This window comes from Acetobacter sp. DsW_54, assembly GCF_002153575.1.
GTDB lineage: Bacteria > Pseudomonadota > Alphaproteobacteria > Acetobacterales > Acetobacteraceae > Acetobacter > Acetobacter fabarum.
This window is the reverse complement of record NZ_JOPD01000012.1, coordinates 1-56,830: the sequence shown is the minus strand read 5'-3', so window position 1 is coordinate 56,830 and position 56,830 is coordinate 1. Positions and strand designations below refer to the sequence as shown.

Here is a 56,830-nt window from a genome sequence, read left to right as displayed (position 1 = left end):
TGCTGCCAGCAGACCCGCGTGCTCTGGCAGCCCTGATCAAGGCCTTACCCGTTACTTTTTACGCGCCAGAGCCGCTGGTCCGCGCCATTTCCACCGCCGGAGGGATTACGCAGGCAGCGTGTGACGAATCCTTTATGCTCAGGGCGCTGCCCGGTGTGTTTGTTGCGGGCGAGATGCTGGACTGGGAGGCCCCGACCGGGGGCTACCTGCTCCATGCCTGCCTTGCCACCGGCCGTGCGGCGGCAAAGGGGGCAGAGGCATGGTTGCGCAAGGGTGGGGCAAGGCGGTATCCCCTCCAACCATGAACAGCATGATTACAATGGGGGAGGTGCCGGGGGGCGGTCCGGCACAGATGGACCTTGGCGAACTTCTGGCTACGCGTCTGCTGGTTCAGGGGAACTCCGGGTCGGGCAAGTCGCATCTTCTGCGGCGCTTGCTGGAGCAGTCTGCCCGTATGGTGCAGCAGGCCATTATTGACCCCGAAGGCGATTTTGTCAGTCTGGCTGAAAAATTCGGCCATCTGGTCATAGATGGTGCCGATCATTCAGAAATGGCCCTGCATGCCGCAGGGGAGCGCATGCGCATGCACCGCGCGTCCGTTGTGCTGAACCTGGAAGGGTTGGATGCGGACCAGCAGATGCGCTGGGCGGCGGCTTTTCTGGGCGGTATGTTCGAGGTGCCGCGCCAGCACTGGTACCCTGTGCTGGTGGTGGTGGACGAGGCCCAGCTGTTTGCACCCGCCGCAGCGGGCGAAGTATCGGATGAGGCCCGCCGGGCTTCCCTTGGCGCCATGACCAACCTGATGTGCCGTGGGCGCAAACGTGGCCTTGCCGGTATTATTGCAACGCAGCGTCTGGCCAAGCTGGCCAAGAACGTGGCGGCGGAAGCCTCCAACTTTCTGATGGGCCGCACGTTTCTGGATATCGACATGGCGCGTGCTGCCGACCTGCTGGGCATGGAGCGCAGGCAGGCCGAAGCGTTCCGGGACCTCGCACGTGGCACGTTTGTTGCCCTTGGTCCGGCCCTGAGCCGCAGGCCGCTTTCGGTCCGTATTGGTGCGGTGGAAACCGAAAGCCGCTCGGCCGGGCCGGTGCTTGCCCCCTTTGAGCCGCCAACCGCGCCGGTGCACGAGCTTATTCTGGCCCCCGTGCCGGTGCATGACCTGCCCGCCCGCCAGCGCAAGGCCCCCGCTCCTTCCGCCCCCGACCTACTGACGCAGCTTGCTGCCCACGGGGAGGCACAGGCCAGTGTGCAGGCCGAGCAGGAGCAGGAGGAAGATACGGCAGAAACCCAGGCCGAGCGCGAAGCCCGCATGACCGCCATCCTGCGTGACATGATGGAGGATGAGGATTCGTCCTTCAGGCCCGTGCCCGTTCTGTATCAGGACTTTCTGGTGCGTTGCCGTATTGCCGGGCTGGGGCGCAATGCGCTGGACCTGCGGCGCTTCAACCGCGCGCTGGCCACAGCACGCAGTGGGGTGAGCGAAGATACCTCCTCCTCCACGCAGTGGCAGGAGGCCGAAAGCCGCGCATCGTCCCTGCCGGAAGATTTGCAGGCGGTCTTTCTGTTCTTGGCCCGCGCGGCCATTGAGCGCACGCCATGCCCGTCCGACGCCCAGATTGCCAAGGTATATGGCACGGTTTCCACCGGACGCGCCCGCCGCCTGCTGGCATGGCTGGAGGACCAGAATCTGCTCGTATTGCGGGCCGATGGCATGGGGCGGCGGGTGCTGACCTTTATAGGAACAGGGTGGGAAACACTGCCCGGTATGGCCGATAGCTGACCAGTCCGCCCGTTTTGTGGGCAAAAGGCGCAAAAGAACACGCCCGCGGGCATGACGGGCGGAGCGGGGAGTGCTATAGCCCGAGGCATGACGGACGACCCGCCCTTTAGCCCGGCCCTGCTGCCTGCTGGCTTTGTAGATCTGCTCACCCCCGATGCCCGAACGGAAGCGCGGGGTGTGGCCACTCTTATGGATGTGTTTGCCTCCCACGGCTACGACAGCGTCCGCCCGCCTCTTATGGAGTTTGAGGAGACCTACCTTGCCGGTGCAGGGGTGGCTCTGGCGGAGCAGTGCTTCCGGGTCATGGACCCTGATACGCGGCGCATGATGGTCCTGCGCCCAGACATTACCCCCCAGATCGCCCGTATGGCTGCGACTCGCGTTGCCGGGTCGCCGCGCCCGCTCCGTGTCTCTTACGCCGGACCGTGTGTTGTGGTGGCCCCTGTGGCGGCGGAGGAAAGCAGCCGCCAGATCATGCAGACCGGCATAGAGCTGATCGGCCCGGATTCCCCCGAAGCAGATGCCGAGGTCATGTCTATCGGGGCAGAAGCGCTCATGCGTCTGGGTGTGAAGGATGTCTCCTTCGACCTGACCATGCCGCCCTTTATTCCCGCCCTGCTGGAAGAGGCCGGTGTGCCCGCCGCCCAGCGCCCGGCACTTATGCGCGCGCTTGACCGCAAGGATGCCGCAGCCGTGGCCCAGCATGGGGGTGCATTGGCCGCCACGCTTATTGCCCTGCTGGATGCCACCGGGGCTGCCGAACATACTGTGGCGCAACTGGCAGAACTGACCCTGCCCCCCAAGGCCCGCATTGTTCTGGACCGGCTGATTGATACGGTTGCAGCCGTGCGCGAAATCTGCCCGGACCTGCGCATGACTGTGGACCCGGTGGAGTTCCGGGGCTGGAAGTACCATACCGGCGTATGCGTAACCCTTTTTGCCGTCGGCCGCTCGGAAGAGCTGGGGCGTGGCGGGCGTTATCTTTGCAATGATAACGAACCGGCCTGTGGGTTAACCCTGCGCCCCGATGTGCTGTTCCGCATGATCCCCCCCACACCAGCCCGCGCACGCGTGTATCTGGCAGCAGATGCCAGCAGGCAGGAAGCAGCAGCTTTGCGTTCGCAGGGATACGCCACGGTGCGGGGCTTTGCAGCCGGAGCACAGGCCGAGGCCGAGGCGCGGCATTTGGGCTGTGGCATCATTCTTTCAGGCACTCAGCGGGTGGATCTGGCCTGAGGGCTTGCCCTCGGGTGCGATTTTTTTCTTTTTGACCAGCAGGCAGTTTTTTTCAGGAGCAGACCGTCTATGTCCAACGTAACCGTGATCGGCGCCCAGTGGGGCGATGAAGGCAAAGGCAAAATTGTTGACTGGCTCGCCAGCCGGGCCGACGTGGTGGTGCGTTTTCAGGGTGGTCACAACGCCGGCCATACGCTGGTGGTTGGCAATCAGGTTTACAAGCTGTCGCTCCTGCCTTCAGGCGTTGTGAGCGGTAAGCTGGGCATTATCGGCAATGGCGTTGTGGTGGACCCGCAGGCTCTGCTGGCTGAAATTGCCCGCATTGGCGAACAGGGGCTGAAGGTTACGCCCGAAACCCTGAAAATTGCTGAAAACGTGCCCCTGATCCTGCCCGTGCATGGTGCGCTTGACCGTGCGCGTGAGGCAGCCCGTGGCGACCGCAAGATCGGCACCACAGGGCGCGGCATTGGCCCTGCGTATGAAGATAAGGTGGCCCGCCGAGCCATCCGCCTGTGCGATCTGGCAGAGCCTGAAACGCTGGACTGGAAGCTGGACGAACTGCTCCTGCACCACAACACCCTGCTGGCAGGCCTTGGTGCGGAGACCTTCTCCAAGGAAGACCTGCTTGCCTTCCTGAGCGATGTTGCCCCCAAGGTGCTGCCCTACATGGCTGCAACATGGGACATTCTGGACGATGCCCGCCGCAATGGTCGCCGTATCCTGTTTGAAGGTGCGCAGGCCGTTATGCTGGACGTGGACCACGGGACGTACCCGTTTGTGACCAGTTCCAACACTGTTGCCTCCAATGCGGGCACGGGGGCTGGCATGGGGCCGTCTGCTGCGGGGTTTGTGCTGGGTATTGCCAAGGCATACTGCACCCGCGTGGGTGAGGGGCCGTTCCCGACCGAACTGCATGACGGCATTGGCCGCCGCCTTGGTGAGCGCGGGCATGAATTTGGCACGGTTACGGGGCGTCCGCGCCGCTGTGGCTGGTTTGATGCGGTTCTGGTCCGTCACGCTGTGCGGGTGGGTGGCATTAACGGGCTGGCCCTGACCAAGCTGGACGTGCTGGATGGTCTGGACGAGATCAACATCTGCGTCGGTTACGAGCTGGATGGCCAGAAGATAGAGCGCTTCCCGTCCGGTTCAGCTGCACAGCAGCGTGTGCGCCCGGTGTATGAGACGATTGAAGGCTGGAAAGAAACCACACAGGGTGCCCGCCGCTGGGCAGACCTGCCCGCGCAGGCCATCAAGTATGTCCGCCGTGTGGAAGAACTGGTGGGGGCACCTGTAACCCTGCTGTCCACCAGCCCGGACCGGGATGACACCATTCTGGTGCGTGACCCGTTTGAAGACTGATATATGACGGCTTTATGACAAGCCCTTTAAAGCCCCGGCCTTTGCGCCGGGGCTTTTTTGTTGGGGGGCTGCTGTTTTTAAGGGTGGGTCATAAAACATTCATAAAGCGGTTTTTCCTGTGTGAATGGCGGCTTTTATGGGGGTGCGGCGGGGGATAATGCGGCCTGCGCGGGGTTTGGAGCAGACGGGCGGTTGTTTTTTGTCATCTGCGCGTCATATCCTAGGTGCAGGTTTTTAAAAGGCATTCTGGTATGCATAAGGCAGATCTTCTGGTTGTTGAGGATGACCCGGCACTCGCCCGGCTTGTTAGCTACAACCTGGAAAAACAGGGTTACATGGTTCGTCACGCGGCGGACGGAGAGGCAGCCCTGGAGTATGTTCGGCAACGTCGGCCGGACCTGATCCTGCTGGACTGGATGCTGCCGGGTATTTCCGGGCTGGAAGTTTGCCGCCGCTTGCGCGAGCAGGCCAGAACGGCAGCCTTGCCCATTATCATGTTCAGTGCCCGTGGCGAGGAAGCAGACGCCATTCGTGGGCTGGATACAGGGGCGGATGATTATCTGGTCAAGCCCTTTAGCATGGATGCCCTGTTTGCCCGGGTCAAAGCCATTTTGCGCCGGGCTCCCCCGGCCGATAAAACCTTGCGGTTTGATACGCTGGTCATGGACCGGGTGAGCCACAAGGTTGAGCGTGATGGTCGCCTGCTGTCTCTGGGGCCAACGGAATACCGGCTTTTAGAGTTCCTGATGCTGCACCCGGCACAGGTTTTTTCGCGCGAGGAATTGCTTAAACACGCATGGGAGCGCAGTTCCTTTGTCGAGCTGCGCACAGTGGATGTGCATATCCGTCGCCTGCGGCAAACCCTGAACGAAGGGGGCGGGGTGGATTTGATCCGCACCGTGCGGGCCCGTGGCTATGCGCTGGATAAAGTGCAGGACCCGGACTAAGCAACACACCGCAAAAAGGGGCGGCTGATCATGCACGCTTGGCTGGCAGCACTCTGCGGTATGGCAGGGGGCGGCGCGTTGGCGGCTTTGCCGCTGTTTATCGCCCGCTCGGGCCATTTTGAACCTTTGCCGGATGACACGGAACGGCAGAAAACCCGGATTGGGCGTGACGCTGCCTCCGCAGTAACACTGGACGAGGTTATGGCCTCCCTGCCAGCGGCAACGCTGGTGCTGAACGACACACGCCTGCCCTGTGTGATTTCTCCCGAGGCTAAGCGGCAGTTCACAAACAGCCTTGGCAGCATTATCCGCCACCCGGCTTTTCAAAGTTCGGTGGACAGGCTTCTGGCGCAAAAAAAGGAAGACCAGCAACCGGCTGAAGCGCTGATTGTGCTGGATATTCCCCATTACCGCGTTGTGCGGGCATGGTTGCAGAAGAAAACCGTGCCCGATGCCTTTCTGCCCGAAGGGTACCGTAAGGGTGGGGGAGCGTTTTCGTTCCGGACAACGCTGGTCTTTGTTGCTTTGCATGATGAGACCGAGGCCGTTCTGGCCGAGCGGCAGCATACGGACTTCGTGGCCTTTGCCAGCCATGAGCTGCGCACGCCACTGGCCTCCCTGCTGGGGTTCATAGAAACCCTGCAAGGCCCTGCGGCGGATGATCCGGTTATTCAAAAAGAGTTTCTGGGTATTATGTCCGAGCAGGCCAAGCGCATGCAGCGTTTGCTTGACGGGCTGCTTTACCTGTCCAGAGTGCAGATGCAGGAGCACCACAGGCCCAAGGAAACAATAGGCATTGCCGAACTGCTCAAGCGTTTGTCGGATGAAGCCGCAGGGTTGATCGCGGGCAAGCCTGTTCGTTTTCAGGTGCAAGCGGATGATGCGCAGGAACTCTGCGTGCAGGGGGATGAGGCCCAGCTATTGCAGGTGCTGATGAACCTTGTGGAAAATGCGCTCAAATACGGGCTGTTTGATCGGGGTAAACGTAATGGGGAGCCGCTGGGTATTACGGTTTCCTGTGCGCGGGCTGCCAAAAATGCCGGCTGGCCTGCCGAGCCGGGGCTGGTGCTGAGCGTTACGGATACGGGGCCGGGTATTCCCGCGCGGCACCTTAACCGTTTGACCGAACGGTTCTACCGCGTGGCCAAAACGGCAGCCAGTGTGCAGGGTAGCGGGCTGGGTCTGGCCATTGTGCAGCAGATTCTGGCCCGCCATGATGGGCGTTTTGTTGTGGAAAGCACGGTGGGCGAAGGCACGGCCTGCCGGATATGGCTGCCGCTGCTCAGCTAGGTCCGCAGTGTCATAAAACCGTCATTCAATTGTCCTGAAAGCATAACACCATTCTGTTCTGATTTACTTTAACCCGGAACAGCACGGCACGTTTTTGTGGCCGTAAGCTTTTGCAATTGGCTCAGGGAAAAAACCAACATGCGTTTTTCAGTCAGGTCTGGAATGTGTCTGGCCGTCATGACCACCTTCCTTACGGCACTTCCAGCAGCATCTCGGGCCGAGAGCGTGACCGGTGCAGGTTCCAGCTTTGCCGCTCCGATCTATGAGGCATGGGGCGCGGTTGCAAAGTCCGCTACGGGCGTGACCGTTAACTACCAGAGCGTTGGCTCCAGCGCAGGCCAGAACCAGATCGTGGCTGGCACGGTTGATTTTGGCGCATCCGATGCGCCGATGGATGCCCAGAAGCTTGAAACCAACCACCTCTTCCAGTTCCCCACGGTTATGGGTGGCATTGTTCCGGTTGTGAACATCCCCGGCGGGATCAAGCCCGACACGATCACGCTGAGCGGTGATGTGCTGGCCGAAATCTATGCAGGCACCATTACCTCCTGGAACGATCCCAAGATCGTTGCGCTGAACCCCGGTGTTAAGCTGCCAGACGTGGCCATTGCACCTGTTCATCGTGCAGATGGTTCGGGCACAACCTTTGTGTTCACGTCCTACCTTGCCGGTTCTTCTTCCTCCTGGAAGGAAAACTACGGTGCAAGCACATCCATCAGCTGGCCCGGTGGTCTGGGTGCACGTGGGAATGACGGCGTTGCCGCAACCGTGCAGAACACCGAAGGTGGTATTGGTTATGTGGAATACGCTTATGCAAGCCGCAACCACTTGACCACTGTTCGCCTGCGCAACCATGCAGGTGCCAGCGTTGCAGCAGGTATGAACAGCTTCTCCCACGCCGCGCAGGCAGCAGACTGGAGCCACGCTTCCCACTTTGCTGTGAACCTGCTGGACACGGATGGTCAGGAAGCTTGGCCGATCATGTCTGCAACCTACGTGCTGGTTCCCGTGCCTGCCCGTAATGCTGACCGTGATCAGGCTGTGCAGAAGTTCTTTGGCTGGAGCTTCAATAACGGTGATAGCGTTGCCACCAAGCTGGATTACGTTCCGCTGCCCAAAACCGTTAAGGACAGCATTATGTCCGCATGGAAAAGCGGCAAATAATCAGCCGTTTATAATTTTCATTGCGTATTTGAGCTTATTGGAAAGCGGCCCCGAAACGGGCCGCTTTTTTTCATAATTCCGTAACGAAACCATCACCGAAGCATCACGCACAAAAAAGTTATGGCGGGTTATTCACTCCTCATCGTTCTTATCATGGAATGGCCACAATGCGCTGTAACTCGCTTTTTTCTTCTGTTGCTCTAACGTCTTTTATGTTGGCTGGAATCGCTCCTGTGGCCGAGGCGGCTTCCACTGAGGATTCCGAAATCCGTTTGCTGCGTGCGGAAATGTCCCAGATGCGTCGGGATATGCAGCAGCAGATCGTCACCCTCAAGCATCAGCTGGCTAAAAGCGATGCAACCACAACCAAAGGCCGCATGGGTCAGGCAGCTGGCCACGGCCGCCACACCACGCATGTTGCCGATGGGAACTACGACCCGAACGTGCAGTTCGGCGAGCAGGAACCCATGAAAAAGGTTTCGCCCCTGTCTGGCGTGGGCACACCCCCGTCTGACCGTGGTGACACCATGTCCTGGAAAGACTTCAAGGCTGCCACGGCTTCTGATGAAGAAGTACGCGTTGGCGGCATGATTGTCGGCTTCCCCAAAGGTCGCTTTACGGTTTCATCTGAAGATGGTGCGTATGGCTTCTCGGTTGGTCTGGCATTCCATGAAGACTTTGGTGGCTTCCTCGGCGGTGGTCCGCGTCGTGGGGAAACAAATGGTGATTTCAACAGTTTTACCGAAAACGCCCGCCGTATCCGTATCCCCTTCACCTTCCGTTACAAAGACTGGGTTGCTAACGTAACGCCAGACTTTGGTGCCGGTGGTGCAGACGGTGCGAGCACTGACCAGACCCTGTATGAAGCAAACCTGAACTACACGGGGCTGCACAACACGATCCTGACAGTCGGTTACTTCCAGCCGCGCGTGACGGAAGAAGATTCCGAAAGCTCGAACGACTTCGAAATGATGGAACGTCCCGCCATTACCGATGCCGTGCGTAAGATTGCGGCAGGGGATGCGCGCTTCAGCTTTGGTGGTCTGCATTACGAAAAACGCTGGTGGATTGCTGCTTACTTTACGGGCCAGAGCTTTGGTCAGCGTAGCGGCAATGCAAGTGCCAGCACCAATAATTATGGCTACAACGGGATTGTTAACAGCCAGACGGGTGGCACTTTCCGTGCAGCGGGCCGTCCCTACATGTCCAAAGATATTGATGTGCATGTTGGTATTTCTGCCATTAGCGCGTTCAAGGTGGCAGAAGTCTGCAAAGCGGGCTCTGCTTCGTGCAGCAAGTCTTATGGCCCCAGCCAGTCGCCTGAAGTTAACCTGACCAGCACCAACCTGATTGGCGCGACAATCAACAACGCATCATCTGTCTGGTCTGCCGGTCCGGAACTGGGCTTCCGCTGGAAGAAAATGGTGCTCAAGGGCGAATACTATAATATTGGCGTCAACCGCAGCAACCAGCCGATTACGGGTGTGACGGAAGCGATGTCGCAGAAAACCGTTCATCTTCAGGGGTATTATGGTTCTGCCAACTACACCCTGTTTGGCAAAGGTCGCGAATATAACATCAAGGAAGGTGCATTCGGCGCACCGGGTGTTGAACACGAATTTGACCCCTCACGCGGTTACTGGGGCGCGCTCGAAATTACGGGCCGTTACAGTGTCACCGACTTCAGCGATGTTTCGGCTGATATTCGTGGTGGCCGTCAAACCGTGTGGTCCGGTGGTATCAACTGGTATCCCAACCGCCACTTCCGCTTCATGCTCGACTTCAACCACTTCATTGTTTCCCGCACGGCTACGGGTGGTGGCATGAGCGCTTCTACCTGGAACAATGCAGGCCGCGATGGTAACTCCTTCGCTGCACGTGTGCAGGCTGCGTTCTAAAGTTTCTGCCTCTGGCTTGTGTCAGATATTCAGTGTGGAAAAGGGCCATTCTTTCGAATGGCCCTTTTTTTATGCGCAGGTATGAAAGTATTTTTTAACCCACCCGCAAGGGTGGGTCTTTCAGTAACACCGCGCGTATGGAGTAAGCGGTTTACCAACACACGGCTTCTGCCGGATGTATCCCCGGCAGAAGCCGGGCGTTTTAGCGAACGTAGCCGTAAGCAGGCTGGGGAGCGGGCAGGACGTTTTTGTAGGCAATCATGCAGGCCACATACGCATTGTTATACTGCGTTTGAATGCCACCCTGCTGGTTGTTGGAATAGAGGCTCCCGCCCAGACCGCCACCCATGGCCCCTGCAGCAGCCCCGATGCCCGCACCGGCTCCACCGCCAGCGGCAGCTCCAAGCCCGGCACCCAGAGCGGTTGCAGCCAGACCACCGTAAATGGCTTTATGGTTCTGGCGTTCGGCCTGCCCCTGTACAGCAGCGGCAGCCTGAGAGCGGCAGAAGTTCTGTTCCTGCAGGAACTGCCCGTATTCCTTGCCCGGGCCGGGGAGGACCTGCGTGGTTGGGCCCATTGGGGTTTCCGCACAGCCAGCTAGTAAAAGAACAGGCAAAAAAGCAATGGGGAGTGCTGTAAACTTCATCTCACTTTACTCCAAGTTGTATTGGATGATGTTAACGTGAGAGAAGTATGTCATTTTTTTGGTAGTATAGGAATAATAGAAAAAGGGGGAACAAGACCGCCAGAACTGGCAGGCTCTGTTCCCCCCTTTTCAGGCGCAGGCTTTAGAGCGCGGTATTAAGCCGCGTGACCAGTAGCTGGTTGATGCGGAAGCCTTCCACGTCAACCACTTCAAACCGGAAGCCCGCTGCATCTACCCTGTCGGTCTTGCGGGCCATACGGCGCAGGCGGTGCATGATAAAGCCGCTGATTGTATCAAACTGCTCATGGTCGGGCAGGTTTGCAATGTCGAGTTCACGCATGACTTCCCCAATGGGGGCAGCGCCGTCCACCAGCCAGGAGTTGGCATCGCGCTGGACAATGGCCTGTTCCTCAAACGGGCTGGCCAGTCCGTCCATAAGCACCCCCATGATGTCCTTGAAGGTGATCAGCCCTACAACCAGTCCGTATTCGTTGACCACCAGCGCAAAGCCTACGCCCGATGTGTCAAACTGGGCCAGTGTGTCCCACAGGTTCAGCGTTTCCGGCACGGAGGGTACGTCCCGTCGCATGCGGGCAATGGGATTGGAGTGTGGGCGACCGGAGGGGGCAGTCGAGGGGTCCACGACCGAGGCCAGAACGTCTTCAGCACGGATGGAGCCAATAACCTTATCCAGCCCGCCATTGCACAGCGGGTAGCGCGAATAAGGCTCCATGCGCACTTTTTCATGGTTGTGTTCAGGCGTGTCCTGAATATCGAGAAAAATGATCTCGTCCCGTGGGGTCATGGCGGATGTAACGGAACGGTCCTGTAGACCCAGCACGTTCTCGATCATCTGGTGTTCCTGCTGGAGCAGGGCACCGGAGGCCGTGCCCGCCGCCAGAATGGCGTGCAGGTCTTCTGGCGTTACGGGTTCGACTGCCGAGGCGGCCGGGATTTTGAGTGCTTTGAGCACCACATCGGAAATTTTGGAAAAAATCCAGACAACCGGGTAGAGAATCCGCAAGGCCAGCCGTGGGAACCAGCCTACGGCAAGAGCTACCTTGTCCGGGTTGTTCATGGCGACCCGTTTTGGCAGCAGGTCGGCAAACAGCACGAACATGCCGGTGACAAAAATAAAGCTGAGGGTGGAGGCCAGATTTTGCGCCCACCAGTCGGAGAGATTCCACTGGGTGAAAAAATCAGCCAGAGGGGGGGACAGCATTTCCGAGCTGACAATACCGCCCATAATCCCCACGCCGTTCAGGCAGATCTGGATAACGGTTATGACCTGCCCGCTATTGCGGCGGAGTGCCAGAAAAGCCTGGGCACGCGGATCTCCTGCTTCTGCGCGGCTGCGGAGCCTGACTTCCCGGGCGGCGGCAAAGGAGATTTCGGAAAGCGCGATCAGGATGCTGATCACGATAAGCAGAACAAGGGTCAGCAGACCCATTATGAACAGGAGCAAGAGAACGTCCGCTATACTGTTAGGATGCCACAGTATGAACAAAAAGTGAGTCGCTGACCAGCGTGATTCCAATTGTATTTTTTATGTCACGTATGATGTGCGCGGAACTTCAAAACTCTGTCAGTGCGGGACCGAAGGGCTTTGCGGGCGTTGGTTAAGGGCTAGTGTGCCGTGTTGTTCTCTTTGGCCGGATAAAAACAGATGTTTGATGCGCTCTACCTTGAAGAAGCAGGCCAGCCGGCTGCTCTGCGGAAACTGCCCGAAAATGCCTTGCCGGACGAGGAGGTGACAGTCCGTGTTCACTGGTCGGGCCTGAACTACAAGGACGCGTTGGCCATTACCGGGCGTGGTCCTGTGGTGCGGGCATGGCCAATGGTGCCGGGGATTGATTTTGCAGGCGTGGTCGAGCGCTCCTCCAGCCCCGATTTTACAGTCGGGCAGCAGGTTATGCTGAATGGCTGGGGGGTGGGCGAAAAGCACTGGGGCGGCCTTGCGCAAAAAGCCAGTGTTCGCGCCGCATGGTTGCTGCCTTTGCCGCAGGGGTTGAATGCCCAGCAGGTTCTGGCGCTGGGCACGGCGGGCTTTACGGCCATGCTGTGCGTGCAGGCACTGGTGCGTGAAGGTGTGGAACCCGGTTCCGGCCCGGTGCTGGTGACGGGGGCTACGGGTGGGGTCGGCAGTGTGGCGGTTATGCTTCTGGCCCGGCTGGGGTATGAGGTGGTGGCGGTAACCGGCCGGCTGGAAGAGCAACCCTACCTGCAAAAATTGGGTGCTTCCGAGGTGCTGGCGCGCTCACATTTTGAAATGCCTTCCCGCCCGCTGGAAAAAGCCCGCTGGGCAGGGGCGGTGGATGTGGTGGGCGGGCAGGTTCTGGCCTCTGTCTGTGCCGCAATGAAACCGCAGGGCGTGGTAACCGCCTGCGGTCTGGCGGGGGGGATGGAGTTCCCCGCCACTGTCGCTCCCTTTATTCTGCGTGGCGTAACGCTGGTGGGGATAGATAGCGTGATGTGCCCCAAAACGGTCCGGCAGGATATGTGGGAGCGTCTGGCCCTGTTGGTCAATAAGGACCTGCTGGCGGAAATGACTCGGGTTATCCCCCTGTCAGACGCCATAACTGCGGCCACAGACCTGCTTGATGGCAAAATAAAAGGTCGTCTTGTGGTTGAGGTGCCCTGAGTCGGGGCCTTTTGGAAGGCAGTTCTGGCGGTTAAGACTACCTTTTTAGGCGCATGATAATTTATTGTTTTGTGTAACTGTTCCGGATTTTTGCACGGATGTGCAAGGGTTTGGAATAGTTAATTCGGTGCAAAACAATAGGAAAATCAATAAAATGGTGGTTTGTTTGTAATAATAAAACCAGAACCATATTAATTTAAAATACATCCCCATATTTATTTTTGTTTATGGGGGATTTTAATTATATTTAAATTCTATCATGGAAAATATTCAAAAATATTTCTCATCGTTGAGAAAAGAGTATTTCCTTTAAGGAGTTGAGAAAATTCTCAACTTCATGGCGCTCTTGACGAAAGTTACAGATAAATGTAACTAACAAAACGGTTAAGTAAATTATGTAAGTATTGAGCCATGGATGCCACACCCGCCCGAGCACACGGCGCAGATATGACCAAGGGACTGGCCCGCCAGGTGCGCGGCTGGTTGCTTGGTTCTGTTGTGGCTGGGGGTGTGTCGGCTGTTCTACTGGTGTGCCAGTTTATTCTTCTGGCCCATCTTGTGGACGATCTGGCGTTCCATGGCCGTGGGCTGGATACGGAATTTTCTGTGTTTGGGCTCATCCTCGCCTGTCTTGTGGGGCAGGTTGGAGCACGTTTTGTATCCGACATTCTGGGAACGCAGGCAGGTCTGCGGGTGGCTGGTAATGTTCGGGGCAAGCTGCTGGCGCATCTGTTTGCAGCCGGGCCCGTGGTTTGCGCAGGTGCGCCCGCAGGGGAGGTCGTAACCACCTTTACGGAGGGTGCACGCGCGCTGGTGCCCTATTTTGCCCGGTATGTGCCGTCTGCTGCCATGATGGTGGTTCTGCCGCTGCTTATTCTGGCGGTGGTAGCTGGGGTGGATGGGTGGAGCTTTCTGGTGCTTGCCTGCACTGGCCCGCTTGTGCCGGTTTTTATGGTGTTTGTGGGCTACGGCGCGCAAACCATTATGGACCGGCGGTGGCGGGAACTATCCCTGCTTGGCGGGAGTTTTCTGGATGCGTTGCGGGGGTTAAAAACCCTGCGCCTGTTTGGTCGCACTCAGGATAGTCTGGACCGTATTGCCAGGCTGGCGGATGCGCATGGGCGCACCACCCTGTCTGTCATGAAGGTGGCATTCCTCACATCGGCCGCACTGGAGTTTTTCTCCAGTCTGTCCATCGCATTGGTTGCCGTTGTTTTTGGCACGCGCCTGTTGGCTGGCACGGCGGATTTCCGGTCTGCTTTTCTGGTTCTGTTGCTGGCTCCAGAGTATTTTATGCCGCTGCGCACATTTTCTGCCAGCTATCATGCGCGGCAGAATGCTCAGGCTGCCATGGAGCATATGGGTAAACTGTTTGCCCTGCCTGCACAGGCAGAGCGTTACACACTGCCAGCCTCCCTGCCCGCAGGGGGCGTTGGCACTTTGGTCTGCTCCGGGCTTGAAGTGCATACCCCCGATGGCGCACCTGTTTTGCAGCACGTGACCTGCCACTTTGCCCGGAACCAGTTGACGGTTTTAACCGGTGCCAGTGGTGCGGGTAAAACCACTTTGCTGAATACTCTGCTGGGTTTTTTACAACCTGTTGCCGGGAGCTTGGGCGCCTACGATACCTCGGGGCAGTCCATGCCGCTGCATGGCGTACGTATGGCGTGCGTGCCGCAGTACCCGCTTATGGTTTTTGGCACTGTGGCCGATAATCTGCGCCTGGGCGCACCGGGGGCGGATATGCAGCAGCTGCGGCAGGCCGCCACCTTGGCGGATGCGCTGGGGTTCATAGAGGCCCTGCCTGAAGGGTTTGAAACGCATATAGGCGAACGGGGTAGCCGCCTGTCTGGCGGGCAGGTCCGCCGTCTGGCTCTGGCGCGGGCCTTGCTGCAAAACCCGGATGTTCTGGTGCTGGACGAACCCACAGCAGGGTTGGACGCAGTGAGCGCACTGCATGTGGCCAACGCCCTGCGCCGGTGTGTGGCTGGGCGCATTGTTGTGGTTGCAACCCACAGGCAGGCACTGGCTGACCGGGCAGATGCGCTGCTGCACGTGGCTGGCGGCACGGTAGAGAGTGTTCCCGTGCAAAAGGAGACTGTTGCATGAGCATGCCACAAGATTCTTTGGCCGGTGGTGCACAGGGTTTTTTCCGTCTTTCGGTAGGGCTGCGCTGGCGTCTTGCTCTTGGGGTGGGGTTTGCCTGTGCTGCGGCACTGGCCAGCTTTGGGCTGCTTTTTCTGTCAGGTTGGCTGCTGGCGGGGGCTGCGGTTGCGGGGCTGGGTGGGCAAGCCGTTGCGCGGGCCTTCAATATTGTGCTGCCAGCAACGGGTGTGCGGTTTTTTGCCATGGTCCGCATTATAGCCCGCTATCTGGAGCGGGTTGTGGCGCATGATGGTGCACTCCGTCTGGGCGGGCATTTGCGCGCATGGGTTTATGCACGCCTTGCTCCGCTTGCCCCCGCCGGGCTGATGGACCAGCAGGGAGGGGACCTGCTGGGGCGCTTTGTCTCGGATACGGACAAAGTGGCGGCATATTATACAGATGTCGCACTCCCCTTTTTGCGCGCATTGCTGTGTGGTGTGGTGTTTGTGGGTGTGTTCGCCTGCTTTATGCTCCCCGCGGCAGCTCTTCTGGCTGTAGGGTTGTTGCTGGGCGGTGTTCTGGTGCCGTTGCTGGTTGGCCCCGCCATGGACCGACTGGTACGGAGGGAGGCGGAAAAACAGAGCCACATTCAGGCGGAGCTGGCGCAAACACTCCAGAATATGGGGGAATATCTGCTGTTGGATGCCGCCAGCGGCCGGGCAGGGCAGTGGCAGGCGCAGCAGGCCGAAATGGATAGGGCATGCTGGAAGCTGGATGTGCTCGAAAGTGCTGCCCGCGGCTTGGTAACCCTTATCACGTTTGCCACGGCTCTGGGGGGTCTGGTTCTGGCGGTTAACGCCTGCCGGGCAGGGCAGTTGAGTATTGCGGAAGTGCCCATGCTGGTGCTGGGGGTTCTGGCAGCTTTTGATGTGGCAGTCCCCTTGCCACTGGCGCGGCAGGCCGCAGCACAGGCAAAGCTTGCGACCATCCGGCTGGATGCAGCCTGCCCCCCCAGTGTGCCGCGGCCTGTGGTGCAGGGGGCAGACCTTCCACACGCACCGTATGATCTGGTGGTGCGTGACCTGAGCTTTGCATACCCGAAAACTGTAAGCCCCGTTTTACAGAATGCTAACCTGACCATCCGTCAGGGGGAGCATGTAGGACTGGTCGGGCCATCCGGTATTGGCAAAAGCAGCCTGATCAACCTGCTCTTTGGCTTTTATGCGCCCGATAACGGCAGCATAAGCTTTGGCGGTGTGGATGTTGGTACACTGCGTGCGGAAGATATGGCCGCTTTTGTGAGTGTGGCCGCACAGGACTTTCATCTGTTTGCGGGCACATTAAGGGACAACCTTCTGCTGGCAGCCCCCCACGCTACGGAGCAGGAGCTTGCAGATGTGCTGGAAACGGCACAGCTCACACAATTCATTCAGTCTTTACCACAGGGTTTGCAAACCTGGGTTGGTAATGATGGCCTGCGCCTTTCCGGTGGGCAAGCGCGCAGGGTGGCGGTGGCTCAGGCCCTGCTACGCGGCACTCCATGGCTTGTTCTGGACGAACCAACCGAAGGGCTGGATGCCGCTCTGGAGCAGGCCCTCATGGCCGCGCTGGTGCAGCGGTGTGAGCAGACAACCATTGTATGCATGACCCACCGGCAGGCGGTGCTTCCGTTCATGCACAGGGTTATCAGGGTGGAGGACGCGTGTTTTCGCCCCGGAGGAGGGAGCGACATGAAGAGCTGAAAGTGAAAAACGCTTCTATTCTGTAATAAGGTTAAAAAAATGGACTTAATTAATCCTACGGTCGTTGACCTTTCGCGTTTTCAGTTTGCGTTAACGGCCCTTTATCACTTCATGTTCGTCCCCCTGACATTGGGACTGACCTTTATGCTCGCGGCCATGGAGACGGTGTACGTCGTAACCGGCAAGCAGGTGTACAAGGACATGACCCTGTTCTGGGGCAAGCTGTTTGGCATCAACTTTGCTCTGGGTGTGGCCACCGGCCTGACTATGGAGTTTGAGTTCGGCACCAACTGGTCCATGTATTCCCGCTTTTTCGGGGATATGTTTGGCACGCCGCTAGCCATTGAAGGGCTGATGGCCTTTTTTATGGAATCCACCTTTGTCGGGCTGATGTTTTTTGGCTGGGACCGTCTGAGCAAACCTGCGCATCTGGCTATTACCTATCTGGTAGCACTGGGTTCCAACCTGTCTGCATTGTGGATTCTGGTGGCCAATGCCAGCATGAACATGCCCAACGGCGCACATTTTGACCCCGAAACCCTGCGTATGACATTTGACAGCTTTGTCGGCGTTGTCTTCAACCCCGATGCACAGGCCAAGTTCGTGCATACTTCGGTTGCGGGTTATGTGGCGGCATCTCTGTTTGTCATGGGGATCAGTGCGTTCTACCTGCTGCGCAAGCAGCACCGGGAATTTGCTGCGCGTTCTTTTCGGATGGCAGCACTGTTTGGTATTTTTTCCACCGTTGCCGTCATTACGCTGGGGGATGTGCTGGGCCGTCTGGACTACGAACACCAGCCGACCAAGATCGCAGCCATAGAAGGACTGTGGCACACCAGCAAGCCGCCTTATGAACCCTGGATTATTGCGGCTCTGCCTAATGATGAAAAGCAGGAAAGCTCGTTTGAAATCGGGGTGCCTTTTGTGCTCACGCCCCTGATCACGCATAGCTTTAACACGCCCATTACCGGCATGATCGAACTTGAAGATGCCGCCGCTCCGCGCATTGCCTCTGGCATTACGGCCGTAAGTGCCCTGCGCCGGTATGAGGAAAACCATCAGGCGGCCGATCTGGAGGAGTTCCGTGCTCACCAGAACGACATGGGGTATGGCCTGCTTGCTACCCGCCATGCACCGGGGCAGGACGTAACCGCTATTGCACCCGAGCAGCTCCAGAGCGTTATCGAGCAGACAAAGCCCGATATTCTGCCCAATGTTTTTGTAACCTTCTGGTCTTTCCGCCTGATGGTGTTTTTGGGCGTGTTCTTTTTCGTGCTGTTTGCCATGGCGTCTTACCTGAGCCTGAAAAACCAGCTGGAGCGTAACCCGCTGTTCCTCAAGCTGTGCATGTGGTCCATCCCCCTACCGGTTCTGGCAACCGAGTTTGGCTGGATTACCGCTGAGGCTGGCCGCCAGCCCTGGACGGTGTTTGACCGCCTGCCAACCTTTATGTCCGCTTCCACGCATAGCGTGTCTTACATGCTGTTCTCACTGGCCGGGTTTACTGTGCTTTACAGCATATTCATCGTGGTTGAGCTTTACCTGATGTTCAAGTTCGCCCGGCTGGGGCCAGAGGCGCATGGTCCGCATGACGATGCAGACCCCGCACACCTGTCCGTTGTGGCGCATTAAGGAAGGTCCTGCATCATGGATATTTATGTTGTTCTCAAGCTTATATGGGCTGGCCTTTTATGTGTGCTGCTGATCGGGCTTGGCCTGATGGTGGGCATGGACATGGGGGTGGGCACCCTGTTGCGCTTTGTCGGGCGCACGGATGGGGAGCGCCGCACTGCGCTCAACATCATTGGCCCGCACTGGGATGGTAATCAGGTCTGGTTCATTCTGGGTGGTGGTGCCATTTTTGCGGCGTTCCCCACGCTGTATGCCACGTCTTTTTCGGTGTTTTATGTGGTTATGATCCTGCTGCTGTTCAGCATGATCTTACGGCCCGTAGCTTTTGAATACCGCTCCAAGGTGGACGCCCGCCTGTGGCGTGCAAGCTGGGACTGGGTTTTTCTGGTTTCGGGCTTCCTGCCCATGTTTGTTTACGGCGCAGCTTTTGGCAATATTCTGCAAGGTGTGGGGTACCACTTTAACTGGACCGGGCAGTATTTTCAGGATGGGTCTTTTCTGGCTTATCTGCTTAACCCCTTTGCCATTCTGTGCGGTCTTATGGCGGTCTGCCTGAGTGTTATGCAAGGTGGCGTCATGCTGATGATCCGCTCTGAGAACCCCATTCACGACCGGGCGCGGCGCTATGCCAGCCGTGCAGGGCTTGCCGCAGTTGCTCTGTTCCTTGCCGGTGGCGTGTGGATCCGCGGCATGCCGGGTTTTGTGCTCGAGCAGGGGAACCCTGCCATGCCAGCAAACCCCATGCAGGGGCAGCAGGTCAGTGTGCAGGTAGGGGCTTGGCTGCACAACTATGCAGCACACCCCGTTTTGTGGCTGCTGCCTGTGCTTGGTGTGGTGAGCATGCTGGCCGGTGTCATGCTTGTGCTGGCTAACCGCTCCCATGTGGCCTGGTGGATGGGCCTTGGCTCCTGGGTGGGTACAATTGGTACGGTTGCGGCCGCCATGTTCCCGTTCTTCATGCCGTCCACCACACGCCCGGACCAGAGCCTGACAATCTGGAACAGCTCAGCCAGCCAGTATGGCCTGACCTGCATGCTGGCCGTGGCCCTGATCTTTGTGCCGCTGATCCTGTGTTACACGTCCTGGTGCTATTACGTTATGCGCGGGAAAGTTCACACGGCGGATATCATCAAAGATACGCATAGTTACTGAAAAGGAGAGGGCGCATGATCACATTGCTGCGTTTTGCGGGGCTGGGTCTGGCTCTGGTAGTGGCTCTTCTGTTTGCCGTTTTTGTGGGTGACCAGGGGCCTTGGTATTTTGCATGGGCGGTTGGCACGGTCATGATTATTCTGGTCGCAGCCGCCGGTGGCGTCCTGTTTGATGCGCAGGCAGATGCGTCTGTCTCGGAAGGGGAGTTCTGACGATGATGGGAGATCTGGAGGCCATTATATTTTTTGTGCCATTTTTGTATTTATCGTTTTATATAATAGCATTTTCTGTTATAAGAAGGATGTTTCCCTAGCCTGTAATTCGAGCATCAGGGAAGTCTCACAAAGGAATAGCCTGCATACCTCTGGTATGCAGGCTGTTTTGTTTTATGGGTACGTAAAAAACCCACCTCCATGCGTAGAGCATAGAGGTGGGTTATAAAATCCATTATTCCTTATGGGAGTTTAAGGAGTAATGGGTTTGATCAGGCTTCCAGTCCGCCATCAACCGGCAGGGCGGCACCTGTAATGTAGGAGGCCTTGGGGCTTGCCAGGAAAGCAGCCATGGCGGCAATGTCATCTACCTTGCCATAAGCGCCGGTTGCAACAAAACTGCTGATCAGGGCAGCACCTTCCCCATCTTCTGGGTTCATGTCGGTGTGGATCGGGCCGGGCTCGATCACGTTGGCCGTAATGCCACGGCTCCCTAGGTCGCGTGCTACGCCTTTGGCAAAACCGCGCAGGGCAGCCTTTGTGGCAGCATAAAGCGAAATGCCGGGGAAGGGCGCGCGTGCACCAAAAGCGGAGCCGATGTAAATAATCCGCCCGCCTTCCTTCATGTGTTTTACGGCTTCCATGGTTTCCACCATAACGGCACGCACATTCAGGTTCAGAATGTTTTCAATCTGTGCGACCGTCATTTCATCAATCGGGCCGTAGGGGTATGTGCCGGCATTGCATACAAGTGCGTCAATGCGGCCAAAGGCAATAATGGTTTCGGCAATGACCTCACGGTTGCCTTCAACTGTCGTGCTGTTGGCTTTAATGGTCAGCGCCTTGCGGCCCATGGCGCGGATTTTTTCCGCTACCTTTTCAGCAGCACCCGAACTGCTGGAATAGGAAATGGCAATATCGTACCCATCTTTTGCCAGAGCTTCTGCAATGGCGGCTCCAATGCCCCGGCTACCACCGGTTACAATAGCAACTCGATTGCTCATGATCGTTAAAACCTTTCAAAATTCATGCCTGTTTTCAGGCGTCGTTCAAACCCAGCATCAGGCTGATGTTCTGCAATGCAGCGCCAGATGCACCTTTGCCCAGATTATCCAGCCGAGCGGTTAGCAGGGCCTGTCTGTTCTGGGTGCTGGCATGCACACGCAGTTCCATGTTGTCGCTCCCAGCCAAAGCTTCGGCCGAGAGTTTGGGTTCGTGCGGCATAACCCGCACATGGGCCTGTCCGGCATAGTGTTCGTGCAGAATGGTATGCAGATCACTCCCGGTTATATGGCCTTTCAGGTCATCCAGGTGCAAGGGGATGGAAACAATCATTCCCCGCGCAAAATGCCCGACCGAAGGCACAAAAACCGGACGCCGCGCAAGGTTGGCGTGCTGGTGGATTTCGGGCACATGCTTGTGTTCCAGACTGAGCCCATACAGCTCAAATGCTGGCCCGCCTTCATGCTCGTGCGCCTCAATCATGCTGCGGCCACCCCCGGAGTATCCACTAACCGCGTTAATGCATACCGGGTAGCGGGCATCCAGCACCCCGGCATCTACCAGTGGGCGGAGCAGGGCAATGGCCCCCGTGGGGTAGCAGCCGGGGTTGGACACACGCAGTGCGCTGGCAATGGCCCGGTCCTGACCTTTTGCCAGTTCGGGAAAGCCGTAAATCCATGCCGGGTCCGTGCGGTAAGCGGTGCTGGCATCCAGCAGGCGGGGGGCGGCATCACCCAGAGTTGCTGCCATATGCACGGCCTCGCGCGAGGCATCGTCTGGCAGGCACAGAACAACCAGATCGGCTGCGGCCATGGCGTCCTTGCGGGCAGCCGGGTCCTTGCGCCGGGCGGGGTCGATTGAAAACAGCGTAACAGGCAGGGCCGAGAGGCGCTCGCGTATTTCCAGCCCTGTGGTGCCTGCTTCGCCATCAATGAAGATAACGGGTTTCTGTGTCATGCCTTCCTCTTCTGATTCTGGCGGTAGGTTAGGCTTTCTGCCTGCAAGCGCATAGACGCGGCACAGGATTATGGCACAATGTTTAACACATAAAGTCCCGCGCTGCCCGCGCGGCAGGCCACCAGAACAGGCAGAGAGCATGACCAGCAGAGCACAAACCCCCGCAACCTCCCCTGTGGATGCCGTGCAGAACCGGCACAAGGCCGCGCAGAATATTGAGCGGCTGCTTGCTCTTATGGCGCGCCTGCGCGACCCGGAGGAAGGCTGCCCGTGGGACCGCGAGCAGACACACCAGACCATAGCCCCCTATGCCATTGAAGAGGCCTATGAGGTGCTCGATGCTATTCAGCGGCAGGACTGGCAGGCTTTTCCCGATGAACTGGGGGATCTTCTGTTACAGGTGGTTTATCAGGCGCAACTGGCGGAAGAGGAGGGGAAATTCGCTTTTGCCGATGTGGCGGAAATTGTTACGGAAAAAATGATCCGTCGGCACCCGCACGTTACCTTTGGCAAGGACGTGCTGGGGAATGCCGCTCAACCCCAGCCCGCAGCGGCTGAACTGTCCGCACGTGCCATGCCGGGGCAGTGGGAGGCAATCAAGGAGCAGGAGCGCAAACGTCTGGCCCAATCCGGGGGGCAGGCAGCGCAGCGCCCCGGTGCGCTGGCGGGTGTGCCGCCTGTTCTGCCCGCCCTGCTGCGGGCTTCCAAACTGGCATCCCGCGCGGCCCGTGTCGGGTTTGACTGGCCCGATGTTTCCGGTGTGCTGGACAAGGTGCATGAGGAAATAAACGAGTTTGCGGTGGAAATGCAGAAGAATGACCGGGAAAAAATGCAGGATGAACTGGGCGATGTCCTGTTTTCTGTCGCCAGTCTTGCACGCCGCCTGAAGCTGGACCCGGAAGCCTGCCTGCGCCAGGCCTGTGACAAGTTTACCCGCCGGTTTGAAGCAGTGGAAGCCCGTCTGGCGCAGGATGGCCTGAGCATGCAGGACCAGAACGTGGAGAAGCTGGACGCCGTGTGGAATGCGGTGAAGCAGACTGAAAAGCCCTGAAAACCAGAACGGCTGGAGCAAAGGCTCCAGCCGTTCTGGTTTGTGGGCGTAAGGGAGCGCGCTCCCTTACGGTTAGTCCGCGTGACGTTACTGTGCGTTGGCGTCCTGCGTGCCATTAGCCAGATAATCCATGATCCGGCGGGAAAAGGCGTTAACATCCTTTGGTGTTTCACCATTCTGGATGCTGGCAACGTCAAGCAGGATATGGGCTAACGTATCAATGTTATCCCCGGCCTGCACCTTTTGGGCCAGAGAGTGGATAATGGGGTGTGCAGGGTTAAGCTCCAGCACAGGGGTTACGTCCGGAATATCCTGCCCGCTCCGCTGCATGAGCTTGCGCAGTTGCAGGTCCGGCCCGCCTTCGGGCGCACTCAGCACCATGGCGCTGGAAACCAGACGATCCGTTGCCCGGATGTCGGACACAGCATCCCCCAGAGCGGTTTTCAGGGCTGGCAGCAGGGTGTCCATATCCGCTTTTTCGGCGGTGCTGGCTTCAGGGGCCCCAAATTTTTCAAGGTCATTCAGGCCCTGTGCCACATTGCGCAGGCTTTTGCCCTCATATGTGCCAAGCCGTTCCGGCCAGAAGGAATCCACCGGGTCGGATAGCAGCAGCACTTCCACCCCACGGGCCTTGAAGCCTTCAATCTGGGGGGAGGCATTCAGCACGTCTGCATTGTCGCCTGTTACGTAGTAAATGGCGTCCTGCTCGGGCTTCATACGGCTTATGTAATCGTCCAGCGAGGTCAGGGTATCCACGGCACTGGAGCGGAAGCGGCTAAGGGCTGCCACATCGGTTTTATAGGTGGGGTCGTCCCACATACCTTCCTTGAGCACGGGGCCAAAGTTGTCCCAGAACGTTGCATAGGCCTGCGCGTCCTTGGCGCGGGTTTTCAGCTCGTTCACAACCTTGGTGGTCACGGCTTTGCGGATACGGGCCAGAACGGGGGTTGCCTGCAACATCTCGCGCGAGACATTGAGCGGCAGGTCTTCCGTATCCACCACACCGTGCACAAAGCGCAGCCATGGGGGCAGGATTTCAGCATCATCGGTAATGAACATCCGGCGCACATGCAGGCGTACCTTGCTCTCACGCGTCTGCTCGCCAAACTCGAACGGGCGGGAGGAGGGGATGAACAGCAGGGCGGAAAATTCCATCATGCCCTCTGCACGCCAGTGCAGGGTATCCCACGGTTTGTCAAAGTTGTGGGAAATATGGCGGTAGAACTCTTCCAGCTGTTCTTCCGTCACATCATTGCGGGACTTGCGCCACAGGGCCGTGCCTTCGTTGGCGGCTTCTTCCTTGCCATCACGCATGATGGTCACGGGCCATGCAATATGGTCCGACCATTTGCGAATAATGGCCTGCAGGCGCCATGGGTCCAGAAATTCATCCGCATCGGATTTAATGTGGAGTGTAATGTCTGTTCCCGCTTTTTCGCGTGTTGCGGGTTCAAGCGTGTAGGCCCCCTTGCCATCGGACGACCAGCGCCATGCTTCATCCGACCCGGCCCGGCGGGAGACAACATCCACCTTGTCCGCCACCATGAAGGCCGCGTAAAAACCAACGCCAAACTGGCCAATCAGGCTTGGGCGGTCTTCGGGTTTGGCGGTTTCAAGCTTCTGGCCAAAAGCGCGGGTGCCGGAGCGGGCAATGGTGCCAAGGTTGGCAACCAGTTCATCCCGGCTCATGCCTGACCCATCATCGCTGATCGTCAGCAGGCGGGCGTCCTTGTCGGGGTTGATGCTGATCTTGGCATTTTCGGGCAGGGCCTGTGCGGCATCGGTCAGGGCTTCAAAGCGGCGGCGATCGGTGGCGTCCGCTGAGTTGGCGACCAGTTCACGCAGGAAGATTTCGCGCTCGGAATACAGTGAGTGCACAACCAGGTCGAGCAGCCGCCCTACTTCGGCGCTGAACTCGCGTGTTTCACTTCCCTGATGTGCCGTGGCGTTGGAGGTTGTTTCTGTCATGCTACTGGCCCTGTTACTTCTTATAAACTCTGCACATGGGCAGTGTATGCCACACCTGATGGGGGCGTGCATCCCTGCCTGTTCTGGTTGCACAGATGTGGTGGAGCGGGCCTGTTTTCAATATCTGGCGGGGGCATGTCAGCCAGAATTATGGGCTGGTTTTTCCTGCGCTGGAAAATGCGCCAGCACCTGAGCGACCAGAATGGTCAGGGCTTCGGCCAAGGTGGCAAAGCCATCATGCGGTGTGTGTGTGGCTTCATCCATATACAGGCCGCGCCGCATTTCTATTTGCAGGGCGTGCATGTTCTGGGTGGGGCGGCCGTAATGGCGCGTAATATATCCGCCTGCGTATGGCGCGTTCCGGGCGGTTTTAAACCCCAGCCCCTGCAAGGTCTGCTCTGCCAGATCTGTCAGGCGTTGCGTGCAGGATGTGCCATAGCGATCCCCCAGCACAAAGTCGGGCGAACCCGCCTGTGGCGCATCGGGCATGGAATGCAGGTCCAGCAACAGGCAGAAGCCATGCCGTGTATGAGCGGCCTGTAGCAGGTCAGCCAGGGCAGCGTGGTAGGGCATCCAGTAATGGCGGATGCGTAAGGCGGCCTCCATAAAGGGGATGCGTTGCCGGTAAATGGGGCGGCGGTCTGCAACAATACGGGGTATGGAACCCAGCCCCGCCAACCCCCGCTCAGAGGGGGCGACAAAGGATGGAATGGCACCATGGAACATCCGGCTGTCCAGGTCCCATGCTGCGCGGTTTACATCGCAAAACACACGGGGGAAGGTGGCGCTCAGCAGCGGTGGCCCCAGATTATGGGCCCCAAGGGCCAGTTCATCCACAAAGCTGTCTTCACCACTACGCAGGATGTCTAGGGGCTGGCGGGCAATACGTATAAACGCCTCCGGATAAAAATGCCCTGAATGGGGGGAGCCCAGCACCACGGGGCTGGTTGCGGGTGTGCCGCAGACCAGAACCGGATTGGGGGCCGCCTGCCGGTTGGCTGTGTTCTCTTCCTGCATGTCCTGCTGAGGCTGAAACAACCGCTTCAGGCTGGGTGGGAATAAAGAAGACGCAAAATTTTTCATATTCCCACTATTGTGGGCTTGCGCTTGCAAGGCAAGGAGGATAAAAGGCCCACACACATCAGGAATGGGCGCATAGCTCAGCGGTAGAGCACTACCTTGACATGGTAGGGGTCACAGGTTCAATCCCTGTTGCGCCCACCATTCCTGAGCCGCAGTATTCTGCGGTTTAAACCATGTCTCCCGCTGAAAAATTACCGTCTCCCAAAGGCAATAACACGGCATCAATTTCCATTATTTGGAACCTATATCCGTGCCAAATCCGTGCCGCTTCCAAACGCACACCATGCGCGAATCTCATCCCGGTAAGTGTCGGGTATTTTCTTCGCATAGCGCGTCATAATTTTTTGGTGGGACGTATAGCATTTCATGCTTGGAATATGCAGCATATGGAAAGAGTAAACTCTTATACATTTCTATAAGGGTAAGAGATAGAATATGGTGGCTTTTCATTTTCAACCCTGTGACAGAGTTCCATTTTCGGAAATAGAATGTTCACGGTACGAACTTAATGCGAGTATTGTTTATCCTCCTTCCTATGGAGATAAAAGAACGGAAATACAGAAGGTTATAGAATGCCGTTCTGGGGTTGGAGAAATATTCCCAACAGTAAATATTGGACCGCTTCAATTTGTTCTGGGTAGAGGGAATATAGTTCGCTCGATATTCCTGTATTTTTCCGGGTTGGAAAAAGAGGATTTTGTCTATCAGGCGGGTTGTGGGGATGCTCCTCTGGTATCACTCGCATTGCAGGATGCAGAGATACTTCAGGAGGATTTGTATTTTAACGAGCAGGTTGCGGTTAAGATTGATAGAGATGATTGTGTTGTCTTTGTCGAGTTCGAAGATAATTCAGATATTTATCAAACATTTTCTTTGTCAGATAATTTGATAGTGCATGCAGATAAAGATAATAATCTGGTATCTATGGTTTTTCGTAATGTCCGTTGGGTCGATATGGAAACCGAACCGGCAGTGACGCAGCAGAACTGCGGCATTATCCGGCGTTTTTTATCTGTCCTAACCCGGTATGTGCGAAAGTTATTTTGAATCTCTGTTCTATAGCCTTAAATTTGTCAAAATAGGCATTTTTTCATTTCAGTCTTTTACGGTTTTTCCTCCCGGCGAATAATCCGGCGTGAGACACTCAATGCAGCACCCAGAAGGGCAAACCCTGCGGCCAGTTCAAGGCAATGTACCGCGCCACTACTGCTTTGGGAAAAACCGAAGGTCAGGGCGACCAGAGCAGAGCCCAGTGCCCAGCCCAGTGTGCGGGCAACGGCCATCATCCCGCTGGCTGCGCCACTGCGGGTTGCTGGGCCAGAGGTCATGACTGTCAGATTATTGGGTGTCTGGTAAAAGCCAAACCCAATGCCACAAAGCGCCATTCGCCAGCATATGTCCCAAAAGGCAGGTTGCGCTGGCATCAGGCTCAGGGTTACCAGCCCTGCTGCCAGAAGTGCCAGCCCCATACTGCTTAAAACCGAAGCTGGATGCCGGGTGGCCAGTCGGCCTGCAAAAGGGGCGGCAATGGCAACAAGCACAGGCCAGGGCGTGACAAGCAGGCCAGTGGTTACGGCGGAAAGGTGCATAACAGTCTGGAACAGAAATGGCAGTGCAACATACGCCAGAATCTGCGCGGCATAAGCGCAGATAGATGTCAGGATTGAAAGCGAGAACAGCGGAATAGCCAGCAGGTCCAGTGGCAGCATAGGCGTTTGCAGCTTTTTCTGCTGGCTATACAGTGTAATGGCGCAAAGCAAACCGGTCCCGATCTCAAGCGCTGCCAGCCCGGTTTCCTTCTGCCCCAGCGCATCAACGCCAAGAATACCTAACCCCAGAGCACCTATGTTGAGCAGTGTGCCCACCCAGTCGAACGAGAACGGGGTGCGGGGGCTGGCTGGGGCTGCTCGCAAAAAAAGAGCGACTGCCATTATGCCAATCGGCACGTTGATCAGGAACAGCCACGGCCAGGGAGCAACAGCCAGCACCATTGCGGCCAGCGTAGGCCCAACAGCGGCAGAAATGGCAACGGCTAACGCAATAATGGCAAAAGCCTGATGCAGCATGGCTCTGGGGTACACACTGCGCACCAGCGCGCCGCTTAGTGCGGCCATACAGGCTGTTCCTAATCCCTGCACGACACGCGCTGTAATAAGTGCGCCCAGCGAACCCGCAAGGGCGCAGGCAAGGGATGCTGCTGTAAACAGAGCGATCCCGAACCCGTAAACCCGCTTCAGGCCCAGTGAGTCCGCCAGAGCGGCAACGGGCAACAGGCTGACTGCAACTGCCAGATGATAGACATTGACGACCCAGACCGTCTGCGCCTCGCTACAATGCAGGTCATGGGCGATGGTGGGGAGTGCGATATTGGCAATCGCTCCATCCAGTCCGCCCAGAACAATGCCAAGCACGGCGCAAAGCATGACCAGACGGCGCTGTGTGTCGGAAACGGGCTGTGAGGTCATAAAAAATTCGGTGTCCTGATCCGGGGTGGGAATATACCTTGGTCTGGTGCTTTATTGATTTTAGGTGAAATGGAAAAGCTATTTAAAATCCATGCGCTATCGTTGGTATGGTGTGTGCTGCACAATTGCGGGTTATTCTTGCCATCACATTTAAGCCCGACAATAAACCAGAATGAGGTGACGCATGATCATGAGAAGACTGTTGCTTATACTCTTATATGGCATGTTTTTTTTACCCGTCATTGCAAAAGCTGAAGACCATTTTCCAGATGATGTTGCCGGGTTTTTCCATGATGCAGATCTTTGTCAGTATCTGGCAGGGGAGTGGGATAATACTCTGCCTCGGAAAAGAAAAAACGAATTATCGTATGCAATGGAAAAGAACTGTTCAGATATCTATAAAAGACAGACGCATTTTGAGGAAAAATACGCACAGGATAAACTGGTTATGCAAAAGTTAAAATCTTATGAATTTTAACGATGTGGTGGGTCTTTATATGGGAGTATTCATAGGGCTTTTGAGCACTCTTCCTTTGATTGTCTGCCCTAAGTGGCCATGATGGTTTTTCAGCATGCTCAAGGGGAAGAGATAAATAGAGTGTTTTAAGCCTGCGGTGTGCTGGTGGCTTAGCGGTGTGGCTCTGGGTGCTGGTAGAGTGGAGAGAAGGGGGGATGCCGGGGTGCACAAAGGCAATTATGACCGCTGTATGCGGCATAGCGCCATAATGTCCTGATCAAGTAATGATAATTTTTAGGAAAGTATGATAAAAAATCGTAAATCTGAGTTTCCGGTAAGTTCTGCTATGCAGATTATGCGTAAAAAGCCCCCGAGTTTTTCTCTTTCAGGACAGATTCAACGGTTTTATCCACGAATTTTTCGTTGGCGTTAACACGGGCCTCTTTCAGGTCGCTTGCGTAAACTTCGCCGGAACCATTCGTTGCGACTTGAATATTGCTGCTAGCATTGTTGCTCTTTGCTTGCAGTATGGTGTCCCGGATATTGGTATGTGTTTGGTCCGTAAAGGAAACTGCATATCTGTACATTGTATAGGCCTCCCTCTCTCGACTTAATTATGAACGAATCTGTAGATTCGTGTAAAATAATTTTCCTTCTGTGACCATGATATTGCGGGGGTCAATATAACAAATGCGTGAACGGTGTGTGCTTTTGGGCACCTGCGCCCCCTAGGCTCTCGCCTGCGTTGCTGCCCGGGTTTTCACGTTTGCTACAGGCATGGGTGGCGCGCACAGATTCCGCTGTATGTTTTGCCCGGAATGGAGAAACATGGTGCCAGCATTCAAGCAGGGACCATGCGCAGGCAAAAGGGGTGATCGTGGGGAATACCGAACCAAGTGACTGGGCAACAGATGCCCATCTGGCTGTGCGGGTTGTGGCCATGCGCAGGGATACAAATGCCGCGGGTGATATTTTTGGTGGCTGGGTTGCAGCACAGATGGACCTTGCCGCCAGCACTGCGGCGGAAGGGTTTGCGGGCTGCAAATGCGTAACCGTGGCTATTAACGGTATGGTTTTTCATCATCCCATGGCCGTGGGGGATGAGCTGAATGTTTACACGCGCATCGTCAAGGTGGGGCGTACATCCATTACCATCTGCGCAGAATCCGTGCGGCGCATCCGGCGGACCAATATCCGGCAGAAGGTCACATCCGGGAACTTTGTGTTTGTTGCCGTGGATGATGCCGGACGACCGCAGACCCTGGACAAGGAATGGCCTCTGGCTGAGCAGAAGGCGCAGGCAGAAAACTGACAGCTCTTTTCCACCACAGATTCGGGCTTACAGGTTGGCAATAACCTTAAGGCCCACCAGAGCCGCATCGGGAATGTGTGATGTTTCCCCCGGCCGGATCATGTACTCAAATTCTGGCTGGACGGTCACGCCGGGCATGGCGTCAATGGCGTAATACGCCTCAATCACATGGGAGTCCGTCTGCGGCCCCCGGACCTGCGCACCAAGCGACATGCCTGCATCCAGTGCGTACATCTGCCCAAGTCGTTTGCGGTCGCTCACATGGTACCATGAATACAGGATACCCAGCCTATCCGTCAGGCGGGTGGGAATAAGCCCGTTAAAGGAAAGGCCGCCATAGGCCTCGTCTGAAATGGTTGAAACATGGGGGGTATTATGGATGTACCCCGCCATCAGGTAGCCGCCTGCCATCTGGTTGCGGCCCCCCATACGGTAGATCATCTGGTCGCCTTCAAACCAGAAAATATCCATGGGTGCACTGCGTTCGCGGCCGGGCTGGCTTAACAGGCTGGCGGGTTTGTTGCCCAGCTGGTCAGCGTAGCGCGATGTATCGTGGGCATAACCAAAAACATAGTGGCCGGGCAGGCGGTTGCGGGTCAGGAAGGGCTGCCAGGTAAATTCTATGGGCAGCATCATGCCTGTTGTCTCCTCACTCCCCCAGGACCACCCGCTGGGATTCCCGTTGAGGGGGGAGACCTGATACGCCCCGAGCTGCACCATGGTGTCCCGCGTGGGGCGGAAGCGCACACGCGCCCCCCATGTGGCCTTGGGGTAAACGGAAAAACCGGGGTCCAGCTTTAGCGCCACGGGAGCCGAACAGGTGACCATGAAGGAACAGATCAGTGGAGATGTCGCAAAAACATGGGTGAGCGACATGCGGCCAAAGGTTATGTCCATACGGTTGTTGAGAAACTGCTTTTCGGCGTACAAATCAACCAGATGCGCCACTACATGCCCGGAAAGGCCATAAACCTCCATGAGGTTAACATAATATTCGCCCACCATATCGTGCGAGACTTCGCGGCCAGCGCGGTTCATGAGCAGCGTGTGCACTGACCAGCCTTCCAGCCCGGCCATTTTGCCCAGATCAAAATTCATCTGCAATGTCAGCTCATGCACGTAGTCCATGCCCCGCTTGATGCCGCCATTGATATTGCCCATGGCCTCCCCTTTGTAGGTAAAGGAAAAAGCAAACCCCTTCTGCTGCAAGCGGGTCCGGAAAGGCATGATCTGGGGCACAAGGTGGCTGCTGCCTGCTGTGGGCACGTAGTAGGGGTCCTCCATGTCCGTGCGGCGCTGGGCGTCCACCTCGGAGGGTAAGAGCCATGATGGCCCTTCATGCAGGCTCAGGGGCTCAAGGGTCATGATATGGTGCGGCTTTTTGGCGCCGTAATCATTCACGCTGGGAATGTTCATGGTTGCAAGGCCCGGCCAGGGGGCCACAGGCACACCGCTGGGGGGCAGGGGGGAGTTGAGCGGGCGTTGCAGCACATGAGGGTCGGGCAGGAGGGATTGCTCATCGCTCTGGCGCATGGCGTGCTCAACCAGTTCCGCGGAGTTGGCAGGGGCGGGGGGAGGTGTTTGCGCCTGTGCGGACGTGGCGTGGCAAAAGGTCGCAAAGCCCCATGTGGCCAGAGCCAGCAGTCCTGATGGTTTTATGGTCATATGGTGTTTTTCTAATGTATTTTCATGCAAAGATTTTTTGGAAAAACACATTCAAAAAAACATGTTTTCCAATTTACTCTTGCCAGTTGCGTGGTGCGGAACATGCCGCGGCCAGTAATCCTTTTAAGGGCTGGTGAAACTGGGATTTGAGTAACATTATTTTTTTAAAAACTTATTATAAGATAACGTGATTTAAATAACGTCTCGGTGAGCGCTGCGGGTGTGGGCATAAAAAAACGCCCCGGACCTGCATCCGGGGCGTTTCCTGAACGGAAAAATCAGGCTGTCTGTTATGAAACGTGCGGCTTGCGGGCATTGGCGGACGCAACGCGCTTGCCCCACTGGACCAGCATATCCGTGCAGTCCGTGCGTTCGATCTGGCATTCAATAATGGTTGGGCCACGGTGGTTGGCCTGTGCCTTTTTAATGGCTTCTGCCAGTTCTGCGCCGGTTGTAACCGTCATGCCAAGGCCATGGCCTTCGCCAGCGTTGAACACGTTCATCAGACCGGCGTAATCCCAGTTTTTGATGTAGTTGTACGGGCCGTCATGAATGGCAATTTCAATGACGTAGCCACGGTTGTTCACAAGGAAGATAATAACCGGCAGTTCGTAGCGCACCATCTGGGCGACTTCCTGCGCGGTGAGCTGGAAGGAGCCATCCCCCACCATAACAATGTGTTCGCGTTCTTGCGAGCCCATGGCGTTGCCAAAGGAGGAGGGCACGGACCAGCCAATATGGCCCCACTGCATTTCTGTTTCCACGCGGGCATGGCGTGGCAGATGCATACGCATGGCGTTGAACCAGGAATCCCCCGTTTCTGCCACCAGCGTGGTTTTGGATGTGAGCATGCCGTTGATCTGACGGGTCATTTCGTCATTTGTCAGGCGTGCATCCGGGGCGGCGGGCGCAATTTTGGTGGGCGTGTATTGGGTGTCACGCGCGCTGGCAGGGCGATGGGGAGCTTTTTTGGCCAGAGCGGTCAGGAATTCACGCAGGGTAAAGCCTTCAAAGGTCTGCCCGCCAACGGTTACGCGGTTGGGGTCGGCCACCAGCACGTTCTCACCCTTGGGCCATGCGGTCCAGCCAACGGTGGAGTAGTCATTGAACACGGGAGCGATGCACAGCACGGCATCGGCTTTTTCCACCAGTTCCTGCGCACCGGGGGCAGAGACTTCGCCCCAGTACAGGCCACGGAAGCTGGCGTGATCTTCGGGGAACAGCCCTTTGGCGGCGGCCATAATGGTTACGGCGCAGCCAATACGGTCTGCCAGTGCTTCTGTTTCGCTCAGTGCATGGGCAGAGCGGGCCTTGGTGCCAACGAGCATGACTGCCCGTTCGGATTTTTCCAGCAGGGCGACTGCTGCATCCACGGCTGCATTCAGGCTTGTGGCGTCGGGGGTCAGTTCTGCCAGCAGGGACGTAACCGGGCCGGGGCGTGCGCATTCCGCGGAGGAGACGTTGCAGGCGATCTCCAGATACGCCGGTTTACGCTCACGCAGGGCCGTGCGGATGACATGGTCGATCTTGGCCGGAGCGGAGGCAGCGTCTGTAATGCTTTCGGCCGCGCAGGTTACGTGGCGCACCATTTCAAGCTGGTAGCCGTAATCCGTGTTGCCCAGCGTGTGGTGCAGCACGTGGCCGCTGCCGTAGTCATTGCTGTTGGGGGAGCCGGAGATCAGGATAACGGGCAGGTTTTCCGCATAGGCACCGCCAATGGCGTTCATGGCGGAAATGGCACCAACGCTAAAGGTTACCACGGCTGCGGCAGCCCCGTGCGCGCGGGCGTAGCCTTCTGCGCTAAAGCCACAGTTCAGTTCGTTACAGCAGTAGATCTGCTGCATGTCCTTGTTGAGCAGGAGCTGGTCAAGCAGGACCAGATTGTAATCCCCGGCGACCGCAAAATGATGTTTCAGGCCAATCTGAGCCAGACGGTCGGCCAGATACATTCCAACTGTATAGGTCATGGTAGATGCAAATTCCTTAAAAAATGGTCCTGCGCGCAGGGGTGTTGCATCATTTAAACGCGCGATGCCGTGGGAATGTCCAATATATGAAGCTGTTATAACCCATATGTTTCCAGTATGGCTTGGGGGCAATATGGAGGCATTTTAACGTGGGAGTATGCAAGTAAGTCTGATAATTCAAAGGTTTGCAAAACATGTAAGGACCACAGCAGGGCAGACCATGAGAATGAGCGGGCTTTACGCACCGCGCGGGGTGCTCTGTGTCTCACCTCAACGTGATACAGGGCGGATTTATACAGTATAATTCGTATGAAAAACCGGGTCATATTCTTGTGTGTGGCAAGTCGTGATTTGTAAAATACGGAATTATTATTGACAGCATCCAAGGTCATGGAACACAGACCACCGTCTTTGCTCAGGAACGGCAGGGTGTGGGCAGCTCAAGGCGGCGCTAGCTGGCCTGCAGCCATGTGGTCTTTGGGAACTTAGGGAATTGGGAGAATAAGGAATGGATGAACCATTCAAAACTGAGCGCCGGATAACAGGGGCCGATATATACCGGGTTCTCTTTGCATTGCTGAGTGCAGGGGTGGGGCTTGTTCTGGCTTATGGTGGCGGGCAATTGCTGGTCCTTGGTGGCTCGGCGTACTACCTGCTGGCTGGGCTGGCTTATGTGGGGCTGGCGGCCCTGTTTTTCCTGCGCAAGCACAGTGCGCTGCCGGCCTCCATTGCCGTGTTTGCGGCAACCTGCCTGTGGGCTTTTTACGATGCCCCGCAGATTGGCTACTGGGAGCTGCTGCCCCGTCTGGTTGTGCCCGCCATATTGCTGACCCTTGGCCTGTGGCTCGCAGCCCTCTCTCCCACCGTTCGGGCGGATGCACGGCGGTGGAGTGCATGGGGCGGTCTGGCCGTTATGGCGGGTTTGGTGGGTACGCTGGTTCTGGCGTTTTTCCCGCATGGAACACTGAGCAACCCTGACGCGCTGAGTGATGCCGCCAAGGTGGTGCAGGCTGGTGCGCCAGATGCCCCGCAGGACTGGGAGTTCTATGGCCGGAGCGCTGGCGGCACACGCTTTGCGCCGTATAGCCAGATTACCCCCGCCAATGTGAACCAGCTTAAGGTTGCGTGGGTGTACCGTACCGGCCGCCGTATAAGCGGAGGGGCTTTTGGCACGGATGAGAACACGCCCCAGCAGATCGGGAACGTGCTGTATTCCTGCACGCCAGAAAACCTGATTACCGCCATAGATGCCGACACAGGGCAGAAAATCTGGAAGTTTAACCCCAATGCTGTCACGGCCGAGCATGTAAGCTGCCGCGGCGTTGGGTATTATGACATGGATGCAGATACTAGCCTGACGCAGGAGCAGAAGGCCAGCTACACCGCCCCAGACTGCCGCCAGCGTATTCTGGTATCCTCCATTGATGCACGCCTGTTTGCACTGGATGCCCATAGCGGTGCAGTGTGTGCGGGCTTTGGCAATGCAGGGTTTGTGGACCTTAAAAAACAGATGGGTCCAACCGAAAACAGCAAACGCTACCACCCTACAGCCGCCCCCGTGGTTATGGGGCATCTGGCGGTTGTTGGCGGCTGGGTGCGTGACATCATGCCCGGCGAACCCTCAGGCGTTGTGCGGGCGTTTGATGTGCGTGATGGCTCCCTTGCCTGGGCGTGGGATGTGGGGAACCCCGATAACACGCAGGCTCCCGCCCCTGATCAGACCTACACGCTCTCCACCCCCAATGTCTGGACGGTGCCGACATACGACAAGGAACTCAACCTTGTTTACCTGCCAACCGGCAACGGCCCCCCTGATTACTGGGGTGGGGACCGGAGTGCTGCTAATGGCCGCTTCGGGGCTGCGATTGTGGCCGTGGATGCTGCTACAGGGAAGACCCGCTGGGTCTCGCAACTGATACACCATGATGTGTGGGATTATGACCTGCCCTCACAGCCGGTGCTGTATGATGTGACCAATGCACAGGGGGAGAAAATCCCCTCCCTGATCCAGACGACAAAGACCGGGCATATTTTTGTGCTCGACCGGCGCACAGGCAAGCCTGTGACCGAAGTGGTGGAAACACCGGTTGCCACAGCTCCTGCAGCGCAGGGCGAACATCTTTCCCCCACCCAGCCGTTTTCTGTTGGCATGCCCACCATTGGTGCGGACCCGCTGAGCGAGAGCGCCATGTGGGGGGTGAGCACGTTTGACCAGCTTTATTGCCGGATCATGTTCAAAAGTTCGGTTTATACCGGGCCGTTTACCCCACCGGGCGAAAAACCGTACATCGAATGGCCCAGCCTGCTGGGTGGCATGAACTGGGGCGGTATCTCGGTGGATGAAAACAGCGGTCTCATGTTTGTAAATGACATGCGCATGCCGTTGCGGATGTCCTTGGTTACGCGGGAGAATGCCCGCAAGTTCAAGGTCTCCACAGACGAGGTACCGGGGTTCATGGGCACTATCCGCCCTCAACTGGCCGGACCGTATGGCGGGGTTAAAATTGACGTTCTGCAGTCCCCGCTGGCTGTGCCGTGCAACACGCCGCCGTTTGGCACCATGACAGCCATAGACCTGCACACCAAAAAAATTGTCTGGCAGGTGCCTATGGGTACGGTGGAAGACCTTGGACCGCTGGGCATTAAAACCCATCTGCCGGTGCCAATTGGCATGCCTACGCTGGGTGGGCCTACCTCCACCGCCTCTGGTCTGGTCTTTTTTGCCGGAACACAGGACTACTACCTGCGTGCCCTGAACTCCCGGACCGGGCAGGAAGTGTGGAAGCAGCGCCTGCCGGTGGGGGCTGTGGCCGCCCCCCTTATTTACCGCTCCCCTAAAACCGGGCGGGAATATGTGGTTATTTCCGCAGGTGGGGCCAGTCACTCACCAGATGTAGGGGATTATATTATCGCCTACGCCCTGCCAGAAGGTGCAGGTGCCGCAACGCACTAACCTTATGTGTTAGGCAGTAAGGGGCCTGTCCGGTTTATCATAAGCCGGACAGGCCCCTTTTTTATGCTTTCCATGCCGAGGCAGATGCGTGGTTATGGCAGCAGTTCTTCCACCACACTGGCCGGGCGGCAGGCTTTTGCCCCTTTGGGTGTTACCACAACAGGGCGGTTGAGCAGGGTGGGGTGCTGGGCAATGGCATCCAGAATCTGGGCGTCTGTGACTTCGGGTTTGTCCAGACCAAGCTCTGCACAGAGTTTTTCTTTTGTACGCAAAAGGTCGCGCGCCCCAAGTGTATCCTGGCGTGCAATCTCTTCAAGCTGGTCACGGCTGAGGGGTGTTTTAAGGTAAAGCACCACCTCGGGTTCTATGCCCGCATTGCGCACAAGTTCCAGCACGGAGCGGGACGTGCCGCAGGACGGATTGTGGTAAACTGTTACAGTCATGTTACATGCCTCTTTTACAAAGGCGCGATTGTTGCATGTTCTGCAAGGCTGGCAAGGGCCGACCCAGCCCGGAGCAGGCCAGCAGGGAACGCAGGGTAGGGCAGGGGGACTGCGTGCGTACATTAACCGGCTGGTGGCAAAAACCGTTCTCTGTCAGCAAAAATGTGTGGGCAGGGGTGTCTTTGGCATCCATGAACATTCCGCAGGTGCTGGGTTATGCGCGTATTGCGGGCATGCCTACGGTTACCGGGTTGTACACGGTGCTGTTCCCGCTGGTGGCGTTTGCGCTTTTTGGTTCATCCCGCCATCTGGTAGTTGCCGCGGATTCCGCTACAGCAGCCATTTTTTCCAGCGCCCTGTCGGAAATGGAGCCGGTGGGTAGTGCGGCCTATATCCATCTGGTCAGCGCTGTTGCCTTGCTTAATGCAGGGTTTTTGCTGGCGGCCCGTCTGTGCAGGCTTGGGTTTTTGGCAGATTTTCTGTCCCGCACTGTTTTGGTGGGGTTTCTGGCTGGTGTGGGTGTGCAGGTCAGCATGAGCATGTTGTATGACATGGTGGGGCTGGATGTCAGCTCGCACAATACCGTGGCCCAGTTTGTGGGGCTTGTGCAGGCTGGCGCGCATATGCACCTGCTCTCGGTCGGTATTTCCTGCGTGGCCTGTGTGATTTTGCTGTGTGGTACACGCTTTTTGCCCGGTCGGCCTGTGGCATTGGTGGTGGTGCTGGGGGCGCTGGGGTTAAGCTGGCTGTTGGGGCTGGCGCAGTATGGCGTAACGGTTCTGGGGCCTATGCAGGGTGGCTTGCCGCACTTTGCGGTTCCTGTGGTGTCCTGGCATCAGTTTTTGGCACTTCTGCCGGTTTCTGCATCATGCGTTTTTGTCATTATCGCGCAAAGTGCAGCGACATCGCACGCCTTTGCTTACAGGTTGCATGAAACTGTTGATGCCAATGCAGATATTGTTGGCCTGTGTGCCGCCAATGCAGCAGCCGGGCTAAGTGGCACCTTTACGGTTAATGGCAGCCCAACCCAGACCGCCATGGCCGTGCAGGCCGGGGGCACCAGCCAGAAGGCCCAACTTGTTTTTGCCGCCGTTACGTTATGTGTGCTGCTGTTTTTTACTGGGCCACTCCAGTATCTGCCCCGCTGTATTCTGGGTTCGGTTGTGTTCTGTGTTGCCGTGGGCATGATTGATACCGCAGCCCTGAACCATATCCGGAAGGAAAGCCCCGGGGAGTTCCGGCTTGCGCTGGTGACCATGGCAACAGTGGTGAGCATTGGCGTGGAGCAGGGCATTTTTATTGCGATTGCCCTCTCCTTGTTCCGGCATGTGCGGCACAGCTACCGGCCCCATACCATGGTGCTCAAGCCAGACCCGGCAACACAAGCACTTGAGGCCGTTCCTGTAAGTGCAGGAGAGCAGACGGCTCCGGGGCTTGTGGTTTACCGGTTCTGTGCGGATCTGTTTTACGCAAACTGCTCGCTTTTTGCGGAAGATATTGACCTGCTCCTTGCCAGTGCGCCTGCGCCGGTGCGCTGCCTTGTTGTGGATTGCAGCGCGATTACAGATATTGATTATTCTGCCGCCAGTGTTGTGCGCGATGTGCTGTTCCGGCTGCACATGCAAGGTGTGCGGGTTATTTTTGGCCGGGTCGCTTCCTATGCACTGGCGGACATGGAGCGGCACCATATTGTCAGTGCTCTGGGGGAGGGGAATGTTTATGCCCAGCTTCATCAGGCCATGGCCAGTGCGGAGCAAACAGTGGCGGAGCAACCCCGGCCACAGGCCCAGCTCTAAGGCTGATAGGTTGCGCTTTGCATCAGCTGCGGGTGCAGGCAGGCCAGTGCCGTCAGAATGGCTGGAAAGGAAGGGGCGATTCCGCCCCTAGAACTGGCGGATGCTCTGCCAGATCATATAGGCGGCAACAACAAAGATCAGGCTGGCAAAAACTGTGGTCAGCCTGCCGGTAGAGCCTGCCAGCGCGCGTGATGCCTTGGTGCCAATACTGCACCCAATGGCTCCACCCAGAATAAACAGCCCTGCCAATTGCCAGTCCACATAACCGGAGAGCATGTAACTGATGGTGGTGCTAAACCCGAATGCCGCCACAGCCACCAGCGATGTGCCAACAGCATTAAGAATAGGCATGCTGGTGGAAGCCATAAGGCCCGGCACAATCAGAAAGCCGCCGCCAATACCAAAAAAGCCTGAAAGCAGGCCCGTGCCAAACCCGCAGCCCATGACCTTGGGCGCATTCTCCCTGTTACAGCTGGCACCCGGGCAGCCGGTATTATGGCGGCCACGGATCATGAGCACACCAACCCCGATCATGAGCAGGGCGAACAGGAGCAGCAGGTGCTTGCCATCCACAGCCTTGCCGAGGGACGCCCCCAAAAAGGCCCCGCCCACGCCACAGAGGGCAAAAATACCTGCACATCGCCATTTTACGGTTTTGTTGCGCGCATGCTGGGCCAGTCCAACCAGCGCATTGATGGAAACAGACAGGGCACTGGTGCCAATGGCGACATGCGCATTGGGCACCCCAACCAGATAGACCATAAGCGGCACGGCCAGAATGGACCCGCCCCCCCCGACCAGCCCAAGGGTGAACCCCACGGTTGCGCCAGAAGCAATTTCCAGCGCGATGTGTAGAAGGTGGGGTGTTAACATGGGTACTCCGGGGTGTGCGTGGTCAGGGTGCTGGGGTGCTTACAGGCGGTTTACAGGGATTTTGATATAGCTAACCCCGTTATCTTCCGGCTCGGGCATGTGCCCCCCCCGAATATTGACCTGCACGGAGGGCATGATCAGGTTTGGCAGGTCCAGAGTGGCATCCCGCGTGGTGCGCATGGCCACAAAAGCTTCCTCGTCCACGCCATCATGCACATGAATGTTGTGTTCGCGTTCGGCCCCTACGGTTGTTTCCCACGCAAAGGTATCGCGTCCGGGGGCCTTGTAGTCATGGCACAAAAACAGGCGTGTCTGGGGGGGCAGGGTTAGCAGGCGGCGGATGGAGCGGTAGAGCATGCGGGCATCCCCACCGGGGAAGTCCGCCCGGGCGGTGCCGTAATCGGGCATGAACAGTGTGTCCCCGATAAAGGCGGCATCCCCGATAACAAAGGCCATGTCCGCCGGGGTGTGGCCGGGAACATGCAGGGCAATGCAGTCCAGATTGCCCAGCTTGAACTGCTCTCCATCCTTGAACAGGTGGTTGAACTGGGAGCCATCGCGCGCAAATTCCGTGCCGGCGTTGAATATTTTCCCAAATACCTCCTGCACCCGCACAATATCCGCCCCGATGCCCAGCTTGCCGCCAAGCTGCTCCTGCAACCACGGCGCGGCAGAAAGGTGGTCGGCATGGGCGTGTGTTTCCAGCTGCCAGACCACGTTCAGGCCCTGCGCTTTAACATAATCCACAATCTGCTGGGCAGAGGTGTAATTGGTCCGGCCGGATGCGGCGTCATAATCCAGAACGCTGTCAATGACCGCAGCCTCCTTTGTTGCCGGGTCATGCACAACATGGCTTGCGGTAAAGGTGGCCGGGTCAAAAAAACTCTGCACCACAGGGCGGGTCTGTGGATGGCGGAGCATCATCAGAATCTGGGCCGTTGCTGTTGTGATGGCGGTGTCCGACATGGGAGACTCCAACTGTTTATAATTTACTGTAACAGTGTATATTTGATTTCACTAAATATGAAACCATCTTGCGTCAAGATCAGGATTTCGCGTAAAGGAAACTGCCATGAACGATCGCATAGCAGATGCCTGCCCTTTGGTGCCCCTCTCCTCGTCCCTGAAGATCGGGGATGCAGCACCTGATTTTACGGCCCGCACCACGCAGGGGGATTTTACGCTCAGCAGTTTGCGTGGGCGGTGGGTTATTCTGTTTTCGCACCCAGCGGATTTTACGCCGGTCTGCACCAGCGAATTTATTGCCATGGCGCGGGCTGTTCCCCAGTTTGAGGCCATGGACTGCGCATTGGTTGGCCTGTCGGTAGATAGCCTGCCTGCCCATCTGGCATGGCTGGAAGCCATACGGGTGCGTTTTGGCGTCACTGTTTCCTTCCCTGTTATTGAAGACCCTTCGCTGGCCATTGCCCGTGCCTACGGTATGCTTGATCTGGATGCGCGCAATAGTGCGACCGTGCGCGCCGCGTATTTTATAGACCCCAACGGTATTGTGCGCGTGATCACATGGTACCCCGCAACCGTTGGTCGCTCCGTGGCGGAAATGCTGCGGGTGCTGCGTGCCCTGCAACGGGTTGAGCGGGGGGATGTCATGACCCCCGAAGGCTGGACACCGGGGGCGGATGTGGTGCTCCCCACAGGCCAGACACATGAAGATGTCATAGCTGCAGGGCCAGACTGGTTCATGAACATGAGCAAGGATACCGAGGCATGAGTGCTCTGGGGGTGGAAGAAGCCCGGCAGCTTGTGGAACGGATGAAGCTGTTTGCCCAGCCACAGCGGTTGATGATTCTGGATGCACTGCTGGAGCAGGGCTCCCTTGCCGTGGGGGAGCTGGAATCCTGCACCGGCATTGGCCAGCCTACGCTCAGCCAGCAACTCGGGGCTTTGCGGCGGGCAGAAATTGTGGTGCCAAGGCGCGAATCCCGCACAATCCATTACAGCCTTGCCAGTGAGGAGGAATCCCTGCGTGTGCGTGCCCTTATCGGGCTGCTTCGCGGGGACCGTGCTGCTCTGCCTGCCCTGCGGGCCGTATCCGAACGGTATGCCGCGTCCCGCCGTACCACAGCCCAGCGGGAAGCGGAGGGAGGGGCGCAGTTCGCCTTTATCCGCACGCCAGATGCGCCGCGTTCATAATACGGGCAGGGGATGAGCAGTTCTGGTGCGCTGGTGCGCTGTGGGTGGGCCGAATCCAATGCTCTGCTCCGCGCATATCATGATCAGGAATGGGGCCAACCCGTTACCGACAGCCGCGCTTTATGGGAGGCGCTGGTGCTGGAAACCTTTCAGGCCGGGTTGTCATGGAATACTGTTTTACAAAAGCGTGAGAATTTTCGGCGTGCTTTTTGTGGGTTTGACCCGCACAGGGTTGCCGCGTTTACACAGGATGATCAGGCACGGCTTATGGGGGATGCAGGCATTATCCGCTCCCGCGCCAAAATTGCCGCGACTGTAGCCAATGCGCAGGCATGGCTTGCCATGCACGAACGGGGGGAGGATTTTGCCACGTTTGCGTGGGGCATGGTGCGCGCGGCACAGGCCCATGAGCGCGGGAGCGGGCTGGAACCACATTCCCCTTTATCCGTAACCGTTGCAAAAGCCCTTAAGCATAAAGGGTTCCGCTTTGTTGGCTCTACAACCGCGCAGGCATGGATGCAGGCGGTTGGTATGCTGGATGGGCACGAGGCCACGTGTTTTTGTTATCGGGCAGGTTCATCCACCCCCTGATCTGGCACATTGCCAATGGCGCCGGTTGCAAAGCCAAGGCTGGCAGCCGCAATAAGGGCGGCATAATACGCATCCGACTGGGCGAGCTGGGCATCCAGCAGCCCGCTTTGGGCGAGTGTTGCGGGTGTTATGGACCCAACTCCACTGCGGTAGGCTGTAAAGGCGGCGTCAAAACTGGTCTGGGCTGCGGCTTCCAGCTTGGTGGCGGCCCGGTAAGCGCTCAACCCTGTGTGCAGGCCGTTTTCTGCCGCGACAATCTGCTTGGCGGAGTCGTCCAGCGTTTGCTCCAGAGTAACCTGTGTGCTGTCTGCCCGGTTCTGAACCTGCTTCAGCACGGCAGCACGCATCCCGCCATCAAAAATGGGGACCGAAATACCCCCCAGCACAAGGCTGCTGAAGTTGTTGGAGGACAGATTAAGGGTTGGTGATGAATCCGACCCCGCACCGGGTACGGAGGAAAGTGCCAGATGCCCGGTTGTATAGGCCACGTTGCCGGTAACAAAAACTTTTGGCAAAAACTCGGCTTTTGCTGCCGTTACATTGCTGCGTGCCGCCTTGGCCGCGGCATAGGCGGCCAGTACATCCGGCCGTTGGGAAACGGCCGTGCGGATCATGTCATCCGTCATGCGCATGTCGTTAATGTTAAGTGGGCGCCCTGCCACGTCCTGCGTGCGTAGCTGGGTGGAGGGGGAAATACCCATGGAGGTCATGAGTTCCAGATACGTGTTTTCAATCCCGTTCTGGGCCTGAACCAGACGGAGTTCGGCCTGTGCGGTCATCTGCTGGGTCTGGGCGACATCCACAATTGTCCCCTGGCCCTGATGCAGGCGCGCCTCGGCTGCGGCCTGCACATTGCGGGCATTGCGCAGTGCCTGCTCTACCAACCCTGCACGGGCTACGGCTGCGGCATGCGTATAAAAGGCCAGTGTAACACCGTAAATGACCTTCTGGTGGGCAGCGGTAAACAGCACGTTGCTGGCGAGTTGTAATTGGGATGCGGCATCAATCATGGCTTCGCGCTTGCCAAAGTCAAACAGCAGCCATTCCATGTTCAGCGTTTGCACTTCACCATGCCCGTTATTCTGGGTGCGTGGAGTGTTGGTGTTGTTGATAATGTTGCCAGCCAGTCCGCCGTTTTCAACACTAAAGGAGTTGTTGTTGTGCCGGGTACCATACCCCCCAACAATGGAGGCCGTAAGGTGGGGCACGTAGGTGGTGCGGGCAATGCCCACGGCCAATGCGGCATCGCGCGCGGCATTCCAAGCCCGGCGTGTGCTGGGGTTGTTGGACTGGGCAATATCAATGAGTTCGGGCAGCGTATAGATGTGCGAGGTGTTGATGTTGCTATCTGCCGGGCGAGGGGCAAGGGCATGGTTTGCGGGCAGTACGTAGCCGGGGGGGAGCATAAGCCCCCGGCGTCCAGCCTTGCCGGGCAGAAGCTCCCCATTGGCGGCAATGTTGGGCTGCCAGGGCATGTCCGGCCGGGCAGGAGCGCTCTCAAGCGCCTGTGTGGCACAGCCTGAAAGGCCAAGCAGAAGGCAGGGAAGGCCAAGCAGGACCGGGGGCGGGGCGCGGTGTGTCATGTCAGGGCCTGTTCCATGTCCTGTATGTGTTGCTGAACGGCCTGTTGCCGGGAAGGCAGTAGGCCATCCTCGGCGGCAATGGCGGCCTGCCGTGTTAACGTGGCGTAAATGGGCAAAAGCGGCATGCGTGCACGCATGTGTTGGGGCTCGGCTTCGGCCAGTTCCAGAGCACGCTCCGCGCTGGACAGGTCTTCCTGAACAGTGGCAGCCAGCCGGGTATGTTCGGCGGGATCGGGGGTGGTAATCTGTTTTTTCAAGGCATCAAGCAAACTGCTAAAGCGCTGGGCAATGGGGCCGTATGCGCTGGAGGGCCAGAAAGTGACAAAAACGGCGTAGGTTATAAAATTGCCAAGCAGAATACCGATAATACGGTCGCGGGCCGTGGTCATGTCAGTTGTGGGGCCGTAGCCTTTAAGGTCGCTCAGAAAAAAGGCAAGGCCAATCTGGAAGCCTGCATAGGCTATGCGCTCATCCCCATTTTTGACCCATGAGGCAAAAAGGGACACAACAAAAATCAGCAGTAGAAAAGCCGCAATATTATAAAGATGGGGCATGACAAAAATAATGGAGGCAATGCCAATGGCTCCTCCAACCAGTGCCCCGCTAATACGCAGCCGCAGCTTTGTTGTCATTTCCCCCACGGTTGGCAGGGCAACAATAAAACAGGTGATGATACAGGTGTGGATGCCCGGCCAGCTGAGGATGATAAAGATAAAATAGCTGATCAGCACAGCCACCGTGCCTTTGACGGCAAAGCGCACATGTTCGGGGTTGCTGAAGGCATCTGGGGTAAAAAAGCCCGATTTTGGCTCAGGCACGGGTGTGTTCTGTGTCGCGGGAAGGACCGGCTCAGTAAAGCCATGCAGCACATTGGCCAGTTGGGCCAGTGCGGGCGCATGGTCTGGTGCGTTGAGGCGAGGAATATCCTGCGGGTAGCCGTTATGCGAAAAAATTTCCGCCATATCACGCAGGGTTTGTGAAAATTCCAGAGTTTCCGGCTGTGCTTCCCCATCCCGGAAGGCCGTGTGGGCCAACGCAAGGGCCGCAACACTGGAGTAGGCGGACTGCTCCAGATGGGCAAGCGGGTCCTTGTGCAGAATCTTCTCCAGCTTTGCCATTTTTAGCAGTTTGAGCATGCCGCTGGCCCCCTCGCGCAATGTGGCGCGGGCGTAGTCCAGCTGGTAGTTGTCAGGCTGTTCGAGCAATGAGGCGCATAGACGCAGGCGTGCGGCAATTTCACGCATCATCAGTGTTGCGGGGGAGGGGCATATGAGCGGGCCGCACACAATCATCACCCCGCCGGGGACCAGAATGAACAGGTCGGCATAAAGCAAGGCGCGGGTTGCAATTTCCCCAATCGGGACCTGGTCGGCAACAACCAGAGCAAAGACAACAATCAAGCCCAGAAGATAGGCAACAGGCTTGAGCTTGCTGGCTGAGCCCAGAAAAAAGAAGCAGAAGGACAGCAGCATGATCGCCACGACCTGACCAAACGGATGGTCCAGTGTCAGGTGGATCAGCACAAAAAGCAGTGCCAGAATGGCCACGATCAAAAGGTTGACCGCAACACCTGCCAGCATGTTGGTCGTGCGGTCTTTTTGCCAGATAGCCATGGTGCACAGGGCGGGCACGGCCACATCGGGGATCTGCCAGATCTCACCAATCAGCACGACCATGGTGCAGGCGGCGGCCATGCGCAGGCTGTGGCCGCCACGGCCCGGCAGGGGCGCGCGGATCAGCCACCATATCCGGGCCAGAGTGCTTTTGCCTGTGTCAGTCGCAGGCGGCGCCATGGCGTATTTCCACTGTGGCTGTGGCTCCAAGCCGCAGCAGTTGCGGGTTGGCCTGTTCCAGCCTGATCCGAACAGGAAAACGCTGGGCCACATGCACCCAGTCCATCTCCCGCGGGACAAAAGGCAAAGTGCGGCTCAAACCTGCGGAATCAGCGGAAAACACACCCCAGCCAATGCTTTCCACATGGCCGCGTATGGGGGTGCTCCTGTTAATCATGGAGTAAACCGTGGCGCAGTCGCCCGGGTGAATGGCATGGAGCGTGCCTTCACGCATGTTGGCGGTAACAAACCAGCCGTCATTGGCGATGAGCGTAAATAGAACCTGCGAGGGAATAAGCACTTCCCCCGGAATAACCCGTAGGCTGGTCACATAACCATCAGCAGGGGCCGTAACGGTGGTCTGGCGTAGGGCGTAGCGGGCTTGGGCCAGCGTAGCCTCGGCTACTTGCCGGGCGGCAATGGAGCTGTTCAGGTCTCCAACAGCAACCTGTGCTGCTGTGGCCTGCAGGTGGCTCTGGTCCAGAGTAATGCCCGAATCATGCAGGGCAACCTGAGCCTGATCATATTGCTGCCACGGAATATAGGATTTGCTGGCCAGTGGGCGCAGGCGCTCCACGGTGCGAGCGGCAAGGTCATGGTTGGTTTTGGCCCGCGCGGCCTGATTTTTGGCAATGTCGGCATTGGCAGCTTCCACGGCCACCAGACGCTGCTGCTGCTCTACCCCTGCCTGTGTCAGCGCCAGCCCGGCTGTGGCCTGCTGCACCGCCAGATTATAGGGTTCGGGGTCCAGCTGATAAAGCACATCCCCCTTCTTGACCGACTGGTTGACATGCACATTCAAAGCCTGCAACCGCCCACCAACAGTGGAGGCAATATGCACCAGCTCGGCATCCACCGTTCCGCTATCGGTGGAAGGGTAGGATTCATCCTGCCCCAGAACGTAGTAGCCAAGCGCAGAGGCCGCCGCAATGCAGAGCACAGCTACAGCAAGGCCAATGGGGTTGCGGTTGGAAAGGGATATTTTTTTCATGCGTTACGGCCCAAATGCCAAAAGCCAGAACAGCAGGCCCGTTATGGTGCCAAGCGAGACATAGGTGAACAGCCGCAGGCGGAGCAGGGCGTCAATATCCGTGGCAAGGAACAGCACGCGCAAACCCACGGCCACCAGAATGCCCAGCAGGCCGCAGAGCATCCAGCTGGGGAAGTAGGCCCCAGCCAGTGGAAAAGACGGGGCGCCCGCAACCTTACAGCCCGCCAGAGGCAGAAGCAGAACAGGTATGGCGCGCTGGAGGGGACGGTAGCGCATGGTTGTGGCATTAGGACGTGAACATGCTTTTACTGTCAAGAAAATGCAGTCATTATTGGTATTTATGTGCCATTTTTCGGATAAGATATAATTGTTAACATTACACTAACCCACACCAACACCGTAGAGGCAAAGTAATGACTCAGAATGTCATACAGCAGCGCGTGGAGCTTGCACGCAAGGGGGCCTACCCCAAGGTTATCGGCCGTATGGCATCCGGCTGGCTGGTGGTGGCCGATACGCAGCCGGTGGAAGGATACTGCATTTTGCTGGCAGATCCCGCCGTGCCCAGTGTGAATGACCTGCAAGGCCAGCAGAGGCTGGACTACCTGCAGGATGTTGTGCGGGTGGGGGATGCCTTGCTTGAGGTGACAGGGGCTGCGCGCATTAATTATGAAACATGGTGTAATCAGGCGCCATCGCTGCATACCCATATTGTGCCGCGTTATGTAACGGAACCGCAGGCCCAGCGATTACTGCCCTTATGCGTGGCGTATGATATTGCGCAGGCGCGGGAGTTCAATCTGGCAGAAGATGCAGCATTCATGCAAAAAATGCGCAATGTTTTGGGGATTGGTCCCGTAAAGGAGAACACCGTGTCTGGCGGATTGACATTATATGGCATTAAAAACTGCGATACCGTGCGCAAAGCCCGCAACTGGCTGGAAGAGCATGACGTTGCGTATATCTTCCATGACTACAAACTGGCCGGTGTTACCGCGCAACAGCTGGAAGCATGGGCCGCACAGGTAGGGTGGGAAAAACTGCTGAACAAAGCCGGCACAACGTTTAGAAAACTGCCTGATGCCGATAAAGCTGATTTGACCGAAAAGCGGGCCATAGCCCTTATGGTCGCCCATCCAACACTGATCAAACGCCCGGTGCTTGAAACGCCGCAGGGTTTGCAGGTGGGCTTTAAGCCGGAGCTTTACGCTGCGGCATTGGGTAAAAACTAAACAGGTAAAAGCAGGCTGTTGCCCGGCTCGTTATAAGCCGGGCAACAGGGCAATTTTTATTCCTGCTCAGGAGCGGAGGCGGAGTTGAGCTGGATGTAACGCTCAACGCCAATCTGCTTGATCAGGTCGAACTGACGATCAATGAAGTCTTCATGTTCTTCTTCATTGGACAGGATCTTCAGCAGCAGGTCGCGCGATACGAAGTCACGCACGCTTTCGCAGTACGCAATGCCTTCGCGCAGGTCGCTCATGGCCTTTTCTTCCAGCTTCATGTCGCATTCAAGGATTTCCTTGACGTCCTGACCGATCAGAATCGTGTTCAGGCGCTGCACGTTGGGCAGGCCGCCCAGATACAGAATGCGTTCGATCAGCCAGTCAGCGTGACGCATTTCCTCAATGGATTCTTCGTATTCTTTTTTGCCCAGCAGGGTCACGCCCCAGTGGCGCAGGGTGCGGGCATGCAGAAAATACTGGTTGATGGCGGTCAGCTCGTTGGTGAGCTGGATGTTCAGGTGTTCAATAACTTTAGGGTCTTTGACCATGGTGGCTTACTCTCGATTACAAAAGGAACTGAAGCGGACCATAATATAAAACGCAACCACTCGCAAACAAAAAAATGTTCAAAATCAAGTGCTTTTGGAAAAATAATTATCACTTGCAACAAACTTACTTCTAAATGCGAGCGATATGCATGTATTGCCGTTGTTTTTATTTATTCGCAAGTGCGAGCGGGAGGGATTCCCGTATTTCATTAGAGTAATTCGCATCTGGCACAGCATTCGCGGGGCGCTTTATTCGGCTGAGTTCGTGGAGTGTTGCAAAATCATAGTGTGTGTTCAGCAGCCCCAGATCATAGGCAAGGGAGGCTGTGTACCCGCTCAGCAGCACCCGCCAGTCCAGCCGGTAACGGGTGCGGGCATTGGCACGGGCCAGAATTTCGGTCGTGCAGTTGTCCATAAGCGTATTGTACCACCGTGGGGTGGTGGTCAGTTTGTGTATTTCCGTCAGGTAGTTTTTGAAAACGGCTTCCCGGGTCTGGGCAGAAAGTTCCAACCGGTAAAGATACACACGTTCCTTGCGTATATCCGTGCGCACACCAATCAGGTCGCGTTCATCGGCGGTAACGTAGGTCAGTTCATAATGATGGAAAAAACCGGCGATGGTGGAATAGGAAAACTTTTTCTGGCGGCGTGTTTCAATGGAAACGGCAAGGTGCCGGCCATCATCAAACCCGAAGGACAGGAACACATGGGCAATGCTGTCCCCCGCCCAGTAAGACGTTATCAGGTCTATGGTGGCAAGGTGGTCCAGATCAAAGTCCGCGTTGTAATAGTGAGGGGTATAATCGGTTTCGGTTTTATAGGTAAAATCGCGGATATTGCGCACATGGACTGTGCGACCATCCTGTATGGCATCGGCCAGCACGGCATATTCCCCAGCCCATTCGCGGTTATTGCTGGGGAGGTTGGTGCAGAACCATATGGCAAAGCACGCACAAAGCCCGCACAGGGCTGCAATGCGGCGTATGGGCTGGCGGATACAGGAGGTTGCCACAAACAGCAGCCCGCACAGGCCAGTTGCCCCAAGGCGTAGCAGGTCGGGCTCAAGCGTGGAATAGTAAAGGGCCGCACAGGCATAGACTGCAAAAAGCAGGGTTATTGCGGTCAGTTTCCAGTGTCTTGTGTGGCGGCTGCGGTGTTTGCGCATGATCATGGCTTTGCCCATGTGGCGGGGATGACATAATCCCCACCAATACGCATGATGTTGGTGTGGTTCATATCCCCCTTAACGTGCAGGTCGGGTATGGTGGCTGCTAACTGTTGCAGTAGAATACGGCGTACTTCGGCAATGGTGATCGGGTTGGCCTGTGTGGAGTGGCCCGAATTGCGCACAACCAGTTCGCTCTGCACCCGTGGGTCATGCGCACTGGCGTAAGCCACCACACCATCATCCGCATTTTCCAGCGCCCCGTTGCCCAGCACGGGAATAATGGAGTGGCTCTGCACATCCGGCACAACAGGAACAGTCGCCAGCGCCTGTATGAACGCACTGCGGGGGGACATGCCATAAACACTGCCAAAACGGCTGGGGCTCATGTCCACCTTGAGCGCACCGGTGTTGCCCTCAAGGACCTGCTGGGTCACTTCCGTAATGGCTGCGGGAAAAGTGACCATCCGCCCTATAAGGTGCGCAATGGAAAAGTCGGCCAGATAACTGCCATGTTGTGGAGTGGAGATAAACACAACACTTTTGACTTCAGGCATGGGGGTAGGGAAAAGGGCCTGTTCCAGAAACTGCCGTACATTGGGTGAAAGGTGGAGGCTGGAGAGCGCGCGGTGGGTCAGCCCGTTCCACAGGGCATCATGCGGGTCAATGGCCAGCATTTTTGCCAAAAGACCGCCCTGGCTGTGCCCGATCAGAGTAATCTGCCCTAGTGCCGGGTCTGCCTGCGTACCACCAAGGTCATGGATGGTGCGGTTCAGGGCATCGCGGAGTTGCAGGGCGGAGTAGGGGATAGGGTTGCCCGTGGCGTAGGAGAAAAACCAGAACTCATAATGTGCGCGTATCTGTGGGTCTTCCAGCAGGTCATTGACCATATCCGCCCAGCGTCCGGGGCTGGAGGCCGTGCCATGCACCAGCACAACGGGCATATGGCCATACTGGTGCGGTTCTATGGCAATAAGCTGGGCACGTTTGTTAAAGAGATTGCCATCCAGAAAACCCTTATATTCCACGGACCAGTCAACCGCGTTGCTCAGGCTGATCGCGCGGGAAGCGGTCTGGTCATATTGTAGGGGAATAACACCGTCTGTGGTTGGCAGGCTGCTTGTTGTGTCAATGGTTGCCAGTGTCAGGCGCGCATCAATATGGTTTGTAAAAATCTGCTCGCGTGGGTTGGGGATTTCCAGCAGCAGGTTAACGGGAATACGCAGCTTGTCGGTAATGGAGAAGGAAATCTGGCTGTTTTCTGGTGGGTGGGGTACTGCTGCCAGAGGCACCCCCAGCCCCGCCCTGCGATAGATATTTTTTATCCCCCGCACCGAAAGGCGCGCTGTGGGGCGGAAGTCGGTCAGCGTATAGCCGTACCATTCCTTCTGCGCGGGGGTGGTGGATAGGTCCAGCGTGCCAAAGGGTAGCATCCAGCGTTGTGGTGCCACCTCCACAGGGTTACCCAGAGCTTCGGTCAGGCCAAACATGTAAAGATCACACGCCTGGCGGAAATGTACGTCATACGGGTTGGGTTTTGCGTTATCCGGCCCGTTGGGGTTCAGGTAGGCATAGGCGTACAGGGCTGCCGCCATAAAGGCCGCACGGTCCGTGTTCTGGCGACCCAGCAGGTAGTTCAGCTCCGCAAGGGCAAAAAGCTGGTCCTGCAGGTCGGGGGTGTAAAACTGCGCCTGTGTGCTGGCGCGCAGGATGGCCAGTGCCTGTTCGGGATTTTTCTTCCATATGGCCAACAGGTTCTGGCGCTCAAGCACAATACGGGTGGTGTTGCTCAGCTTCTGTCCGCTCAATGTGCTCTGGCTGCGTTCCTTGTAGCTGTCTGTCAGGCTCAGGCGCTGCACGGTAATGGGGGCCGCACAGCCTGAAACGGCCAGACAGACCGCGACCCACGAAAAACGGGAACACAGAGCGCTGGATAAAGTGCTGGAAAAAGCGGGCATCCGATTCTCGGTTTTAAATCGCGGTAAAATAATGCCTGATGGTGTAGGGTGTCTGCGGCATGCTGGCAAATCCTGTACAGTCATGGCCCAGTGCGGGAAAGGTTTGTGGGTTGAAGCTGCTTTGCTGTGCGTCTGCACTACCCGGTGTTGTGCGCAAGGGTGTGCTGCCTGATGGGGCTGAACAGGTTGCACATGGTTATACCCCCCAGACAGCCGCAGCTTATCTACCGTCCGTGAGCCAGTTAACGGTATTCTATGCCCCGGATGTGGCCGTGCCGGATGGGCAAGGGCAGGTCCTGCGGCCACAGGATGCCCTGCGGGACAGGGATTACGGAACATGGGCGGGCACAGGCCTGCAAGCTCTGGACCCTGTGCAGCAGCATGCCTTTTTAACCGATGCGACTTTTGCCCCACCAGCAGGGGAAAGCTTTGCCGCGTTTTACCACAGAACGGCCCTTTGGCTGGACGATATAAGCCAGACCCTGCCCGCAGCCGTTGTGCTGGCGCGGCCTGCTGTGGTGCGCAACCTGCTGTTGCGGGTTTTGTATCAGGGGGAAGGGGCTGTGGGTCTGGCACACGCTGCACGGGTGGATGTACCCCCCCTGAGTTACAGCTTGATCAGCTGCCATGCGGGTCAGTGGCGTTTGGGTCTGCTGGGAGTGCCGGCGGAAGGGGCGTGAGCCTGTTTTTTTGCTCGCGGCAAAGCGCGCATGCCGCTATAGCCTGCCCCTGTTAGTCGAAGGTTCCGCGCGAGCGGATGAAAAGGGAACACCGTAAGCTTCGCCAGAAGTCAGTCGGAGACTGTACCCGCAACTGTAGGCAGTAGCTTACACCCGTTGCCCCGGAAGGGGCGGCCACTGGTGCATAACCGGGAAGGCAGGGTGTGTCGCGTATCTGCAAGTCAGGAGACCTGCCTTCGTCTTGCAAACCATGTCACCGGGCGGGACTGACCGGGGGCTGAGATGTCTGATGTCACGCTATTTACTGCCGGGTTCTTACCCGCATGCTTCCTCCTGCTCCGCGCATATTGCGGGGGGAGTGGGGAGCCTGCACCCTTTGCTGCGGCATCTGCTGCGCGTTGCGCCGAACAGGGCGGAGGTTCTGGCCCTGTTCAGCGAGCCCCCTCAACTGGCCGAAGAGGCTGCCTTGCAACAGGCCGGAGGGCAGATGCTGGGGATGTTTATGCCAGAGCAGCCCTTACCTTACCGTGCCAGAGCCTTGCAGCTTGAGACCCTCTTCCGCGGCATGCTGGAGCACGCACTAAGTCTGGCCATAAAGGCCCGTTGTGCCCCCGAGCAGGAGGGAGAGGAAAAGGCCGAAAACCCCGCAGCCCATGCCATGCTCGTGGCCTATGTTGCGGCCCAGCACGTTGTGGGCGCACGCCACATGGCTATGGAGTTATATAACCGCAGATAGCGTTAGAGTGATCACAGGTATTTTTTTGCCTGTTGGCTTGGACTTTTTGTGGCTTTTGTTCTTTTTTAGCACCCAGCACGCACCACCCTATGGGCTGAACCGGCCATAGGGTGGTGCGTGTTGCTCAATGCACTGTGCAGGACCTGGCCATGCCCCATGCTTTTTTGCCTTTACTGACCTTTGCCGCCGCGTGGGGTGTTCTGGTGCTCACACCGGGGACAGAAACGGCCCTTGTTATCCGTCTGGGCATGAATGTGAGCCGCAAGGCGGCGCTTGGGGCTGCGCTGGGCACCGGCACAGGGCTGGCCATATGGGGGGCAGGCACAGCGTTTGGCGTGAGTGCTTTGGTTGCGGCCTCTCCCAAATTGTATCTGGCGCTGGAATGGGCCGGGGCGCTTTATCTGGCTTATCTGGGGGTTCGCCTGCTTATGCCTTCTGCCGGGGCGCATGATCAGGCGCGGGCAGATGCTCAGGCACGGTCTGTTGGCGGTATGGGGGCTGGCTACCAGCGTGGGCTGTTGACCACATGCCTTAACCCACTTGTTGGTGTGTTCGACCTGACCGCCTTTGCCCAGTTTATTCCCGCAGGTGTGCACCGGGTCAGCTATTCCCTTCTGCTGGCGGGGGTGCAGGTGGTTATGGCTGTGGCATGGTATGCGGTTCTGGCCTGTCTGGCGTTTTCGCTCGGTCGTGTTCTATCTAGCCCCAGAGTTGTGCGTGCGCTGGATGTGCTTACGGGGGTAGTGTTCCTCTTTTTTGCATTCAGGCTGGTCATGAGCGGTATTCCATCCTGAAGGATGGAGGCCAGAAAAGTCAGGCGTTCTGCCAAGGTGCTGTTATGCTGCGTGCCATAAGGCGGGCGGAGTATGGTCAGCCCCTTGGGTAGTGGGAATGCGGCATGAGCAAAGCGCCAAGGCTTATCCAGTCCATAGAGCGGTCCGCAGCTATTCTGGAAATTATAGCCCAGCAGGGCGGTGGTGCACGTTTGCAGCAGATTGCCAGTATTTCGGGCATAGGCAAAACAACGGTGCACAATATTCTGCAAACGCTGGACCATTTGGGATACGTCCAGCGCAGGGCAGGGGATATGCGTTACCATCTGGGCGGACGCATACTCAACCTCGCCCGTATTGCGGGGGATGATAACAGCGTGCGGGCCCGCCTGCGCCCTGTGCTGGAAGCCGTTGCCCATAAAAGTGGCGGCACGGCATGGCTGGCCGTGCCTAGCGGGGATCAGGCAGCGTATCTGGATATTGTCGATCCCAATGGGCTTTGTGCTGCTTGGCCCAGCGTGCCAGTGCGGGAAAATCTGGAAGGTTCAGCCGTTGGGTGGGTATTCTTGGCCTGTGTGCCCGGTCTGGGCAAGCGGGTAATGGCAACCCGTGCCAATGCGCTGGATGCAGATGTACTGAGCCGCATAGAAGATGTACGGATCAAAGGATATGCACTGGACCTGCAGGCCTACAGGCCGGGGCTGAACGGTGTTGCCATTCCATGGCGGATAAATGGGGAGGTCAGGGCAAGCCTGTGCCTGACCGGCCCCCCTGCGCAGTTTCCGCAACACCGCCTGATCAGGCTTGCGTGGATGATGATGCGCTCACTTGAGCAGCTTGATGTTCAACAATATTGAATAAATAAACTTTTCCCTGTTTTTCCGGTTCCCTTATCTGCCCGTGTGGCTAACGTACCCGCCTTTGCACAAAAGGAATGTACGAACCATGAACGCAACACTCGCAACCGCCATGCTGGATGCCGCCCATGCTGAGGCACGGCGCATGGGTGTAACTGTCTGCATTGCCATTCTGGACGCGGCAGCATGGCCTGTTGCCTTCCTGCGTATGGAAGGCGTTATTCTGGGGGCGGTTGATGTGGCCAGCAAAAAGGCCCGCACGGCGGTTCTGTTCCAGATGGACAGCGCGGATTTTGCAAAAATTGGTCATCCCGATGGTCGTGCCTATACGCTGGAAAACACCAATGGCGGCATGACCAGCTTTGGCGGCGGTCTGGTGCTTAAGGCTGCAGATGGCAAGGTGCTGGGTGCCATTGGTGTTTCAGGCGCAAGCACGGAAGAAGATATTGCCATTGCCCGCGTGGCTGCAAAAACCCTTTCGGCCTGATGGGTTTCTGGCACAGAGCATAAACCATGACAGAACAGACCACTCCCCCAGTAGGCAGCATGGCCCCAATGGCCCCACCCGCGGGTAGAGCTGCGGCACTCCTTGTCCTGACCTTTGGCGCATTTGTCGTTGGCACTGGTGAATTTGCCATTATGGGAATGCTGCCCGAATTTGCAGCATCCCTGCACCTGTCCACGGCCGATGCGGGTTACGCCATTACAGCCTACGCGCTTGGGGTTGTTATTGGTGCGCCGCTCATTACCATTCTGGGTGCGCGCCTGTCGCGGCGGGAACTGCTGCTTGTGCTGCTGTTACTGTTTGTTTTTGGCAATCTGCTTAGTGTTGCCATGCCCACACCGGGGCTGGTCGAGGTGGCGCGGTTTATTACCGGCTTGCCTCACGGTGCCATTTTTGGCGTATCGGCTCTGGTTGCGGCCTCCATGGTGGAGCGTGCACGCCGGGGTTGGGCGGTTGGTCGTGTTTTGTCCGGCATTGCAATTTCTACTCTGGTAGGGGCACCGTTTTCCACTTTTGCAGCCAATCATTTTGGCTGGCGCATTGCGTACCTGATTATTGGCCTGTTCGGGCTTTTAACCTTTGCCGGGGTGTGGCGCTTTATTCCGGCGGATACACCAAACCGTGCCAATTCTCCGCTCAGGGAAGTTACGGCACTGGGTAATACACAGGTGCTGCTTACGTTGCTGACCGCAGCAATCGGCTTTGGTGGCATGTTTGCAATTTACACGTACCTGACAAGTGTTTTGCAAAATGTTACGCACGTGCCCGAATGGCAGGTCATGCTGTATATGGTGATCTGGGGGGTGGGTATGCTGGCGGGTGCCAATATCGGGGCGTGGCTGGTGGACCGTAACATCAATCTGGCAGCTATTTTTGCGCTGGCAGGCAGTGCGGTAGCCATGCTGGTTTTTTCAGTACTTTTACTCAGCAATCTTGCGCTGATGCTTGATGTATTTCTGATCCCGGCCTGCGTAAACGCGCTAGGCCCCGCCTTGCAGACACGGTTGATGGATTTTGCAGGCGATGCGCAAACTCTGGCTGCCTCCCTTAATCATTCTGCATTTAACATTGCCAATGCGCTGGGGGCGTCGCTGGGGAGTGTCTTGCTGGGGCAGCAGTTTGGGTATGCTGCGCTGGGTGTGGGTGGAGCGCTGCTTTCTGCTGGTGGGCTGCTGGTTTATCTGCTGGCTCTTTTCATTCTCAAAAAAAGCGGGGTGCCGGAAGAACGCCAGCCCATAACATAATGGGTTCATAGCCTTAAAAAGCCCCTTGCCCGGCAAGGGGTTTTTTATTGCCTGCCAACAGGGCCATAGCAGACGCTACTCAGCACTTATATGGTGCCATGTGCAGCATAATTCAGCAATGTGTGGGAAAATAACAACGCGCTTGATACCAGATGGTATCCCGTACGGGATTCGAACCCGTGTTGCCGCCGTGAAAGGGCAGTGTCCT

General features: G+C 57.2%; 50 protein-coding genes, 1 tRNA gene, 1 pseudogene and 1 riboswitch (1 of these 53 cut by a window edge). Of the genes and pseudogenes, 32 read left to right on the top strand and 20 right to left on the bottom strand.

Features of this window, described 5'->3' with window-relative positions:
* The 8 genes from HK20_RS06625 to HK20_RS06590 form a co-directional block, all read left to right on the top strand.
* Positions 1 to 305, top strand: partial view of a TIGR03862 family flavoprotein gene (locus tag HK20_RS06625; RefSeq protein ID WP_369823042.1) — the final stretch only. Its footprint begins 961 nt before the window's first position; the window shows 305 of its 1,266 coding nt (coding positions 962–1,266); its start codon lies beyond the left edge, outside the window; the stop codon is at positions 303 to 305.
* Positions 302 to 1,783 (top strand): ATP-binding protein, encoded by a 1,482-nt coding sequence (locus HK20_RS06620; protein ID WP_086646298.1) that lies wholly within the window; start codon positions 302 to 304, stop codon positions 1,781 to 1,783. The genes HK20_RS06625 and HK20_RS06620 overlap by 4 nt, the downstream gene beginning before the upstream one ends.
* 51 nt (positions 1,784 to 1,834) lie before the next feature.
* Positions 1,835 to 3,019, top strand: coding sequence for an ATP phosphoribosyltransferase regulatory subunit (locus HK20_RS06615; protein WP_086646297.1), 1,185 nt, complete (start codon positions 1,835 to 1,837; stop codon positions 3,017 to 3,019).
* 69 nt (positions 3,020 to 3,088) lie between these two features.
* Positions 3,089 to 4,378: an adenylosuccinate synthase gene (locus HK20_RS06610; protein ID WP_086646296.1), complete on the top strand. Its 1,290-nt coding sequence runs from the start codon at positions 3,089 to 3,091 to the stop codon at positions 4,376 to 4,378.
* A gap of 251 nt (positions 4,379 to 4,629) precedes the next feature.
* Positions 4,630 to 5,325, top strand: coding sequence for a phosphate regulon transcriptional regulator PhoB (gene phoB / locus HK20_RS06605; protein WP_086646402.1), 696 nt, complete (start codon positions 4,630 to 4,632; stop codon positions 5,323 to 5,325).
* A 30-nt stretch (positions 5,326 to 5,355) separates the two neighbouring features.
* Positions 5,356 to 6,615, top strand: coding sequence for a cell wall metabolism sensor histidine kinase WalK (locus tag HK20_RS06600; protein WP_086646295.1), 1,260 nt, complete (start codon positions 5,356 to 5,358; stop codon positions 6,613 to 6,615).
* A gap of 177 nt (positions 6,616 to 6,792) precedes the next feature.
* Complete coding sequence (gene pstS, locus HK20_RS06595) at positions 6,793 to 7,779, top strand: phosphate ABC transporter substrate-binding protein PstS (RefSeq protein ID WP_233129108.1); 987 nt, start codon at positions 6,793 to 6,795, stop codon at positions 7,777 to 7,779.
* A 158-nt stretch (positions 7,780 to 7,937) separates the two neighbouring features.
* Positions 7,938 to 9,677 (top strand): OprO/OprP family phosphate-selective porin, encoded by a 1,740-nt coding sequence (locus HK20_RS06590; RefSeq protein WP_086646293.1) that lies wholly within the window; start codon positions 7,938 to 7,940, stop codon positions 9,675 to 9,677.
* 202 nt (positions 9,678 to 9,879) lie between these two features.
* Here HK20_RS06590 and HK20_RS06585 read toward each other — a convergent pair whose 3' ends face one another.
* Together HK20_RS06585 and HK20_RS06580 are read right to left on the bottom strand one after the other, a co-directional pair.
* Positions 9,880 to 10,323: a glycine zipper family protein gene (locus tag HK20_RS06585; RefSeq protein WP_086646292.1), complete on the bottom strand. Its 444-nt coding sequence runs from the start codon at positions 10,321 to 10,323 to the stop codon at positions 9,880 to 9,882.
* Positions 10,324 to 10,465: 142 nt separating this feature from the next.
* On the bottom strand, positions 10,466 to 11,788 hold the full coding sequence (locus tag HK20_RS06580) for a hemolysin family protein (protein ID WP_086646291.1): 1,323 nt from the start codon (positions 11,786 to 11,788) through the stop codon (positions 10,466 to 10,468).
* A 201-nt stretch (positions 11,789 to 11,989) separates the two neighbouring features.
* On the opposite strand from HK20_RS06580, the gene HK20_RS06575 reads away from it, so the two are divergent.
* The 6 genes from HK20_RS06575 to HK20_RS06550 all read left to right on the top strand — a co-directional run bounded on the left by HK20_RS06575 (position 11,990) and on the right by HK20_RS06550 (position 19,787).
* Positions 11,990 to 12,964, top strand: coding sequence for an MDR family oxidoreductase (locus HK20_RS06575; RefSeq protein WP_086646290.1), 975 nt, complete (start codon positions 11,990 to 11,992; stop codon positions 12,962 to 12,964).
* A 447-nt stretch (positions 12,965 to 13,411) separates the two neighbouring features.
* Positions 13,412 to 15,073, top strand: a complete 1,662-nt coding sequence (gene cydD, locus HK20_RS06570; RefSeq protein ID WP_086646401.1) for a thiol reductant ABC exporter subunit CydD — start codon at positions 13,412 to 13,414, stop codon at positions 15,071 to 15,073.
* Positions 15,070 to 16,791, top strand: a complete 1,722-nt coding sequence (gene cydC, locus HK20_RS06565) for a thiol reductant ABC exporter subunit CydC (protein ID WP_369823038.1) — start codon at positions 15,070 to 15,072, stop codon at positions 16,789 to 16,791. The genes cydD and cydC overlap by 4 nt, the downstream gene beginning before the upstream one ends.
* 39 nt (positions 16,792 to 16,830) lie before the next feature.
* Complete coding sequence (locus HK20_RS06560) at positions 16,831 to 18,423, top strand: cytochrome ubiquinol oxidase subunit I (protein WP_086646289.1); 1,593 nt, start codon at positions 16,831 to 16,833, stop codon at positions 18,421 to 18,423.
* Between the two features lie 15 nt (positions 18,424 to 18,438).
* Positions 18,439 to 19,575 carry a cytochrome d ubiquinol oxidase subunit II gene (gene cydB, locus HK20_RS06555; protein WP_086646288.1) on the top strand — a complete coding sequence of 379 codons (1,137 nt, stop codon included), beginning with the start codon at positions 18,439 to 18,441 and terminating at the stop codon, positions 19,573 to 19,575.
* A gap of 14 nt (positions 19,576 to 19,589) precedes the next feature.
* Complete coding sequence (locus tag HK20_RS06550) at positions 19,590 to 19,787, top strand: hypothetical protein (RefSeq protein ID WP_165925530.1); 198 nt, start codon at positions 19,590 to 19,592, stop codon at positions 19,785 to 19,787.
* Between the two features lie 272 nt (positions 19,788 to 20,059).
* Here the strand turns inward: HK20_RS06550 and HK20_RS06545 are convergent, their stop codons facing one another.
* Positions 20,060 to 20,791, bottom strand: a complete 732-nt coding sequence (locus tag HK20_RS06545; RefSeq protein ID WP_086646287.1) for an SDR family NAD(P)-dependent oxidoreductase — start codon at positions 20,789 to 20,791, stop codon at positions 20,060 to 20,062.
* Between the two features lie 34 nt (positions 20,792 to 20,825).
* Positions 20,826 to 21,746: an N-acetyl-gamma-glutamyl-phosphate reductase gene (gene argC / locus HK20_RS06540; protein ID WP_086646286.1), complete on the bottom strand. Its 921-nt coding sequence runs from the start codon at positions 21,744 to 21,746 to the stop codon at positions 20,826 to 20,828.
* Positions 21,747 to 21,885: 139 nt separating this feature from the next.
* Here argC and mazG point away from each other — a divergent pair, with 139 nt between their 5' ends.
* Positions 21,886 to 22,797, top strand: coding sequence for a nucleoside triphosphate pyrophosphohydrolase (mazG, locus tag HK20_RS06535; protein ID WP_233129107.1), 912 nt, complete (start codon positions 21,886 to 21,888; stop codon positions 22,795 to 22,797).
* An 87-nt stretch (positions 22,798 to 22,884) separates the two neighbouring features.
* Here the strand turns inward: mazG and htpG are convergent, their stop codons facing one another.
* Positions 22,885 to 24,765: a molecular chaperone HtpG gene (gene htpG / locus HK20_RS06530; protein ID WP_086646284.1), complete on the bottom strand. Its 1,881-nt coding sequence runs from the start codon at positions 24,763 to 24,765 to the stop codon at positions 22,885 to 22,887.
* A gap of 138 nt (positions 24,766 to 24,903) precedes the next feature.
* Entirely contained in the window at positions 24,904 to 25,848 is a 945-nt protein-coding gene (locus tag HK20_RS06525) for an N-formylglutamate amidohydrolase (RefSeq protein WP_086646283.1), read from the bottom strand.
* A 66-nt stretch (positions 25,849 to 25,914) separates the two neighbouring features.
* Between HK20_RS06525 and HK20_RS06520 the strand changes: the two genes are divergently transcribed.
* Positions 25,915 to 25,989 (top strand) — tRNA-Val (locus HK20_RS06520).
* Positions 25,990 to 26,283: 294 nt separating this feature from the next.
* A complete protein-coding gene (locus HK20_RS12780; RefSeq protein ID WP_143296464.1) occupies positions 26,284 to 26,895 on the top strand; it encodes a hypothetical protein in 612 nt (203 codons plus the stop codon).
* A 56-nt stretch (positions 26,896 to 26,951) separates the two neighbouring features.
* Here HK20_RS12780 and HK20_RS06510 read toward each other — a convergent pair whose 3' ends face one another.
* Positions 26,952 to 28,313, bottom strand: a complete 1,362-nt coding sequence (locus HK20_RS06510; protein ID WP_086646281.1) for an MFS transporter — start codon at positions 28,311 to 28,313, stop codon at positions 26,952 to 26,954.
* 184 nt (positions 28,314 to 28,497) lie between these two features.
* Between HK20_RS06510 and HK20_RS06505 the strand changes: the two genes are divergently transcribed.
* Entirely contained in the window at positions 28,498 to 28,791 is a 294-nt protein-coding gene (locus HK20_RS06505; RefSeq protein ID WP_086646280.1) for a hypothetical protein, read from the top strand.
* A gap of 332 nt (positions 28,792 to 29,123) precedes the next feature.
* On the opposite strand, the gene HK20_RS06500 is transcribed toward HK20_RS06505, so the two are convergent.
* The gene (locus tag HK20_RS06500) at positions 29,124 to 29,357 is read right to left on the bottom strand and encodes a hypothetical protein (RefSeq protein ID WP_086646279.1); all 234 of its coding nucleotides are present in this window, start codon (positions 29,355 to 29,357) and stop codon (positions 29,124 to 29,126) included.
* Positions 29,358 to 29,710: 353 nt separating this feature from the next.
* On the opposite strand from HK20_RS06500, the gene HK20_RS06495 reads away from it, so the two are divergent.
* Complete coding sequence (locus tag HK20_RS06495) at positions 29,711 to 30,082, top strand: acyl-CoA thioesterase (protein ID WP_086646398.1); 372 nt, start codon at positions 29,711 to 29,713, stop codon at positions 30,080 to 30,082.
* A gap of 27 nt (positions 30,083 to 30,109) precedes the next feature.
* Here HK20_RS06495 and HK20_RS06490 read toward each other — a convergent pair whose 3' ends face one another.
* Both HK20_RS06490 and HK20_RS06485 read right to left on the bottom strand, forming a co-directional pair.
* The gene (locus HK20_RS06490; RefSeq protein ID WP_086646397.1) at positions 30,110 to 31,747 is read right to left on the bottom strand and encodes a carbohydrate porin; all 1,638 of its coding nucleotides are present in this window, start codon (positions 31,745 to 31,747) and stop codon (positions 30,110 to 30,112) included.
* 290 nt (positions 31,748 to 32,037) lie between these two features.
* The gene (locus tag HK20_RS06485; protein WP_086646278.1) at positions 32,038 to 33,714 is read right to left on the bottom strand and encodes an alpha-keto acid decarboxylase family protein; all 1,677 of its coding nucleotides are present in this window, start codon (positions 33,712 to 33,714) and stop codon (positions 32,038 to 32,040) included.
* A 508-nt stretch (positions 33,715 to 34,222) separates the two neighbouring features.
* Between HK20_RS06485 and HK20_RS06480 the strand changes: the two genes are divergently transcribed.
* Positions 34,223 to 36,667 (top strand): membrane-bound PQQ-dependent dehydrogenase, glucose/quinate/shikimate family, encoded by a 2,445-nt coding sequence (locus HK20_RS06480; protein WP_086646277.1) that lies wholly within the window; start codon positions 34,223 to 34,225, stop codon positions 36,665 to 36,667.
* Positions 36,668 to 36,759: 92 nt separating this feature from the next.
* Here the strand turns inward: HK20_RS06480 and arsC are convergent, their stop codons facing one another.
* A complete protein-coding gene (gene arsC / locus HK20_RS06475; RefSeq protein ID WP_086646276.1) occupies positions 36,760 to 37,110 on the bottom strand; it encodes an arsenate reductase (glutaredoxin) in 351 nt (116 codons plus the stop codon).
* 164 nt (positions 37,111 to 37,274) lie between these two features.
* Here arsC and HK20_RS06470 point away from each other — a divergent pair, with 164 nt between their 5' ends.
* Positions 37,275 to 38,906 (top strand): SulP family inorganic anion transporter, encoded by a 1,632-nt coding sequence (locus tag HK20_RS06470; protein ID WP_369823041.1) that lies wholly within the window; start codon positions 37,275 to 37,277, stop codon positions 38,904 to 38,906.
* Positions 38,907 to 38,993: 87 nt separating this feature from the next.
* Here HK20_RS06470 and HK20_RS06465 read toward each other — a convergent pair whose 3' ends face one another.
* On the bottom strand, positions 38,994 to 39,779 hold the full coding sequence (locus HK20_RS06465; RefSeq protein ID WP_086646274.1) for a sulfite exporter TauE/SafE family protein: 786 nt from the start codon (positions 39,777 to 39,779) through the stop codon (positions 38,994 to 38,996).
* A gap of 39 nt (positions 39,780 to 39,818) precedes the next feature.
* A complete protein-coding gene (locus HK20_RS06460; RefSeq protein WP_086646273.1) occupies positions 39,819 to 40,745 on the bottom strand; it encodes an MBL fold metallo-hydrolase in 927 nt (308 codons plus the stop codon).
* Positions 40,746 to 40,851: 106 nt separating this feature from the next.
* On the opposite strand from HK20_RS06460, the gene HK20_RS06455 reads away from it, so the two are divergent.
* The 3 genes from HK20_RS06455 to HK20_RS06445 are packed head-to-tail and all read left to right on the top strand — an operon-like array spanning position 40,852 to position 42,524.
* Positions 40,852 to 41,511, top strand: a complete 660-nt coding sequence (locus tag HK20_RS06455; RefSeq protein ID WP_086646272.1) for a peroxiredoxin — start codon at positions 40,852 to 40,854, stop codon at positions 41,509 to 41,511.
* Positions 41,508 to 41,933 carry a helix-turn-helix transcriptional regulator gene (locus HK20_RS06450; RefSeq protein WP_086646271.1) on the top strand — a complete coding sequence of 142 codons (426 nt, stop codon included), beginning with the start codon at positions 41,508 to 41,510 and terminating at the stop codon, positions 41,931 to 41,933. Before HK20_RS06455 ends, HK20_RS06450 begins: the two co-directional genes overlap by 4 nt.
* A 12-nt stretch (positions 41,934 to 41,945) precedes the next feature.
* Positions 41,946 to 42,524, top strand: coding sequence for a DNA-3-methyladenine glycosylase I (locus tag HK20_RS06445; protein WP_086646270.1), 579 nt, complete (start codon positions 41,946 to 41,948; stop codon positions 42,522 to 42,524).
* Here the strand turns inward: HK20_RS06445 and HK20_RS06440 are convergent.
* The 4 genes from HK20_RS06440 to HK20_RS06425 are packed head-to-tail and all read right to left on the bottom strand — an operon-like array spanning position 42,497 to position 47,206.
* On the bottom strand, positions 42,497 to 44,107 hold the full coding sequence (locus HK20_RS06440) for a TolC family protein (RefSeq protein ID WP_086646269.1): 1,611 nt from the start codon (positions 44,105 to 44,107) through the stop codon (positions 42,497 to 42,499). The two genes, HK20_RS06445 and HK20_RS06440, sit on opposite strands and share 28 nt — an antisense overlap.
* A complete protein-coding gene (locus HK20_RS06435; protein WP_086646268.1) occupies positions 44,104 to 45,900 on the bottom strand; it encodes an FUSC family protein in 1,797 nt (598 codons plus the stop codon). The genes HK20_RS06440 and HK20_RS06435 overlap by 4 nt, the downstream gene beginning before the upstream one ends.
* Positions 45,881 to 46,930 carry a multidrug transporter subunit MdtN gene (gene mdtN / locus HK20_RS06430; RefSeq protein ID WP_086646267.1) on the bottom strand — a complete coding sequence of 350 codons (1,050 nt, stop codon included), beginning with the start codon at positions 46,928 to 46,930 and terminating at the stop codon, positions 45,881 to 45,883. Before mdtN ends, HK20_RS06435 begins: the two co-directional genes overlap by 20 nt.
* A 3-nt stretch (positions 46,931 to 46,933) precedes the next feature.
* On the bottom strand, positions 46,934 to 47,206 hold the full coding sequence (locus tag HK20_RS06425; RefSeq protein WP_086646266.1) for a YtcA family lipoprotein: 273 nt from the start codon (positions 47,204 to 47,206) through the stop codon (positions 46,934 to 46,936).
* 137 nt (positions 47,207 to 47,343) lie between these two features.
* Here HK20_RS06425 and HK20_RS13340 point away from each other — a divergent pair.
* Positions 47,344 to 47,787, top strand: a pseudogene (locus HK20_RS13340) (HIT family protein); the annotation flags it as partial.
* 15 nt (positions 47,788 to 47,802) lie between these two features.
* Positions 47,803 to 48,162: an ArsC family reductase gene (locus tag HK20_RS13070; RefSeq protein WP_198943890.1), complete on the top strand. Its 360-nt coding sequence runs from the start codon at positions 47,803 to 47,805 to the stop codon at positions 48,160 to 48,162.
* Between the two features lie 56 nt (positions 48,163 to 48,218).
* Here HK20_RS13070 and bfr read toward each other — a convergent pair whose 3' ends face one another.
* The 3 genes from bfr to HK20_RS06405 form a co-directional block, all read right to left on the bottom strand.
* The gene (gene bfr / locus HK20_RS06415; RefSeq protein ID WP_025826363.1) at positions 48,219 to 48,704 is read right to left on the bottom strand and encodes a bacterioferritin; all 486 of its coding nucleotides are present in this window, start codon (positions 48,702 to 48,704) and stop codon (positions 48,219 to 48,221) included.
* Between the two features lie 166 nt (positions 48,705 to 48,870).
* On the bottom strand, positions 48,871 to 49,869 hold the full coding sequence (locus HK20_RS06410; protein WP_233129105.1) for a DUF4105 domain-containing protein: 999 nt from the start codon (positions 49,867 to 49,869) through the stop codon (positions 48,871 to 48,873).
* A 2-nt stretch (positions 49,870 to 49,871) separates the two neighbouring features.
* The gene (locus tag HK20_RS06405; protein ID WP_143296463.1) at positions 49,872 to 51,827 is read right to left on the bottom strand and encodes a triacylglycerol lipase; all 1,956 of its coding nucleotides are present in this window, start codon (positions 51,825 to 51,827) and stop codon (positions 49,872 to 49,874) included.
* A gap of 110 nt (positions 51,828 to 51,937) precedes the next feature.
* On the opposite strand from HK20_RS06405, the gene HK20_RS06400 reads away from it, so the two are divergent.
* The 6 genes from HK20_RS06400 (at position 51,938) to HK20_RS06375 (ending at position 56,622) form a co-directional block, all read left to right on the top strand.
* Positions 51,938 to 52,507, top strand: coding sequence for a histidine phosphatase family protein (locus HK20_RS06400; protein WP_158093038.1), 570 nt, complete (start codon positions 51,938 to 51,940; stop codon positions 52,505 to 52,507).
* Between the two features lie 43 nt (positions 52,508 to 52,550).
* Positions 52,551 to 52,760, top strand: a riboswitch (cobalamin riboswitch).
* 36 nt (positions 52,761 to 52,796) lie between these two features.
* On the top strand, positions 52,797 to 53,243 hold the full coding sequence (locus HK20_RS06395; protein ID WP_086646264.1) for a hypothetical protein: 447 nt from the start codon (positions 52,797 to 52,799) through the stop codon (positions 53,241 to 53,243).
* Between the two features lie 149 nt (positions 53,244 to 53,392).
* Positions 53,393 to 54,037, top strand: a complete 645-nt coding sequence (locus HK20_RS06390; protein WP_086646394.1) for a LysE family translocator — start codon at positions 53,393 to 53,395, stop codon at positions 54,035 to 54,037.
* 104 nt (positions 54,038 to 54,141) lie between these two features.
* The gene (locus tag HK20_RS06385) at positions 54,142 to 54,873 is read left to right on the top strand and encodes an IclR family transcriptional regulator (protein WP_086646263.1); all 732 of its coding nucleotides are present in this window, start codon (positions 54,142 to 54,144) and stop codon (positions 54,871 to 54,873) included.
* Between the two features lie 88 nt (positions 54,874 to 54,961).
* Positions 54,962 to 55,360, top strand: coding sequence for a heme-binding protein (locus tag HK20_RS06380; protein ID WP_086646262.1), 399 nt, complete (start codon positions 54,962 to 54,964; stop codon positions 55,358 to 55,360).
* Between the two features lie 26 nt (positions 55,361 to 55,386).
* Positions 55,387 to 56,622 carry an MFS transporter gene (locus HK20_RS06375; protein WP_086646261.1) on the top strand — a complete coding sequence of 412 codons (1,236 nt, stop codon included), beginning with the start codon at positions 55,387 to 55,389 and terminating at the stop codon, positions 56,620 to 56,622.
* The last annotated feature ends 208 nt before the right edge of the window (positions 56,623 to 56,830 follow it).

Excerpts from the sequence above, each read along its gene's own strand:
- HK20_RS06620 (WP_086646298.1), top strand. The coding sequence starts at position 302 with ATGAACAGCATGATTACAATGGGGGAGGTGCCGGGGGGCGGTCCGGCA.
- HK20_RS06615 (WP_086646297.1), top strand. The coding sequence starts at position 1,835 with ATGACGGGCGGAGCGGGGAGTGCTATAGCCCGAGGCATGACGGACGAC.
- HK20_RS06610 (WP_086646296.1), top strand. The coding sequence starts at position 3,089 with ATGTCCAACGTAACCGTGATCGGCGCCCAGTGGGGCGATGAAGGCAAA.
- phoB (WP_086646402.1), top strand. The coding sequence starts at position 4,630 with ATGCATAAGGCAGATCTTCTGGTTGTTGAGGATGACCCGGCACTCGCC.
- HK20_RS06600 (WP_086646295.1), top strand. The coding sequence starts at position 5,356 with ATGCACGCTTGGCTGGCAGCACTCTGCGGTATGGCAGGGGGCGGCGCG.
- pstS (WP_233129108.1), top strand. The coding sequence starts at position 6,793 with ATGACCACCTTCCTTACGGCACTTCCAGCAGCATCTCGGGCCGAGAGC.
- HK20_RS06590 (WP_086646293.1), top strand. The coding sequence starts at position 7,938 with ATGGCCACAATGCGCTGTAACTCGCTTTTTTCTTCTGTTGCTCTAACG.
- HK20_RS06585 (WP_086646292.1), bottom strand. The coding sequence starts at position 10,323 with ATGAAGTTTACAGCACTCCCCATTGCTTTTTTGCCTGTTCTTTTACTA.
- HK20_RS06575 (WP_086646290.1), top strand. The coding sequence starts at position 11,990 with ATGTTTGATGCGCTCTACCTTGAAGAAGCAGGCCAGCCGGCTGCTCTG.
- cydD (WP_086646401.1), top strand. The coding sequence starts at position 13,412 with ATGACCAAGGGACTGGCCCGCCAGGTGCGCGGCTGGTTGCTTGGTTCT.
- cydC (WP_369823038.1), top strand. The coding sequence starts at position 15,070 with ATGAGCATGCCACAAGATTCTTTGGCCGGTGGTGCACAGGGTTTTTTC.
- HK20_RS06560 (WP_086646289.1), top strand. The coding sequence starts at position 16,831 with ATGGACTTAATTAATCCTACGGTCGTTGACCTTTCGCGTTTTCAGTTT.
- cydB (WP_086646288.1), top strand. The coding sequence starts at position 18,439 with ATGGATATTTATGTTGTTCTCAAGCTTATATGGGCTGGCCTTTTATGT.
- HK20_RS06550 (WP_165925530.1), top strand. The coding sequence starts at position 19,590 with ATGATCACATTGCTGCGTTTTGCGGGGCTGGGTCTGGCTCTGGTAGTG.
- HK20_RS06545 (WP_086646287.1), bottom strand. The coding sequence starts at position 20,791 with ATGAGCAATCGAGTTGCTATTGTAACCGGTGGTAGCCGGGGCATTGGA.
- argC (WP_086646286.1), bottom strand. The coding sequence starts at position 21,746 with ATGACACAGAAACCCGTTATCTTCATTGATGGCGAAGCAGGCACCACA.
- mazG (WP_233129107.1), top strand. The coding sequence starts at position 21,886 with ATGACCAGCAGAGCACAAACCCCCGCAACCTCCCCTGTGGATGCCGTG.
- htpG (WP_086646284.1), bottom strand. The coding sequence starts at position 24,765 with ATGACAGAAACAACCTCCAACGCCACGGCACATCAGGGAAGTGAAACA.
- HK20_RS06525 (WP_086646283.1), bottom strand. The coding sequence starts at position 25,848 with ATGAAAAATTTTGCGTCTTCTTTATTCCCACCCAGCCTGAAGCGGTTG.
- HK20_RS12780 (WP_143296464.1), top strand. The coding sequence starts at position 26,284 with ATGGTGGCTTTTCATTTTCAACCCTGTGACAGAGTTCCATTTTCGGAA.
- HK20_RS06510 (WP_086646281.1), bottom strand. The coding sequence starts at position 28,313 with ATGACCTCACAGCCCGTTTCCGACACACAGCGCCGTCTGGTCATGCTT.
- HK20_RS06505 (WP_086646280.1), top strand. The coding sequence starts at position 28,498 with ATGATCATGAGAAGACTGTTGCTTATACTCTTATATGGCATGTTTTTT.
- HK20_RS06500 (WP_086646279.1), bottom strand. The coding sequence starts at position 29,357 with ATGTACAGATATGCAGTTTCCTTTACGGACCAAACACATACCAATATC.
- HK20_RS06495 (WP_086646398.1), top strand. The coding sequence starts at position 29,711 with ATGCGCAGGGATACAAATGCCGCGGGTGATATTTTTGGTGGCTGGGTT.
- HK20_RS06490 (WP_086646397.1), bottom strand. The coding sequence starts at position 31,747 with ATGACCATAAAACCATCAGGACTGCTGGCTCTGGCCACATGGGGCTTT.
- HK20_RS06485 (WP_086646278.1), bottom strand. The coding sequence starts at position 33,714 with ATGACCTATACAGTTGGAATGTATCTGGCCGACCGTCTGGCTCAGATT.
- HK20_RS06480 (WP_086646277.1), top strand. The coding sequence starts at position 34,223 with ATGGATGAACCATTCAAAACTGAGCGCCGGATAACAGGGGCCGATATA.
- arsC (WP_086646276.1), bottom strand. The coding sequence starts at position 37,110 with ATGACTGTAACAGTTTACCACAATCCGTCCTGCGGCACGTCCCGCTCC.
- HK20_RS06465 (WP_086646274.1), bottom strand. The coding sequence starts at position 39,779 with ATGTTAACACCCCACCTTCTACACATCGCGCTGGAAATTGCTTCTGGC.
- HK20_RS06460 (WP_086646273.1), bottom strand. The coding sequence starts at position 40,745 with ATGTCGGACACCGCCATCACAACAGCAACGGCCCAGATTCTGATGATG.
- HK20_RS06455 (WP_086646272.1), top strand. The coding sequence starts at position 40,852 with ATGAACGATCGCATAGCAGATGCCTGCCCTTTGGTGCCCCTCTCCTCG.
- HK20_RS06450 (WP_086646271.1), top strand. The coding sequence starts at position 41,508 with ATGAGTGCTCTGGGGGTGGAAGAAGCCCGGCAGCTTGTGGAACGGATG.
- HK20_RS06445 (WP_086646270.1), top strand. The coding sequence starts at position 41,946 with ATGAGCAGTTCTGGTGCGCTGGTGCGCTGTGGGTGGGCCGAATCCAAT.
- HK20_RS06440 (WP_086646269.1), bottom strand. The coding sequence starts at position 44,107 with ATGACACACCGCGCCCCGCCCCCGGTCCTGCTTGGCCTTCCCTGCCTT.
- HK20_RS06435 (WP_086646268.1), bottom strand. The coding sequence starts at position 45,900 with ATGGCGCCGCCTGCGACTGACACAGGCAAAAGCACTCTGGCCCGGATA.
- mdtN (WP_086646267.1), bottom strand. The coding sequence starts at position 46,930 with ATGAAAAAAATATCCCTTTCCAACCGCAACCCCATTGGCCTTGCTGTA.
- HK20_RS06425 (WP_086646266.1), bottom strand. The coding sequence starts at position 47,206 with ATGCGCTACCGTCCCCTCCAGCGCGCCATACCTGTTCTGCTTCTGCCT.
- bfr (WP_025826363.1), bottom strand. The coding sequence starts at position 48,704 with ATGGTCAAAGACCCTAAAGTTATTGAACACCTGAACATCCAGCTCACC.
- HK20_RS06410 (WP_233129105.1), bottom strand. The coding sequence starts at position 49,869 with ATGCGCAAACACCGCAGCCGCCACACAAGACACTGGAAACTGACCGCA.
- HK20_RS06405 (WP_143296463.1), bottom strand. The coding sequence starts at position 51,827 with ATGCCCGCTTTTTCCAGCACTTTATCCAGCGCTCTGTGTTCCCGTTTT.
- HK20_RS06395 (WP_086646264.1), top strand. The coding sequence starts at position 52,797 with ATGTCACGCTATTTACTGCCGGGTTCTTACCCGCATGCTTCCTCCTGC.
- HK20_RS06390 (WP_086646394.1), top strand. The coding sequence starts at position 53,393 with ATGCCCCATGCTTTTTTGCCTTTACTGACCTTTGCCGCCGCGTGGGGT.
- HK20_RS06385 (WP_086646263.1), top strand. The coding sequence starts at position 54,142 with ATGAGCAAAGCGCCAAGGCTTATCCAGTCCATAGAGCGGTCCGCAGCT.
- HK20_RS06380 (WP_086646262.1), top strand. The coding sequence starts at position 54,962 with ATGAACGCAACACTCGCAACCGCCATGCTGGATGCCGCCCATGCTGAG.
- HK20_RS06375 (WP_086646261.1), top strand. The coding sequence starts at position 55,387 with ATGACAGAACAGACCACTCCCCCAGTAGGCAGCATGGCCCCAATGGCC.